This is a genomic window from Variovorax sp. MSC1_012 (assembly GCF_023667525.1).
GTDB classification, from domain to species: domain Bacteria; phylum Pseudomonadota; class Gammaproteobacteria; order Burkholderiales; family Burkholderiaceae_C; genus Variovorax; species Variovorax beijingensis_B.
On the sequence record NZ_JAMOZJ020000002.1, the window covers coordinates 1072565 to 1127768 of the forward strand.

Below are 55204 nucleotides of genomic sequence, written 5' to 3' on the forward strand. Positions count from 1 at the left end.
TGCGCAACGACATGGACATCGCGCGCGAGGAGATCTTCGGGCCGGTGCTCTCGATGATCGGCTATGGCGACGAGGACGAAGCCATCGACATCGCGAACGACTCGCCGTACGGCTTGCAGGCCTACGTCTTCTCGTCCGACGCACAGCGTGCCCTGCGCGTGGCCTCGCGGCTGCGGGCCGGCACCGTGCTGGTCAATCGCATCGTGCCCGAATTGGCCGCACCATTCGGCGGCGTCAAGCAGTCGGGCGTCGGCCGGGAGTTCGGCGTCTTCGGCATGGAGGCTTTCCTGGAGTCGAAGACCATCGCCGCTGCAGACGGCATTGCGTGAAAAAAGGAAAAACGATGAAAGCAGTGGTGATGAACCAGACCGGCAACGTCGACGTGCTGGCGCATGTGACACAGCCGGACCCCGTGCCCGGCCGAGGGATGGTGCTGGTGCAGGTTGCCGTCGCCGGCGTCAATTTCATGGACATCGGCGTGCGCCAGGGCATGGCGTGGAACGAGATGCCTAACCCCAAGATCCTGGGTGTCGAGGGCGCGGGCCGCGTGCTGGCTGTGGGTGAGGGAGTCGAGGGCTTCGCCATCGGGCAGCGCGTGGCGTGGGTCTATGCGCCCGGCAGCTATGCGCAGAAGGTCGCCATTGCGGCCACGTCGCTGGTGCCCATTCCCGATGGCATCGACGACAAGACCGCGGCAGCGGTGATGATGCAAGGCCTGACCGCCAGCCATTTCGCCACCGACTTCTATCCGGTGCAGCCTGGCGATATCGCCTTCGTCCACGCGGCAGCCGGCGGCCTCGGGCTGCTGCTGACGCAGATCATCAAGCTGCGCGGTGGGCGGGTGATTGGCCGCGTGTCGTCGACGGACAAGGTGGCGGTGGCCACGGCGGCCGGTGCGGACCACGTGATCGTCGATACCAGCGGCAAGTTTGCCGAGCAGGCGCGACAGCTTTCCGGCGGCGAGGGCGTGCACGTGGTGTTCGACGGCTCGGGCCCCACCACCTTCCAGGGGTCGCTGGACGTGCTGCGCCGCTCGGGGACCTTCTGCTGGTACGGCCCGGTACTGGGCGGGCCCGGTGCCATCGACATCATGAGCCTGCCCAGGAGCATCAAGCTGGGCTACGCGGTGTTCTCCGATCACATCCATACGCCGGAACTGCTGCGCGCGCACTCGGCGCGGCTGTTCGGCTGGATCGCCGAAAGCAAGCTCAAGGTCCATGTCGGCGGCGTGTATCCGCTGGCCGACGCCGCGCGGGCCCATACCGACATGGCCAGCCGCACGACCACGGGCAAGCTGCTGCTGGTGCCCTGAGGCCAAAGAAGTCAGGAGGCGCGCAGCGCCCGGGTTTCCGACGGCCGCTCGCCGAAGCGGGTGCGGTACTGCGCCGCAAAGTGGCCCATGTGAAGAAAACCGTACTTCGCCGCAACGTCGCGCACGCCGGCATGGCCCGGCACGCGCAATTCGGCGCGCACCTTGTCGAGGCGTTGCTCGCGCAGGAATTCCATCGGGCCCAGGCCCGCATGCTGGCGGAACGCGAGTTGCAGCGCACGCGCGCTGCAACCGACTTCGCGGCAAACGTCGGCCAGCGACAGGGGCTGGTCGGCGTGCGCCGCCATGTAGTCCTGCGCCCTGCGGACCACGCGCGGCAGCAGGCTGCGCCGGGCGTCGCCGGCCAGGGCGCGCGAATGGTTGTGCGCGGCGGACATCAGCAGGCTGGCCATCAGGTATTCCTCGGCATGCTCGGCCAGGCGGCCGCCGGCTTGCAGCGCGGTGCCGCTGTCGAGCGTGAGCCGCAGGTAGTCGATGAAGTGCACCACCGGTGCCAATGCCGGGTTGTCGAGCGGCACGCCGAGCTCGAACACCAGATGCTGCCTGACGGGCGCCTGGAGCAGGGACTCGAGCCGCGAGAGCAGCGCGGAGCGGGCCAGCCGCACGATCAGGTGCGGGCTGTCGTCGGCCCAGCGCATCGACAGCGGCTCGGTCGGCGAGGGCAGCGAGGCCAGGCGCGGATTCGCGTCCACGTGCTGCGCGCCGCAGCGGATCTCGGCGCCGCCGCGCAACGGAATCTGCAGCAGGAAGAAATCCTGCAGATGGCCCGGGTCGATCTGCACGCCCGGGCCGTACTGCACGTAGTTGAGGCTCACGTCCCGATGCAGCCGCGCGCTGTGGTGGCAGGCGTCGAGCTCGGTGCGGGGCCGCAGCATGACCAGGCCGTGCGGGCAGAACACGCGGGCCACGCTTTCGCGCGCCTCGTCCATGTCGTGGCTCTCGAAAAGCCGGTAGCGCTGCAGCGGCAGCGGTGGGGTCGTGGCGGTTTCCATGGGGCGAGGCCACCCTAGCAAAAACCATCCCCGGCCACAATTCGGACCAGCCCTCGCTAAAACCTGCGCGCCAGGGACAGGCCTTGCGTTTGAGGGACTCGCCGAAGGCCTGCTCCCTCGTAACGTTCGCTCCCACACAGGCCATCCCGGCCTGCCCGACCAACCGAGGAGAGCAAACGCCATGTTCAAGGGACTCGAGGGCAAGAGCGCCATCGTCACCGGTGGCTCCACACTGATAGGCGCCGGCGTGGTGCGCGCGTTGCACGCGGCGGGTGCGAAAGTCGTTGTCGCCGACATCGATGTCGCCAACGGCCAGGCGCTGGCGGATTCGCTCGGCGCCGGCGTGCGCTTCGTGCGCACCGACATCACCGACGATGCGCAGGTGCAGGCTTGCGTGGCCGAGGCTGCCGCGCGGCACGGCGGCGTGCACTTTCTCATCAACCTGGCGTGCTCCTACCTGGACGACGGCTTCAAGTCGCCGCGCGCCGACTGGCTTGCTTCGTTCAATGTGAACGTGGCCAGCGCGGTGGCGATGCTGCAGGCCGCGCATCCGCACATGGTCGCGGCCGGTGGCGGGGCGGTGGTCAATTTCACGAGCATCTCGTCGCGCGTGGCGCAGACGGGACGCTGGCTCTATCCGGTGGGCAAGGCCGCCATGGCGCAACTCACCCGCAACATGGCGATGGACCTGGCGCCGGACCGCATCCGCGTGAACAGCGTGTCGCCGGGCTGGACATGGTCGGCCGTGATGGACCGGCTCAGCGGCGGTGACCGCGCCAAGACCGACCGCGTGGCCGCGCCGTTCCATCTCCTCGGCCGTGTCGGCGATCCGGACGAAGTGGCGCAGGTGGTGCTGTTCCTGTGTTCGGACCATGCCAGTTTCGTGACCGGCGCCGACTACGCGGTGGACGGCGGCTATGCCGCCATGGGCCCCGAGCAGGCCGTGCCCGCCATTCCCAGGTTGATGGACTAGGCCCTATTCCCCACGGAGCATCAAGGAGCAGATGAAATGAAGCGAATCGCAATCGTCGGCGCGGGCCAGTCGGGCCTGCAATTGGGGCTCGGACTGCTCGCCGCAGGCTACGAGGTCACGATGTTCAGCAACCGCACGGGCGAGGACATCCGCCGCGGCAAGGTCATGTCGAGCCAGTGCATGTTCCACACTTCGCTGCAGATCGAGCGCGACCTGGGCCTGGACCTGTGGGGGCACGACTGCCCCACGGTGGACGGCATCGGGCTGGCCGTGCCGCATCCCGAGCAGAAGGGCGCCAAGGCCATCGACTGGGCCGCGCGGCTGAATTCGAGCGCGCAGTCGGTCGACCAGCGCGTGAAGATCCCGGCCTGGATGGATGCGTTCCAGAAGAAGGGCGGCGAACTCGTCTTCAAGGATGCGGGCATCGACGAACTCGAAGCCTGCACGCAAAGCCACGACCTCACGCTGGTGGCGAGCGGCAAGGGCGAGATTTCGAAGCTGTTCGAGCGCGATGCGCACAAGTCCACCTACGACAAGCCGCAGCGCGCACTGGCGCTGACCTATGTGAAGGGAATGGCGCCGCGCGAGCCTTTTTCAGCCGTGTGCTTCAACCTCATTCCCGGCGTCGGCGAATATTTCGTGTTCCCGGCGCTGACGACGACAGGGCCCTGCGAGATCATGGTGTTCGAGGGCGTGCCCGGCGGCCCGATGGATTGCTGGGCAGACGTGAAGACGCCGCAGGAGCACCTCGCGCGCAGCAAATGGATTCTCGACACCTTCACACCATGGGAGGCCGAGCGCTGCAGGAACATCGAACTGACCGACGACAACGGCATTCTCGCGGGTCGCTTCGCGCCGACGGTGCGCAAGCCCGTGGCCACCTTGCCTTCGGGCCGCAAGGTGCTGGGCCTGGCCGACGTGGTGGTGCTCAACGATCCGATCACGGGGCAGGGTTCCAACAACGCGGCCAAGTGCGCCGACACCTACCTGAAGAGCATCCTCGCACGCGGCGACGGCGCGGCCGATGCGGCGTGGATGCAGCAGACCTTCGACCGCTACTGGTTCGGCTATGCGCAATGGGTCACGCAGTGGACCAACATGCTGCTCGCGGCGCCGCCGCCCCATGTGCTCAAGCTGCTGGGCAGTGCCGGCGCCGTGCCGCCGCTGGCCAGCGCCTTTGCCAACGGCTTCGACGATCCGCGCACCTTCTTCCCCTGGTTTGCGGATCCCGCGGAAGCGGAGCGCTACATCGAAACCTGCGCGGCCGCCGCGTAGGCCGGAGCGAAGGCATGAAGCGACGCGTGGCCATCGTCGGCGCCGGCCAGTCCGGCATGCAGCTCGCGCTCGGCCTGCAGCGCGCGGGGCACGAGGTGACGGTTTTCTCGAACCGCACGGCACGGGAGATTCTCGAGGGGCCGGTGATGTCCAGCCAGTGCATGTTCGAGACCGCGCTGCAGACCGAGCGCGAGCTGGGTCTGGACTGGTGGGCGGGCGAATGCCCCGTCGTGGAGGGCATCGGCATGGCGGTGCGCAACCCCGAAGGCGGCAAGGCCATCGAATGGAGCGCTCGGCTCGACGGCCCCGCGCAGTCGGTCGACCAGCGGCTCAAGATACCTGCCTGGATGGCCGAGTTCGAGAAGCGCGGCGGCACGCTGATGCTGCAGGAGGTGGGGCTCGACGCGCTGGAAGCCTGCGCTGCAACGCACGATCTCGTGGTCGTCGCCAGCGGCAAGGGCGAGATCTCGCAGCTGTTCGAGCACGATGCAGAGCGCTCGCCCTTCGACCAGCCCCAGCGCGCACTGGCACTTACCTATGTGAAGGGAATGAAGCCTGCATTGCCGTATGCACGCGTGTGCTTCAACCTGATTCCCGGCGTCGGTGAATACTTCGTGTTCCCGGCGCTGACGACGACCGGACCCTGCGAGATCATGGTGTTCGAGGGCGTGCCCGGCGGGCCGATGGATTGCTGGGCAGACGTGAAGACACCGCAGGAGCACCTCGCGCGCAGCCAGTGGATCCTCGAGACCTTCCTGCCCTGGGAAGCCGAGCGCTGCGCCGACATCGAGCTGACCGATGACAACGGCATTCTCGCGGGCCGCTTCGCGCCGGCGGTGCGCAGGCCGGTGGCCACCTTGCCCTCCGGGCGCAACGTGCTGGGCTTGGCCGACGCAGTGGTGCTCAACGATCCGATCACCGGGCAGGGCGCGAACAACGCGGCCAAGTGCGCCGACATCTACCTGAAGCGGATCCTCGAGAACGGCGATGCACCGTTCGACGCCGCGTGGATGCAGCAGACCTTCGACCGCTACTGGGAAGGCTACGCCCGCTGGGCCACCGACTGGACCCACAGCCTGCTCGCTGCGCCGAAGCCGCACTTGCAGAAGCTGCTGCAGAGCGCGACCCACATGCCCGCCGTGGCGAGCACCATCGTCAACGGCTTCGACGACCCGCGTGCCTTCGCGCCCTGGTGGTTCGATGCCGTCGAGGCAGACCGCTTCCTGGAGACCCGGGCGCGCGAGGCCGCTGTCGACCGCTTCGACCGGCGCGACTTCCGCAAGGCCCTCGGGCAGTTCAGCACCGGCGTGACCGTCATCACCACCCGGGCAATCGACGGCCGCCGCGTAGGCATGACCGCCAATTCGTTCTCGTCGGTCTCGCTGGATCCACCGCTGGTGCTGTGGAGCCTGGCGCGGCAGGCGCCGAGCGTGGGCGACTTCACCGGCGCCAGCCACTTCGCGATCAACGTGCTGGCGGCCCACCAGCATCACCTGTCGCGCCAGTTCTCGACGCCGCAGGCGGACAAGTTCGGCGGGGTGGACTGCTGCGAGGGCACGGCCGGCGTACCGCTGCTCAATGGCGTCATCGCCCGCTTCGTCTGCCGCAACGTGAAGCAGTACGACGGCGGCGACCACCTGATCTTCATCGGCGAAGTCGAGCGCTACGACCGCTTCGACGGCGAGCCGCTGGTTTTTCATTCGGGCTACTACCAGGTGACGACGCGCCACCCGGAATGCGTGCAGTGAGCGCGCGGCCCGCAGCATCCAACCCTTGAACGGAGAAACTCGCATGCAGGAACAAGAACCCGGCGCCACGCACCGCATCCGCATCCAGGCCAGCGACGGCAGCGGCACCTTCCGCGGCTACCTCGCCTTGCCCGAGTCCGGCAGCGGCCCCGGGCTGGTGATTGCCCAGGAAATCTTCGGCGTCAACCGCACGATGCGCGAGGTGGCCGACTACTACGCCGAGGAGGGCTATGTGGCGCTCGTGCCCGACCTGTTCTGGCGCCAGCAGCCCGATGTGGAGCTCGGCTACAGCGAGGCCGACTGGCAGCGCGCCTTCGGTTTCTACCAGGGCTTCGACGAGGCCAAGGGCATGCAAGACATGCAAAGCGCCATCGATGCGCTGCGCGCCCTGCCCGAGGTGGGCGGCGCCAAGGTCGGCGTGCTCGGCTTCTGCCTGGGCGGCAAGCTGGCCTACCTGGCGGCCTGCCGCACCGATGCGGACGTGTCGGTGGGCTACTACGGCGTGGGCATCGAGGCCGCGCTGGACGAGGCCGACCAGATCAAGCGGCCGCTGACGCTGCACATCGCAGAGCGCGACAAGTTCTGCCCGCCCGAAGCGCGCGAGCGCATCGTGCAGGCGCTGCAGGGCCGCCCCGGCGTGGCGCTGCACGTCTACCCCGGGGTCGACCACGCCTTCGCCCGCGCCGGCGGCGAGCATTTCCACAAGCCCTCGGCGCTGATGGCGCACGAGCGCAGCATTGCCGCGCTCAAGGCCGCCATCGGCCCGCACTACGACCTCTCCGCGCTGTGGGACAAGCACTGCGAGTACGAGTTCGGCACCCGCAACGTCGACGACACCATGTCCACCATGGTGGCCGAACCGTATGTCAACCATATTCCCACCATGACCGGCGGCGTGGGCTACCAGGCGCTGCACAGCTTCTACAGCAAGCATTTCGTCAACAGCAATCCGCCTGACACCACGCTCATGTCGATCTCGCGCACGGTGGGCGCCACGCAGGTGGTGGACGAACTGCTCTTCAGCTTCACGCACACCACCGAGATCCCGTGGATGCTGCCGGGCGTGGCGCCCACCGGCAAGCGAGTCGAGGTGCCGCTGCTGGCTGTCATCAAGTTCCGCGGCAGCAAGCTCTACCACGAGCACATCTACTGGGACCAGGCCAGCGTACTGGTGCAGGTGGGCCTGCTCGACCCCGCGCTGCTGCCCGTGGCGGGCGTGGAGACGGCGCGCAAGCTGCTCGACGAAACCCTGCCTTCGAACACGCTGATGGATAAGTCGGGAACCTGAGGAAAACAAAATTTCCTAGGGACGTCCGTGTGCACCTCGTGTGCACTGGCTCTGGCAAGTTGGAAGCGTTTTCAGATGATTTAGGCCAGCGACTATCTGCCTGTTACGCCGGGCGCGCGGGTTCAAGTCCGTCCACTCCGCCAAACTCAGGCCCCTGTAGCAGCCCCTGCTACAGGGGCTTTTGGCTGCGTGCGGCTTGGTTTCCATGGCATGGGCGATTTGCGGCACGAAGGCCGGCGAACGGATGCCCTGGTCAGCTGGCAACACCACTACAACTGGCACCGTCCGCACAGCGCCATCGGCGGCTTCGCCCCGATGTCCAGACTCAACTCGTCAAAAAATAACCTCTTGACGCTTCGCACCTAGCTGTCCGTCGACTGGTGCAGATGCCTGCGCAACCGGCGCACGTTGAGCAGGACGAGCAGTGCGATCACCGGCACGGCCACCAGCGTCACCGTGGTTTCGTGCCAGCCCATGGCCTTGGCCAAGGGCTTGAGCAGGTAGTTGCTGAGACCGACGCCGTAGTAAGTCATGGCGATCACCGACAGGCCCTCGACGGTCTCCTTATATCTTTCGAATAGTTCAAACTTCATTGCTCGAGGTGCTGCAAAGCACGTCGATCAGTGAACGGGTTGACTCGCCACCGCGCAGCCTGGGTCTCCTGCGAGCCCGAGCTCGACCTACAGCACAGGGCGCGCGGTGGTGGTCTCTTTGTTCTGCTGCATCCCGAATGGTTGATCGAACACATTTCGTATTCATAAGGCTGGGAGCCGGAGAACTGTCATGAGTGAACCTGTCTACGTAGGCATCGACATCGCCAAGGTCAGCTTCGAGGTGGCCGCCAGTGGCGAGACACAGACCTTGAACCTGGGCAACGACGAGGCCGGTCATGCCGAGTTGTGTCAGGTGCTCGTGCCGCTGGCACCTCGCCTGATCCTGTTGGAGGCCACCGGTGGCCATGAGCAGGGTCTGGCGCTCGCGCTGGCAGCCGCTGGTCTGCGCGTGTCGGTCATTAACCCGCGACAGGCGCGCGACTTCGCGCGCTGTATGGGCAAGCTGGCCAAGACCGATCGAATCGACGCGCAGATGCTTCGCGGATTCGCCGAACTGCTGGACGCCCAGGGCCATGAGCCACGCGCGCTGGCCGACGAGCAGCAGCGTGAGCTCACCGCCATGGTGGCCCGCCGACGCCAGCTGGTGGCCATGCTCGTGGCCGAACGCCAACGCCTTGCACTGGCTCATCCGAAGGCCAAGGCCAGCATCCTGGCGATCATGGATGCCATTGCCGCCCAGCTTCACGACATGGACGGCGAGCTGCGCGAGCACGTGCACGCACATCACGCAGACCTGGCGCGTTTGCTGACCTCGGTCAAGGGGGTGGGGCCGACCACGGCCAGCACCCTGCTGGCGCAATTGCCCGAACTGGGCAAGCTCAACCGCAAGCAGATCACTTCCCTGGTGGGCCTGGCTCCAGTCAACCGCGACTCGGGCACCTTGCGCGGACAGCGTCACATCTTCGGTGGACGCGCGGACGTGCGCCGCGTGCTGTACGTCGCCGCTTTGGTAGGCACGCGATTCAATCCCGTGCTCAAGGCCTTCTATGCGGCCCTGCTGGCCGCAGGCAAGCCAAAGAAGGTCGCCTTGGTGGCATGCATGCACAAGCTGCTCATCATCCTCAACGCCATTGCCAGAACCAGGCAACCTTGGCGCGACGACTTTGCGGTGGCAGCTTGAGTTGGTCATACAAGATGGTTGCTGTTGGCGCAACTGCAGGCCCTGGCGCCGGTCGAGGGAGCTGAGCAGAGCCTGGTTCTGGCGTTCGCGTTCGACTTCGGAGCGCGTCTGCAGCAGCTGCGCGGCCCGGGCGATCCGCTCGGACAGCTGGGCCTGTCGCGCCGCCGTGGCTGCGCAGCTGTCCATCGCCGGACGAAATCGGCGCTCCAGGAATTCCGACAGCGGCTGCAGGCCCGGCACCAGAATCTCGCGCAGATCGAGCAGCCGCTGGGTCACAATGCCGCTGTAGGCGCGGGTGGCGGCAAAGCGCGCGCTGTTCTCGGCCATCGCATGCTCGACCTGGGCCGCGAGCGTGACGAGTTCGTGCAGCAGCACTTCGTCGCCGTCCGTCGCATCGTGGAAGCGGGCCATCAGCGACGCGAGCTGGGTTTCTTCCGCCGCGAGCTGGCCCATGCGGCGCGAGGCCAGCGGCAGGCTGAGCAGGGCCATCATCCGGTAGGTGTCGACTTCGATCAGGCGCTGGACAGTGCGGCCCGCGCGCCGCCGGTTCATGGCATGGTCGAACACCAGGAAGCGCGTCACGCCGGCCTTGGTCCGAAGGTCCGACACCACGGTGGCCGCGCCTTCGGCCACCCGGTTGCCCACCAGCAGATCGCTGCCGAAAAGCGGCGCCACCACGCGCGCATGGGGCGGATCGCCGGGGCAGGGGAGCACGGCCAATTGCGTTGCGGAAATCACGCGGCCAGGCAGCGAGGCCAGCCAATCGTGCGGCAGGGCGTCGAGCCAGCCGGTGTCGAAGGCGTGGTCCATGGCGAGTTCGGCAAGATCGGCGAACACGGTGAAGGTGTGGAATTCCGTGTGGCGCTCCCAGCGCACGCGCAACGCGCCGCAGCGCACCTGGCACTGCGTGGCGCCACCCGCTCCGGAGGCCTCGCCGCCCAGCCGCGCCAGATGCGCGATGCAAAGCGCGTCGTCGTCCGGTCCTTCGCGCAGCGTGGCAATGGCCAGCGCGGCACCCGGCGTAGAAAGCGGCTCGAAGGGGCGCGCGTGGATTTCGTCGGCCAACTGCTGGCGTCCTTCGACTTCTGTCGGCAGTTTCATTTCGGATTCCGGCAAGTGCATCGTTTGGGGGGACGCGTCCGAGGTCGAGCCCAGTTGCGCATGGATCGAGATTTGGCCACATGGAGCGGGAATGGCATGAAGGCGGCACTGCGCGCGGGGCTGCGAGCTCGGGAAATTGGTGCACTCGATCATGGATAAGACAAGACGGCCGAGCGGGAGAGATTGACGAACCCAGATGAAGAAATCTTCGTGCATTGCCATGGGCGCTCGACATTCCCATCGGCTACGTCGGAACCACGGGGAATGCGCCATCCGACGCACCGCACTTCGCCGTTTTCCTGCACGATGCGGACAAGCGCTGGTGGAAAAGCACCGCGATCAATCCTTACCCGGCGTTGCGTCAGGTGCCTTAGCCCGGATCCTTTTCACCCAAGCTCTTGAACCATCGGGCCGATGCATCGCCACTGAACCGGTCGGCGGTATGCAAGGGCTGCTTGCAGATAAAGTAGCTTTGGCAGCCACTGCCGAGCCCCTGTCGACCTCACACGCCGCTGATCACGGCGTCCAAGGCTGCGACGAGTTCACTTGCCTGCGACCGCAGGTTGCCTCGCGCGGTGCCGAGATCTTTGGCACGAAACGCCGCGGCCATATGCGGCATCGCGACCAAGGCGTGGCCTTCCCACTGCACTGGCGGACATAGCGCACGAGGCAAGGCGGCCGGCCTGTGCTTGCGGGACGCAAGCGGAACCATCAAGCGTGTGGGCAATGCCGAGAGAAGATCGCTTTGGATGTCGACCATCCAAGGAATGTCCGGACGTTGCAGCTTTGAGGGATTGGGGTAGACGTCGAATTGGGCCACTACCGAGCGCCGCTTTCACCAGAGCCTGAACTCTTCGCCAAAAACCCCGACCCGCTCGACCAGATCGTTTTGCTCGGCGATCCATTCTTTGTACGTCTCGTTGAACTCCCGCTTGCGCTGAGCCATCGATTTTTTCTGCTCCAGTGCTTCCAGTTCGGCAAAACGCGCTGCCGAGACGATCACGCCTGCCACGCGATCATTCTTCATGATGTGAACAGGCTCGCGTTCGGCTTGGCCGAGGTAGTAGCCGAATCGGTTCTTGGCTTCCGTGGCACTGATCTGCATGGGGAATTCTCAGAGAGTCCTCGATATGGTTAGCCATTTTAGCTATTTACCCCGTGTGTTTCAACCGTGGAAGGGCGTAGTTGCCCCGTGTGCAACGGTTGCGCAATGTTGCGCGGCATTCCGACGTTGCAGATTCGCTAGAAGCCGTCTGTACCGAGGTATGCGCACGTTCTCCTCCTTGATGCGGTTGGCTCCGTCCACGAAAACCAGTTTGGGCTTGTAGCCCGCACGTGGTCTTCGAGCACCAGGCCGAACGCCGCGATGGGTTGGCTGGCTCACGTTCCAGTGTGTATGAGTGATAGCGCTAAGTTGTTGAATTTAAAAAAGCAAAGCATCTCCGTCGCACCGATGATGGACCGGACATGACGCAAGCCCAGGGTGGGCGCCGCGGGCGTACCGCCAGGTCGAGAGGGCCGGCCCACCTGGGTAACCCACCAAATGGGACAATCGCGCGCGCCTGTCGTACGATCTTGGCCGCTGCGGCCTTGAAAGCATTCTCCAGGGCCCTCCGTCAGGCACGCAGCAGCCGATGAGACGCTACTGCCATCGTGACATGAGCCCGGTATTCCTGTTGCTTGTTCATGCGGATCCACAGCAGGCAAAGCGCTTGCTGCGGCGGCTGGTTTCGGTTGGCCGCTGCATTGTCCATGTCGATGCCAAGGCCGACTTTTCCGCGTTCCGGATCGACGATCCACGCGTAAGTTACGTGAAGGACCGTGTCGACGTGCGCTGGGGCGCCATCTCCCAGGTCGACGCCACCCTGAGGCTCATGCGCACCGCGCTCGCGGAATGCGAGCTGTCGCAGGTGAGCCATTTCATGCTGGTCTCGGGCAACTGCTATCCCTTGCGTCCGCTGGAAGAATTCCGCACCTTCTCGCAGCTGCATGCAGACACCAACTTCATCAAGATGATTCCTCTTGCAAGCACGCGCAAGCTGCATGAACGAGTTCACCACTTCTGGTTCTACGAGGACCTTCCGGTGGATGGAAGGAAATTCACCCTGGTACGGCTGTTGCGCGGCCTTCTGCAACTCCTCGGCAAGCTCGGGCGCCGTTCGTTCCCGCTCTTTGCCCAGTGGCACTTCGGTTCCCAATGGTGGGCGCTGACCCCTGAAGCGGTGAGCTACCTCGTGTCGTATCCGCATGAAACGTCCGTGAAGCGTTTTCTTCGGTTCTCCAAGGCGCCCGACGAAATCTACTTTCATACCCTGCTCGCGAATTCCCCGCTGCAGCACACCGTGGAGCCCGTCAGCGGCAGCGGCGTCTGGGACGCGGCGAACCTGCACCTGATCGATCCCTCGCTGTCGCGCTGGTTCCACACGTCGGACTACGAGGAAATCGTCGCGTCGGGCAAGTGGTTCGTGCGCAAGGTCGGCAGCGGCATCTCCGGCGATCTGTGCGACAGGCTGGACCGCAACGGCAATCACAACCTGGTCGCGCAAGCGGGCAAAGAGACCGCGTAGCCGTGGGCGCCGCTCCGGCCCGGGACCCTCATCAGGGCGAAGGGCAGAATGCGGGCAGGAGCCGTCGTCCAGGCAGAGGAGTTGCAGCGCATGAAAATCGAACCACAGTCCACGTTCGCCGGGAGAAGGGCCGATGCCTTCGAACTGAAGATCCGATTTGCATGCGGGGCGCTGCTGGGCCTTGTGGTCGGCCTGGGCATGTGCGTCAGGTTGTGGCCGCTGAGCACTTTCGGCGCGTGCGTGCTCGTGGTGCTGACCGTCGCCGTCTGCGGTTTCTGCGCCGCTCGGTTTGGTGACAGGTTCTGGGCCAATCTGCGGTGGCTGCAGTAGAGCACTTGCCATGAGATGGCTGAAACTGCTGCGCAGCGTTCTGCGCGTGTTGTGGTGGGCAGTGGCAGCGGCCATACCGGTTGTGCAATATCGTTTCCGCGAAAGCTACCGCCGCGCAATCGGGTGTCCCGCCTCACCGGATTGCTACGTGCCAGGCGCCGAGCTCCTGATCGACATGCTGCTTCTCGCCGCGGGTTCGGCGGTCGTGCTCTGGCCGCTCTGCGCGTGGTATGCCATCGTCAAGCCATGGCTGGCCCGCCGGGCATCGCTCAAACAATGACAGGGACTGCATCCGATGTTCTTCTCTCGCAAACCGAAGCCGCCTTCCTCGAGGCTCATGCAACTCCACGAGTACATCGACCTGCTCCACGGAGGCACCGAGGATCACGCCGGAAGCGATGCGGTCAAGCAAAGCGCCGTGGCGCTTGCGCACAGCCTTCGTGGGCCCCTGCAATTGAAAGCATGGACGGCCCCGGCGTTGGCGCAGGTCTTTGCCCGCCGCTCGCAGGCGCACGATGCACTGCTGGTCCATGTGCCCCTCGACATCCGCGATTGCTTCCTGATCGCCATATTCAGGAACGGCGAGTCCACCGCGCGGGAGCATCTTCTTTTCGACATCGGCGCGGAATACCAGGAGCCCGTGCTGGATTGCCCCGAGTTCGGCGTGGCGGAACCGGCGAACGAAGCCAACATCCGTCACTGGATTCCGTTGCTGCAGGGCGAGCCGACCGCGTTCGCGGTCATTGAACGGCGCGGCGGAACCTACATGCAGGTGTTCGCCGACGCCGAGGGCTTTCATCTGGAGCATCAGCTGGTTACCCCCGGGGCGCACTACCGCTCGGCCGAGCCGGTCAGCGCCGAGGAAGCCGTCGGCATCCTGGTGTCCTATGCATGCGAAAAATACGAGTGGGCCTACAAGCCCTGGGAGCGGCTCGAGCTGCAGGCTACGTGACCTGAGGGTTTGCCAAAATTTGCCAAACGAAATAGACTTCTCTCATGAGCACCATGAACGTATCCCTTCCGGAAGCCATGAAGTCGTTCGTGGATGAGCAAGTGGTCGAACGCGGCTACGGCACAAGCAGCGAGTATGTGCGCGAGCTCATCCGACGGGACCAGCAGCGGCTCCAGCTGCGCAGTCTGTTGCTCCAAGGAGGCCTCTCGGCGCCCGCTGCCGGGGCAGACGCAGCCTACTTTGATGGCTTGCGAGAGAAGGTGCGCAATGCGGGCAAAAAAGCAGCCAGGGTCGGCGGCAGGTGAATGCGAAGACAGTCATCCCGCGAAAACAGGCCAACCAGGACGTCGACGACGCGATCGCCTATTACCTGAGTGAAGGCGCGGGAAGTGCCGCACTCGATTTCATCGACGAACTCGAAGAGGCCTACAGCCACGTCAGCCGCCATCCCGGCACGGGTTCCATGAGCTATGCCCATGAACTCGATCTGCCGGGGCTTCGTTTCTGGCCATTGACTCGTTTCCCGTACCTGGTCTTCTATTTCGAACAGTTGGACTGCATTGATGTCTGGCGCGTCCTCCACGGCCGGCGCGACATACCCGCATGGATGCAGACGTCGGGAACTGATGCTTGACCAGCAGGCTGGCCAAGCGGACATGGACTGCTCTCGCATGGCCCCAGCCAATTCCGACGCGACTGCGTATTCCAATGACTCGCTTGCGGTTTCCGCATACGCCCGAGCTTTGCGAACCTTGCTCCCGCGCTACCGCTCCAGAAAGAGATCGGCAATGACCGACCTCAGCCACTTGTTGGAAGGGTCCTGCTGATACCGCTCGTGCCAATGCTGCTTGATGGCGAATCCCGGCAGCGTGAAGGGCGGCTTGAACACCTTCACGTCGGCGATTCGCAGCAAGGTCTCGGCCACGCGCTCAGGCACCGTGATCATCAGCTCCGTCTGTGCCACCAGTGCGCCGATGCCCAGGAAATCGGGAAGGTGCAGGCTGATGTTTCGCTGCACGCCAAGCCGGTCGAGCTCGCGCTCGACCAGCTCGTTGCCGGCTCCTGCGCCCGACACCAGCACGTGCTTTTCTCGCTTGAACATGCCTTGCGTCAGGCGGGAATGAATCCGGGGATGGTCCTTGCGTACGACGCAGACGAAGCGCTGATCGAACAATTTCTGCTGGTAGAAGCCCGCCTCCAGTTCCGGCATGAAGCCCACGGCCAGGTCCGCATCCCCGGATTCCAGCATCTTGGGCGTCCGGGCCGAGATGTGCGTGATCTCGACCCGGATCGACGGGGCGACCTCGCTCAGGCGGTTCATGAGCCGGGGCAGGAGCACGAGGTGGGTGATGCCGGTCATGCACACGCGAAAGGAGCGCTGCGCTTTCGCCGGATCGAAGATCGCCTGCTGCCGCGTCACGGCACGCAGCAACTCCAGCGCCTGCCGGACCGGCGCGACCAATGAAGTGGCGTGCGGCGTCGGCTGCATGCCCTCGGATGTGCGGACAAAGAGCGGATCGCCGAAGTGCCGCCGCAGCCGCGCCAATGCGATGCTGATGGAGGACTGCGGCATGCCGAGGTGATCGCCGGCCCGCGAGACGCTGCGCGTCTTGTAGACCTCGTCGAAGATGCTGAGCAGTTTGAGATCCATTATTCAGATTCCTGATTCAGCGTATTTAGCGTATGTCATGTTCTAAATACTGCCACAGACCTAGGATCGCCGGATGACACTGAAATCGCTGATCGTGGCGTGCGCCTTCCTTCCTCTTGCCACGCTCGCGGATGTTTCCTCGGCATCAAGGCAAGCCGATCCCCCGGCCGTGAGCGCCTTCTATCGCCATCCCGAGCACTGCGCCTATATGGCGGGACTTCCCGAGAACGACTCGCCCGAGTTCATCGAGCGCTTCGAGGTCGACGTCCAGGCGGCGGTGGAGGCCTTGCGGGTCCGGAATCCGTCGCTGCAACTGACGGATGCCCTGTTCCATCTCAAGGCTGGGTGCGACCGGACCTTGGCACGGATGAAATAGCGACAAAGCGCTTGACCCTCTCGTAGCGGCAGGGTCTAGGATGCCTTCGACTAAAGAGGGAAGGCATGTTCTTGAAGATCGGTGAACTTGCCCGGCGCGCCGGGCTGACAGTGCGCGCATTGCGCCACTATGACGACATCGCACTGCTGGTGCCATCCGAAAGATCGAGTGGCGGATATCGCCTGTACGGCCGGAAAGACGTGGCACGGCTTTATCGCATCCAGGCGCTGCGGCGGCTCGACTTGTCGCTCGCGGACATTCAAGGCCTGCTCGACAACGCGGCCGGCGGGCTTTCGGAAGTCGTGGCCGGGCAGGTGGCGCAACTCGACCGGGAAATCCTGCAGGCATCGGCACTGCGCGCCCATCTGCTTGCACTGCAGGACCAGCTGCGGGCCAGCAAGGAGCCCGGCATCGACGACTGGCTCCTGGCACTCGAGAGCATGGTCGCCGGTGCGAAGTACTTCAGCGACGACGAACAGCGCGTGCTCAACACGCAACGCAATGGCCTCGCCGATGCGGCGGCGCCCGAGCGTGCCGAACTGACGAACTGGCTGCACCGCCTGGTCGCAGCCGGCGCATCGCCCGAGAGCCCGCAGGCGCAGGCCCTGGCGCAGCGTTGGATCGCACTGCTGCTCGAAGAAGCCGGGGGCGACGAAGGACTGCTGATGAAAATCTACGCCATGCACTGGAACGAGCCGTCGCTCCGTGCGATGACGGGTGTTGACCGCGCCGGCATCCGGTACATCTCGCACGCGATGGCGTTCGCGCGCCTCGAGCTCTATGCGCCTTACTGCAGCGCGGACGAGCTGGCCACGCTGCGCCAGCACTACGTTGCGCAGACTGACGCGTGGCCGCCGCTCATCGCAGAGGTCCGGCAACAGATGTCGGCGGGTGCCCCTGCCGATGGTGCGGCCATGCGCGCGCTGGCGCTGCGTTGGCAGGCGCTGTCGCTGGCCAAGGCTGGCGGCAATGCGTCGCTGCACGCGAAGCTGCAGCGGGCGTTCCGCCACGACGCGGCCCTGCGGTCCGGCTCGGGCATCGATGAGACCCTGGCTGCCTACGTGGGACAAGCAATGACTTGCCTGGACGGCACACAGGTCTCCTGAACGAATCCAGAAAGGCACCACGTGAACGCACAAGTGCAGGCGAACCCTCATTTCTTTACCGGCAACTACGCACCGCTGACCGAGGAGCACGACGTCGCGGCGCTCGACATCGAAGGTACGCTGCCGCCCGGGCTGTCGGGCAGCCTGTACCGGGTCGGCCCCAGCCCGCAATACGCACCGCGCGACGACAGCTATCACTGGTTCTCCGGCGACGGCATGGTGCATGCCTTCCACATCGGCAAGGGCAAGGTGTCGTACCGCAACCGCTGGGCGCGCACGCCGAAGTGGCAGCTCGAACATGAAGCCGGACGTGCGCTCTTCGGCACCTTCGGCAATCCCGCCACCAGCGACCCGCTGGCGCAGGGCCGCAACGGCGGCACCGCCAACACCAGCATGCTGTGGCATGGCGGTCGCCTGTTCGCGCTCGAAGAGTCGCACCAGCCTTTCGAACTCGACGCCTTCACGCTGGCGTCCAAGGGGCACCAGAGCTTCGGCGACCGTGTGGCCTCGCGCTGCACCGCGCACCCGAAAGTCGATCCCGAGAGCGGCGAACTGCACTTCTTCGCGTACTCGCCCGACGGCCCCTGTTCGCCGACCATGCTCTACGGCGTGATGGACAGGCACTGCGAGGTCGCGCAACTCCAGTCGTTCACGGCGCCGTATGCCAGCATGGTGCACGACTTCATGGTGACGCGCGGACACGTGCTCTTTCCCGTGACGCCGCTGACGCTCAGCATCGAGCGCGCCATGCAGGGAAAGCCGCTGCTGGCATGGGATGCCGCCAGGCGCACCCATGTAGGCGTGATGCGCCGTGGCAGCGCAGTCGATACGCTGCGCTGGTTCGACACCGACGCCTGCCATGTGTTCCACGTGATGAATGCCTGGGACGACGGCGACACCATCGTGGCCTACGTGATGCAGTCGGACACCGCTCCCGGACTGCCCGACGCGGAAGGCCGCCCCGGCGACCCCGATGCCATGGCCGCGCGCCTGTGCCGATGGACCTTCGACATCGCCGGCAAGAGCCGCGGCTTCCAGCGTGAATACCTCGACGACCTGGTGGCGGAGTTTCCGCGCATCGACGAGCGCTACACGGGGCGGCGAAACCGCTGCGGTTTCTACACCTGCCATGCAACGCCGCGCGCGCGGGACGATTCGCAGAGCGTGCTCTACGACAGCCTGGCCCGATTCGACTTCGACACCGGCGAGCGCAGCATGTACACGCTACCGCCCGGCGACGTCGTGTCCGAACCGGTGTTCGTGCCACGCGATGAAGGCTCGGCGGAGGGCGACGGCTGGCTGCTCGCCGTGGTCTGGCGTGAGCAGGAAAGGCGTAGCGACTTGCTGGTGCTCGATGCCACGGACCTGCCTGCGGGACCTGTTGCGGTGGCCCGTTTGCCGCACCGCGTGCCGTTCGGCTTTCACGGGACCTGGCGACCTGGCTTGTAGCGTCTGGCCGGCAAGCGCTGGGAACTTCGTGGCCGCGATCGCTATATTCCTCCCTTCGGAGTTGTTCTGTACAACCCAAATCGAGAGGAGCTCGCGCCTTGAAGCCATCCCCCAAAAAGCAGGCCGGCCTGAACTTTCCCAGGCCGCTGGTTACCGTCGACGTGGTCATCTTCACCGTGCTGGAAGATGCACTGAAGGTCATGCTGGTACGCCGCCCGAACGATCCCGAGGATCCCTTTCCGGGACGCTGGGCGCTTCCCGGAGGGTTCATCGACGTCGACAAGGACGCCAGCCTGCTCGACTGCGCGCTGCGCAAGCTGCGCGAGAAGACCGGCGTTGCCGCACCCTATCTCGAGCAGCTGGGCAGCTGGGGCGGCGCGCACCGCGATCCGCGCGGCTGGTCGGCCACGCATGCCTTCTTCGCGCTGATGCCGGCCCGGGACCTGGTGCTCGAAAAAGGCGTGAACGCCGCCGAGGTCGAATGGATGGACGCCGCGGCCGCGGGCCGCAAGCGCCTGGCGTTCGACCATGCGGAGATCCTCGCCAGCGCCATCGCGCGGCTGCGCAGCAAGGTGGAATACACCTCGCTGCCGGCCTTTCTCCTGAGCGAGCCCTTCACGCTGCCGCAGCTGCAGCACACCTACGAGGTCGTGCTCGGCCGCGCCGTCGACAAGAGCGCCTTCCGCAAGCGGATGCTCGATGGCGGCTTCATGGAGGAGGCCGGCATGGTGGAGGGCGCCTCCGGCCGGCCGGCCATGGGCTACCGGCTGCGCGACCGGTCGCAGGCTGCCTTGTTTCCCCGAACCTTCAGCCCGCGGGATGCCGAGGCGCCGGACGCTTGACTTTTTCTTTCTTGGTTGTACAGTGCAACCAATAAGAGTTGTACAGTACAACTAACAAGAGGACGCCGCCATGAAGCAGAACATCCATCTCCTCGTGATCGATCCGCAGAACGACTTCTGCGACCTGCCGGCCGACTGGCTCGGCACGGACGCCGCCACGGGGGCGCCGCTGCAGCCGGCGTTGCCGGTCGCAGGTGCCCACGCCGACATGCTGAGACTGGCCGGCCTCATCCGCGAAGGGGCGGGCGGCATTGCCGGCATCACGGTCACGCTGGACTCGCACCACAGGTTCGACATCGCCCACCCCACGTTCTGGCAGGCGCGCGGCGGCGGTGCCGTGGCGCCCTTCACCCCGATCACGGCGGCGCAGGTTCGCGCCGGCGACTACCGGCCCCGCGACGCCGCGGCCCTGCCGCGCGCGCTGGCCTACCTTGACGAGCTCGAGCGCAGGGGCCGCTACACGCTGATGGTGTGGCCGGTGCACTGCGAGATCGGCAGCTGGGGCCACAACGTGCATGCCGCCGTCAAGGCCGCCTACAACGCCTGGGAAGACGCACAGGCCGGCCTGGTGGAAAAGGTCGCCAAGGGCAGCAATCCCTGGACCGAGCACTACAGCGCCATCCAGGCCGAGGTGCCGGATGCGGACGATCCCGGCACTGCGCTCAACATGCGGCTGGTCGAGTCGCTCGACCGCGCCGACCTGATCGTGATCGCCGGTGAAGCCAGCAGCCATTGCGTGAGGGCCACCACCGAGCACATCGCCGCCAACCTGCCGTCGGGCAGGCCCGCCAAGCTGGTGCTGGTCACCGACTGCATGAGCCCGGTGACCGGCTTCGAGGCCCAGCACCAGGCCTTCCTGAGCGACATGGCCGCGCGTGGCGTGCAGCTTCGCACCAGCGCCGAAGTGCGCGCACTGCTGGCGGCCAACGCCTGACGCCAACCCGCCAAAGGACCACACCATGCAACCCGTCATCCACAGTCTGCTGGACACCGACCTGTACAAGTTCACGATGTGGCAGGCCATGCTGCACAGCCATCCGCAGACCCAGGCCGAGTACAGCTTCGTGTGCCGCAACCAGCCGGCCTATCCGCTGGCCGAGCTGCTGGCGGACGTCAACGAGCAGCTCGACCATCTCTGCATGCTGCGCTTCGCGCCCGGCGAACTCGCCTACCTGCGCGGCCTGCGCTACATCAAGAGCGATTTCGTCGACTTCCTGCGCATCTTCAGCTTCCAGCGCGAATTCATCACCGCTCAGGCCGAGGGCGATGCGCTGCGCATCCGGGCGGTCGGCCCGCAGGTGCACACCATGGCGTTCGAGATCTTCGTGCTCGCGATCGTCAACGAGCTGTATTTCCGCCGCTTCGATGCGCAAGCCGCGTTGGCCGAAGGCCGCCGGCGTCTGCAGGCCAAGATCGAGCTGCTGCGCAACTTTGCAGAAGAGCCGGCCGCGCGGCATCCTTTCGAATTCTTCGACTTCGGCGTGCGCCGCCGCTTTTCGCGCGACTGGCAGCGCGAAATGGTCGGCACGCTCAAGCGCGAAGTGCCGATGTACTTCAAGGGCACTTCCAACGTGCTGCTGGCCAAGGAGCTGGAGCTGGTGCCCATCGGCACCATGGCGCACGAGTACCTGCAGACCTACCAGGCGCTCGGCGTGCGGCTGCGCGACTTCCAGAATGCCGCGCTGGAAGGCTGGGTGCAGGAATACCGCGGCGACCTGGGCGTGGCGCTGACCGACGTGGTCGGCATGGATGCCTTCCTGGCCGATTTCGACCTGTACTTCGCCAAGCTGTTCGACGGCCTTCGCCACGACTCGGGCGATCCGGTCGCCTGGGGCGAGAAGGCGCTGGCGCACTACGCCAGGCTGCGCATCGATGCGCACACCAAGCGGCTGGTGTTCTCCGACGGGCTCGACCTGCCAACGGCGATCCGGCTGTACCGGACCTTCGCCGACCGCACGCAGACCGGCTTCGGCATCGGCACCCACCTGAGCAACGACGTCGGCCTCACGCCGCTGAACATTGTGATGAAGCTCACGGGCTGCAACGGCCAGCCGGTGGCCAAGCTGTCGGACAGCCCGGGCAAGACGCTGTGCGAAGACCAGACCTTCCTGGCCTACCTGCGCCAGGTCTTCCAGATCGAGGGTTGAACGCCATGCTCCGCATCACCATCGCCCAGCTCAATCCCACCATCGGCGACCTGGCCGGCAACGCCGCGCGGATGATCGAGGCCGCGCGCCGGGCCTCGGCCGAGCAGGCCGACCTGGTGGTCTTCTCCGAGCTGTCGCTCACCGCCTACTACCCGGCCGACCTGCTGGAGGAAGAGGGCTTCATGGACCGCGTGGAGGATGCGTTCGGGCAGCTGCTCTCGGCCTCGCGCGAGATGCCGGCACTGCACTGGGCGGTCGGACTGCCGGTGCGCCGCGAGGGCGCGGGCAAGAAGCTTCGCAACGTTCTGCGCGTCATTTGCGCGGGCGAGGTGCGGCTCGAATATGCCAAGCAGCTGCTGCCGACCTACAACGTCTTCGACGAGCGCCGGCACTTCGAGCCGGGGCCCGACGTGGCGCGCGTGCTGCGCATCCGCGACACGCGCGTGGGGCTCTTGATCTGCGAGGACGGCTGGAACGACGAGGGCCAGGACTACCTCGTCAATCCTTTCGACCGCATGCGCGACGCAGCGCCCGACCTCGTGGTGTCGATCAACGCCAGTCCGTCGAACATCGGCAAGCGCGAGCAGCGGCACCGCATCTTCGGCGCGGCCAGCCGCCGCAACGGCCTGCCCATCTTGTACGTCAACCAGGTGGGCGGGCACGACCAGCTGGTGTATGACGGGGCCTCGTTCGCCGTCGAGCCGCAGGCCGGCGTGGTGTACGAGGCGCGCCGCTTCGCGGAGGACGTGGGCACCTTGCGCTTCGAGGCCGGCCGCTTCCTCACGCCGGCCGGCGGGGCGCCGCCGCGCGTGCCGCCGCAAGGCCTGGCCACGCTGGAGTTCTACCGCCAGCAGATCGTGCTGGGCCTGCGCGACTACGCGCGGCGCTGCGGCTTCCGGCAGGCGGTGGTCGGCTCGTCCGGCGGCATCGATTCGGCGCTGACGCTCGCGCTGGCGGTCGAGGCGCTGGGCGCGCAGAACGTCGTGGCCATCACGATGCCATCGCGCTTCTCCTCGGCGGGATCGGTGGGCGATTCCGAAAGCCTGTGCCGCAACCTCGGTGTGCCGCTCAAGGCGCATGCCATCGCGGGCATCGTCTCGCAGTTCGAGCAAGGCTTCGATACGGCATTCGGCCAAGGCCTCGAGGGCGTGGCACTCGAGAACCTGCAGGCGCGCGTGCGCGGCACGATCCTCATGGGCTACTCCAACAGCTTCGGCCACCTGCTGTTGACCACGGGCAACAAGTCCGAGATCTCGGTCGGCTACTGCACGCTGTATGGCGACACCAACGGCGGCCTGGGCCTGATCGGCGACCTCTACAAGACCGAGGTCTTCGCGTTGTCGCGGCACTTGAACGCACAGGCCGGACGCGAGCTCATCCCGCAGGCCATCCTCGACAAGGAACCCTCCGCCGAGCTGGCGCCGGGACAGAAGGATGCCGACAGCCTGCCGCCCTATGAAGTGCTCGACGAAGTCCTCAAGCTGCTGATCGAAGGCGAGCGGCTGGGGGCGGAGGAGTATGCGCAGGCGCGCAGCTTCGCCGACCGGCTGCGCGCGACGCCCGGGGGCGAGGCGCTGGTCGAGCGCATCCGCGGCATGGTCGCGCGCAACGAGTACAAGCGGCGCCAGTCGCCGCCCATCGTTCGGGTCAGGCCCCGGGCATTCGGCTTTGGCCGCCAGATGCCGATTGCTGCCCGCTGGAACTGAGGACAACGAGATGACAAGCACGAACAAGGCGCCCGATGTCGCCGTCTACATCGGGCGCTTCCAGATCTTCCACAATGCCCAGTTGGCGCTGCTGCGTCGCGCGCTGGCGGCCGCGCCGGAGTGCGTGGTGGTGCTCGGCTCGGCCTTCCAGGCGCGCACGCCGCGCAATCCCTTCACCTGGCAGGAGCGCGTCGAGATGATCCGCGTCGCGCTGCCGGAAGCGGACCGTCAGCGGCTGAAGTTCCTGCCCGTGCGCGACCACTACGACCCCGCGCGATGGGTCGCGGCGGTGAAGGAGGGCGTGGCCCGGCTGCATCCGGGCCAGCCTTCGGTGGTGCTGGTCGGGCACCTGAAGGACGCGACCAGCAGCTACCTGCGCGACTTTCCCGGCTGGGCGCTCGACGACGCCGGGCGCCGCGGCGACATCCATGCTAGCGCGCTGCGCGACGCGTATTTCGGGGCGGCCCGCGACGGCTCGCTGGAGCCGGCCCTGGCAGCCCTCGCCGGCCAGGCACCCGAGAGCACGCTGCAGTTCCTGCGCGCCTGGGCCAGCCTGCCGCCTTATGCGGTGCTGGCGCAGGAATGGGAGAGCCTGCGCCGCGAGAAGGCGCTGTGGTCCGGCTCGCCGTACCCGCCGGTCTTCGTCACGGTCGATGCGGTCGTCCAATGCGGGCGCCAGGTGCTGCTGATCCGGCGCGGCCGCTCGCCCGGCAAGGGCCTGTTCGCGGTGCCGGGCGGCTTCATCGAGCCGCGCGAGACCGTGTGGCAATCGGCTCTGCGCGAGCTGGAAGAGGAAACCGGCCTGCGCCTGCTGGACAGCGACATCGAAGCCGCGTTCAAGGCGGTGCAGGTGTTCGACCACCCCGACCGCAGCCAGCGCGGCCGGGTCATCACCCACGCGCACTGGTTCGACCTGGGCCCGCGCCGCCCGCCCGAGCTGACCGCCGGCGACGATGCCTCGGAAGCCCGGTGGGTGCCCATCGATCAGCTGGCCGGCATGGAGGACCAGTTCCATGACGACCACTTCCACATCCTCGATTTCTTCTTCGGGTTGAAGGTGGATGGTGCGCAAGGCGGCACCGGATGAACGACCGGGAGCGATACCGCGGCTGCCTCCTCGGGCTCGCCTGCGGCGATGCGGTGGGCACGGCCGTCGAGTTCATGCCGCGCGGAACCTTCGAGCCTGTCACGGGCATGGCTGGCGGCGGCCCGTTCAGGCTGCGGCCGGGCGAATGGACCGACGACACGTCGATGGCGCTGTGCCTGGCGACCAGCCTCGTCTGGCGGCGCGGCTTCGATGCCGTCGACCAGATGAACCGCTACTGCAACTGGCGCAGCGTCGGCTACCTGAGCAGCAACGGCGAGTGCTTCGACATCGGCATCACGGTCGCTACGGCGCTGGATCGCTACCTTCTGACGAGCGATCCGTTCGCCGGCGATCCCGATCCCAGGACGGCCGGCAACGGCGCGCTGATGCGGCTCGCACCGGTCCCGATGTACTTCCGCGCCAGCGCGGACCACACCTTCCGGTTTGGCGGTGAAAGCACTCGAACGACGCATGGCGCGCGCGAAGCCATCGATTGCTCGCGGCTTTTTGCGCTGCAGCTGCGGGCAGCGTTGATGGGCGCAAGCAAGGAGCGCATCCTTGCGACCACAGTCCCCGAACCCCTGTCCGGCAAGGTCGCAGCCATTGCGTCGGGCAGCTACGTCGGCAAGCCGCGCGAGGCCATCAAGGGATCGGGATACTGCGTCGATTCGCTCGAGGCGGCCCTTTGGTGCTTCTTCGGCACCGGGTCGTTCGAGGAAGCCGTGCTGGCAGCGGCCAACCTGGGAGACGATGCCGACACCACGGCCGCGATCTGCGGGCAACTGGCCGGTGCGCACTACGGCGCGTCTTCCATTCCGGCAGCCTGGCTCGAGCGGTTGGCCATGCGCGGCGACATCGAAAGCCTCGCCGATCAACTGCTGGAAGGTAGCCGCGCCTCCTGATCCTTGGGCGCTGCTGCGCCCTCGTCGTCTTCAACTTGCTGCTGCAAGAACGGCGGAGCCTCAGCCCTGCTTGCGCATCGAGAAGCAGGCCCCGGCCACCAGGATGAACGTCCCGATGATCACTTTCTGCCAGGTGCTCGGCACGCCGGCCAGGATCAGCACGTTGTTGATCAGCGTGACCAGCACCACGCCCAGCAGCGTGCCGCCCACGGTGCCGCTGCCGCCCGTGATGCGCGCGCCGCCGAGAATCACGGCGGCGATCACGTCCAGTTCGTTGCCCACCAGGTCGAAAGGGTTGGCCAGCCGCGTGCTAGACACGTGCACGATGCCCGCAAGGCCCGACAGGAAACCCGCATAGGCGAACACGAAGACGTGCACGGTGCGCAGGTTGTAGCCCAGCCGCTCCGCGATCGCCAGGCTGCCGCCGATGGCATACACCGCGCGGCCGATCAGCGTGCGGTTCAGCAGCCACCAGGTCAGCACCGCCGCACCGGCCAGCACCAGCACGGTGGCCGGCAGCACCGCGTGCAGGCCCTGCGGCGTGTCGAAGCGCCAGAGCGCGAGCTTGCCGAAGGCGTCCATTGGCAGCGGCACGTTCATGAAGAACACCGTACCGACGAAGGTCAGCAGGATGCCGCGGTACAGGTACTGCGTGCCGATGGTCACGATCAGCGAAGGCGCCTTGAGCCAATGCACCAGCAGGCCATTGAGCACACCCAGCACTGCGCCGCTCGCTGCACCCGCCACCAGCAAAAGCGCGATCGGCGCTTCCGGAAAGTAGTTCAGCACGAGCTTGGTGATGCTGTACATCGTGAGCGCGGCAATCGCCGCGAACGACACATCGATGCCGCCCGCGGCCAGCACGATCAGCACGCCGAGCGCGAACAGGCCCAGCACCGTGCAGGCGCGCACGATGTCGAACAGCACCGGCAGCTGGAAGAAGCTGGGGTTGATCGCGCCCACCACCAGGCTCACCAGAACGATCAACGCCAGCGTGAAGACCGAGGGGCGCTGCGCGAGCCAGTGGCGCCAGGACGTGCGGGGCCGGGGCTTGGAGGCCGTGGGCACAGCGGTGGTGTGCGCTTGCATGGTGGAAGCCGTCATGAGAATGCGGGAGAGGGTGTGTCGGAAACCAGGGCGCGGTACAGCTCGCTTTCGGCCAGCCCCTGCGCGTCGAAGTCGTGGGCAATGCGGCCCTTGCGCATCAGCAGGATGCGGTCGCAGTTCTGCAGCAGCTCCTGCAGGTCGTCGCTGACCAGGATCACGCCCAGTCCCTGCTCGGCCAGCCGTTGCACGATGCGGTAGATGGTGTCTTTCGAGCCGACGTCCACGCCCACGGTGGGGCCGTGCAATATCAACACCCGCGGATCGATGGCGAGCCACCGTCCGATCAAAACGCGCTGCTGGTTGCCGCCCGAGAGCGACTGCACCGGCCGGTCCACGTCGGGCGTGGCGATCTGCAGCTCGGTCACCGTGCGTTCGGCCAGCGCCTGGCACTGGCGCGCATCGAGCGCACCGAAACGACCGCGCAGGCGGCTGAGCACGGCCGTGACGATGTTGTCGCGGATCGGCTTGTCGAGGAAAAGGCCTTCGCTGAGGCGGTCTTCGGGCACATAGCCGATGCCCTGGCGGATGCCGTCGGCCGGTGTCTTCAGCGTGATTTCCTTCGCTGCCAGCGAGATGCGGCCGCGGTCCGCGCCCTGCACGCCCGCGAGTGCCATCGCCAGCTCGTTGCGCCCCGAATCGAGCAGTCCGGTGATCCCCAGGATCTCGCCCTTGTGCAGGGTGAAGCCCACGCCGCTGAACTGGGTGCCACGGCCCAGCGCCTCGACCTGCAGCAGCGTGTCGCCGTCGTGCGAGCGGTGGCGGTAGCGTGCACCGTCGAGTTGCTTGCCGGTCATCCAGTGCGAGAGCTCGGCCTTGGTGAAGCCCTTGATCGGACCTTGCGCGACCTTGGTGCCGTCGCGGAACACGATGGCCTGGCCGCCCATGGCCATGCACTCGTCGAGCTTGTGGCTCACGAACAGCACCGCCACGCCCTGCGCGCGCAGCGCCTCGACCACGTGCACGAGGTTGTCCACCTCCTTCTGCGTGAGCGAGGTGGTGGGCTCGTCCATGATGACCATGCGCGCGCGCGTGGCCACGGCCCGCGCAATGGCCACCAGCTGGCGCGTGGCAATCGGCAGTTCGTCGACGCGGCGCGCCAGGAAGGCGGCATCGGTCGGCAGCTTCACCGTTTCCAGTGCACGCACGGCCGTGGCCGCCACTGCCTTGCGGTCGAAGCGACGCGCCAGCTTGCCGCCGGTGCTCACCAGCTGCTCGCTGAGCGCGACGTTCTCGGCCACGTTCATGTTCGGCAACAGGGACAGGTCCTGGTAGACCGTCTCGATGCCGAGCGTGAGCGCCTGCAGCGGCGACAGCGCATCGTGCGGCGTGCCGTCGACCACGATGCGGCCCTGGCTCGGCGGCTGCGCGCCCGAGATGATCTTGATCAGCGTGCTCTTGCCGCAGCCGTTCTCGCCGAGCAGATGGTAGATCTCGCCGGCCTCGATGGTCAGGTCGATGCCGCGCAGCGCGTGCACGCCCGCGAAGCGCTTGTGCACGTCCTGTACCTCGAGAAAGACGCGGCGTCCCGCCGGCGCGGCCGGGTATTGCGGGGCGGGCGTGGAGTGCGCTGCAAGGGTCATGGTTCGCAGGCTCAGAAAGCGTATTTCTTGTAGTTCTGCTTGTCGACCTCGACCCAGGCCTGGCCGGTGACGATGATGCCGGTGCCCGGACCCTTCTTGACCGAGACCTTGTTGTAGCCCGGCACGCCCATGTCGGCGCCGTCGGTGATGGTCTTGCCGTCGATCAGCATCTTGGCCGCCTTGTTCATGACAAGGCCGGCGTCCTTCGGATCCCAGAAGGCGATGCCGCCGACCGCGCCCGACTCGAGGAACTTGGCTGCCTCGCTCGGCAGGCCCGTGCCGAACACACAGACCTTGCCCTGCAGGCCGGCTTCTTCCACGGCGCGGCCGATGCCCAGCACGTCGAGCGACGACGAGCCCTGGAAGCCCTTCAGGTCGGGGTGCTTGCGCAGCATTTCCTTGGCCTTGCCGTAGGCCTTCTCGGCGTCGTTGAGCGATTCGTTCTTGGCGTCGACCAGCGCCATCTTCGGATACTTCTTCGCGTTGGAGGCGCCGCCGTCGGCCCACTGCACCTGCGACTGGCTGCCGAGCGAGCCGACCAGCGAGGTCCACTTGCCCTGCTGGCCCATGCAGGCCGCGAGGCGCTCGTTGATGCGCGCGCCGTAGGCCGTGTTGTCGAAGGCCTCGATGTCGACCATGGTGTTCTTCTGGTTGTCCGCCTCGTGCGTCACGACCTTGATGCCGCGTTCCATCGCGCGCTTGAGCACCGGCTCCAGCGTGGGCGGGTCCATCGAGACCACGGCGATGGCGTCGACCTTCTTGGCCACCAGGTCTTCCACCAGGCGTTGCTGCTGCGCCGCGTCCGACTGGGCCGGGCCGATCTGGCGCGTGGTCACGCCCGGCGTGTTCGCGCCGAATTCCTTCACGCCCACTTCCATGCGGTTGAACCAGCTGATGCCCGTGATCTTGACCACGGTGACGATGTCTTGCGGCTTGCCTTGCGCATGCAGTGCCGAGGCGAAAGCCACGGTGGTGAGTGCGAGCACGGTGCAGGCGATCTTGGTTTTCTTCAGCATTTGTGTTGTCTCCTAGCCCTCGGGATTTCTTTGCGTCACGCCAGGAGGGAGCTGGTGCGGCGGTGCGCTGGAGCGCGTGGTGGAAAGAAAGACGCGCAAGTCCTGCAGGCCGAAGCGCCCGTACGCCAGGAAGAACAGCAGCAGCAGGCCCCAGGCGCAGTCGCGGAAGAAGTTGGAAATGCCCAGCAGGTTGAAGGTGCTCGACAGCAGCTGCAGCGCCACCGCCGAGAAGAACAGGCACACCATGCGTCCGTAGCCGCCCTGCGGCCGCACGCCTGCCATCACCGTGATGAGGATGGCGATCAGCAGGTAGGAGTTGCCGTAGTCCGACTTCACGCTCGCGGTGCGCGCGGCGATGATCACGCCGGCCACGGCAGCGAGGAATCCGCACAGCGCATAGGTCGCGATCAGCATGCGGGCCTGCGAGATGCCGGCGTAGCGCGCCGCCTTGGCGTTGGTGCCGAGCAGGAACAGGCGGATGCCGAACGGGCTCTGCCGCAGCAGCCAGCCGACGGCCAGCAGCATCGCGAGGAAGATCACGAACGGAATCGGCACGCCCAGCACCATCTCGTTGCCGATGGCGGAGAGCGCTTCGGCATCGCCCACGCGCAGGCTGGAGCCACCCGTGAGCACCACGGCCAGGCCGGTGTAGAGCAGTTGCGTGCCCAGCGTGCAGAGGATCGGCGTGAGGCCTGCCTTCGCGATGAGCACGCCGTTGAGCAGCCCGCCGGCCAGTCCCACCGCCAGCGCAATGGCGGCGAACCAGCCGGTGTAGAGCCAGGGCGACATGTCGGGCGCGGCCAGCTGCGGTGCGAGCGTGGCGGCCACCACGCCGGCCAGATTGGCCAGCGCCACGCCCGACAGGTCGATGCCGCCGTTGCCCGAGATCATCGACAGCGCCACGCCCATGGCCAGCAGGCCCAGTTCGGGCAACTGGCCGCCCATGGACTGGAAGTTGTAGACGTCGAGGAAGTCGCCCCTGGAGAGCACCGTCGCCACCACGAGGATGAGGACGTTGATGCCGACCAGGAAGTTGAGTTCGCGGTCCGAAAACGTGAGCTTCATCAAGAGAGTCCTGTCAGGCGGCGCGGGCCAGCAGTGCATCGACCTCGGCGCGCGTGGGCATCGAGGGCGCCGTGCCGGCACGCGTTACCGAGATGGCCGCGACCGCCGCGCCGAAGCGCGCCGCCTCGCGGGCGGTGGCACCTTCGGCCAGCGCGGCCGCAAAGCCGCCGTTGAAGGCGTCGCCCGCGCCGGCGGTTTCCTTCACCGCACCGGCGCGGAGCACCGGAATGTGCTCGGAGCCACCGGCGCTGTGCAGCAGGGCGCCCTTGTCGCCGAGCGTGATGAGCGCGCAGCCCACGCCCTTGGCAAGGAAGAAGTCGCCCGCGCGGCGCGCATCCTCGATGGTCTCGACGGGCATGCCGCTCAGGGCCGCGGCCTCGTGCTCGTTGGGCGTGATGTAGTCGCACAGCGCGTAGAGCGCATCGTCGAAGGGCAGGGCGGGCGCGGGGTTGAACACCGTGACCGTTCCGGCTTCGCGCGCGATCTCCAGCCCGCGCTGCGCGGCAGCGGCCGGCTGCTCGAGCTGGGTGACGAACACGCGCGCGCCACGGATCGCATCGGCGGCCGCATCCACGTCGGCCGCATCGATCAGCGTGGCCGCGCCCGGCACCACGATGATGGCGTTGTCGCCGGTGACCTCGTGCACGTAGATGAACGCCGCGCCGGTCGGCTGTGCCGCCACCTGCGGCGCGCGCGGCGTGATGCCTTCGCGCGACCACAGCGCGAGCGCGTCGTTGCCGAAGGCGTCCTGCCCCAGCTTGGAGATGAACGTCACCCCGGCACCCGCGCGCGCGGCCGCCACGGCCTGGTTCGATCCCTTGCCGCCCGGGCCCATCGCGAAGCCCGAGCCGGCGATGGTCTGGCCCACGCCCGGAAGGCCGGACGCGCGAAACGCAAGGTCGGCGACGAAGATGCCGAGCACGGCCACGCCGTGCTGCCTGGAAGTGACGACGGTCATGGGGTCAGTCCTGCGGCGCGAGCACGCCCTTTTTGAAGATGAAGCAGCCGTAGAAGCGGCGCTCGCCGGTGGCGATCACGCAGTAGGCGCGGCGCGCGGCTTCGTAGAAGGCGAAGCGTTCGATCGAGCCCAGCGGGCGCACGCGGCCCTCGGCGGCGTCGATCTCGCGCTGCATCTCCTGCTGCACCGGCGGAATCTCGTGCGGCTGGCCCATGATTTCCATCCGGCGCGCCGGATCGTCCACGGCGTTGTCGAGCGGCAGCACCGAAAGAATGGCGCGCGCCGCCTCGGTGGTGCCCACGCCATCGATGCGCAGCAGCCGCCCCAGCGTGGTCTGGCGCGCGACCGAATCGGCCGGGAAATTGGCATCGCACAGCACCAGCTCGTCGCCGTGGCCCATGGCGCGCAAGGCGTACAGCACGTCGGCATTGAGCAGCGGATGGATGGACTTCAGCATGCGTACTCCTGGGATGGGAACAGTTCGGTTGGCCGCGATCTTAGGGAAAGAAAACGTTTGCGCAAACGTTTGCTATTGGGGGGTTTCCCTTGGTTTGCGGGGTTTCGGCGGCATGGCCCGCGTTCATTCCCCATAGGGAATCCAGATGTTCTTGACCTGCGTGGCATGCCGCAGGAACAGCGGGCCTTCGGCGGCCGCGCCGTCGTGCCAGTCGGTGGCCAGGCCGTGATCGACCAGCGTGCGCTTGAGGTTGCCGATCGACAGCCTCTCGGCCATGCGCGACAGTTCCTTCGCGCCGAAGACCCACAGCGCATCGACGTCGTCGTGCTCGGCCAGCGTCTGCGCAAGGCCGGCGGCGGGGCCGGTCACGAGGTTGACCGCGCCGGCCGGCAGGTCGGAGGTTTCGAGCACCTGGTAAAAGTCGGTCGCGATCAGCGGATGCTTCTCGCTCGGCACGATCACCGTGCGGTTGCCCATCGCGAGCAGCGGCGCGAGCAGGCTCACGAAGGACAGCAGCGGCGCCTCGTCGGGGCACACCACACCGACCACGCCGATGGGCTCGACCGTGGCGAGCGCCACGCCGCGCAGCGGCGGCGCATGCACCGTGCCTTCGTACTTGTCGGCCCACGCACCGTAGGCGAAGAGGCGGCTCACGGCGGCGTCGACTTCGGCTTGCGCGGCGCGCGCGGCCACGCCGGTCAGGCTCGTGAGGCGCGCGGCGAATTCGCCGGCACGTGCCGAGAGGTTTTCGGCCAGGTAGTAGAGCGCCTGGGCGCGGCGGTGTGGCGTGGCGCTCGACCAGCCTGCGGCGGCGCGCGCGGCGGCCACAGCGTTGCGGATGTCCTTGCGGTTGCCGGTTCCCACCTCGCCGACCCGTTGGCCGGCGGCGGAGAACACCGGGTGCGACAGTTCGCCGTCAGCGCGCACCTGCTTGCCGCCGATGAACAGCTTGGCGGTGCGGTCGATGGCCGGAAGCCCCGCGGCGGCCGGCGCCTTGTCCGCTTCGTTCGCGGCCTGGGCAGCCGCCGTTGCCGAACGCGGCTTGCGCTCGGACCAGGCGCGCGGCTTCAGGTATTCGTAGCAGCCTTCGCGACCACCTTCGCGGCCGTAGCCCGATTCGCGGTAGCCGCCGAAGCCCACGCCCGCGTCGAACAGGTTGGTCGCGTTGACCCACACCACGCCGGCCTGCAGCTGCGGCGCGATGCCCAGCGCAAGGCCGATGGTCTCGCTCCACACGCTGGCCGCGAGCCCGTAGCGCGTGTTGTTGGCCAGCGCCACCGCCTCGTCGGGCGTGCGGAAGGTCATGGTCACCAGCACCGGGCCGAAGATTTCTTCGGTCGCGACAGTGGATGCCGGATGCACGCCCGTCAGCAGCGTGGGTGGAAAGAAGCTGCCGCCCGCCGGCAGCGCGCCCGGCGGCTGGTAGCAGGCCGCGCCTTCGCGCACGCCCGTGGCCACCAGCGAACGCACGCGCTCGAGCTGCGAGGGGTCGATCAGGCTGCCGATGTCGATTGCCTTGTCCAGCGGCAGGCCCACGCGCAGGCTCTGCATGCGGCGCTTGAGGCGTTCGATGAAGTCGGCCGCAATGCCTTCCTGCAGCAGCAGCCGCGAGCCGGCGCAGCACACCTGGCCCTGGTTGAACCAGATGGCGTCGACCACGCCTTCGACGGCGGCATCGATGTCGGCATCGTCGAACACGATGAAAGGCGACTTGCCGCCCAGCTCCAGCGTGAGCGACTTGCCCGAGCCCGCGGTGGCCTCGCGGATCAGGCGGCCCACGTCGGTCGAGCCCGTGAAGGCGATCTTGTCGACGCCTTCGTGCGCCACCAGCGCGGCGCCCGTGGCGCCGTCGCCGGTCACCACGTTCAGCACGCCGGCGGGCAGGCCGGCCTCTGCCGCCAGTTCGGCGAACAGCAGCGCGCTGAGCGGCGTGAACTCCGCGGGCTTGAGCACCACCGTGTTGCCCAGCGCCAGCGCGGGCGCGATCTTCCAGGCCAGCATCAGCAGCGGAAAGTTCCACGGGATGATCTGGCCGATCACGCCCAGCGGCATCTGGTCGGCGAACTCGCGCGCCTGCAGCTGGGCCCAGCCGGCGTGGTGATAGAAGTGGCGCACCACCAGCGGCACGTCGAGGTCGCGCGTCTCGCGGATCGGCTTGCCGTTGTCCAGCGCCTCGACCACCGCGAGCAGCCGCGCATGGCGCTGCACCATGCGCGCCAGGGCATACAGGTGCCGTGCACGGCCATGGCCGCCGAGCGCCAGCCAGCCCGCCTGCGCGGCGCGCGCGGCGGCAACGGCGGCGTCTACGTCCAGCGCCGATCCTTGTGCGATGCGGGCGAGCCGCTGGCCGCTGGCCGGCTCAGCGGTGTCGAAATGCGCGCCGGCCGAAGCGGCGGTGAAGCGGCCGCCGATGAAGTGGCCGAAGCCCTCGGCATGGCGCGAGAGCCATTGGCGGGCGTCGGTGTCGCTCTCTGGCGCGGGGCCGTAGTCCATGGTGTCGAAATAGCGTGCGACGCTGCTGTTGCTGCTGCTCATCGGGTCATCCGATCGGGTGGCGGTGGAAGGCCGAGTAGCGGCCCGTGACGTGGTGTTCCAGCTGGCGCTCGATGTCGGCCAGCAGGGTGGAGGCGCCGATGCGGAACAGCTCGGGCTCGAGCCAGGCGCGGCCCAGTTCTTCCTTCATGAGCACCTGGTAGTCGAGTGCGGTCTTGGCGGTGGAGACGCCGCCGGCCGGCTTGTAGCCCACGCGAAAACCCGTGCGCGCCTCGTACTGGCGGATCATGCGCAGCATCACCAGCGTGACCAGCGGCGTGGCGTTCACGCCCTCCTTGCCGGTGGAGGTCTTGATGAAATCGGCGCCGGACATCATGCAGACCATCGAGGCCTTGGCCACGTTGCGCAGCGTCTTGAGTTCGCCCGTGGCCAGGATGGCTTTCACGTGCGCATCGCCTGCGGCCAGGCGGAAGTCGCGCATCTCGTCGTAGAGCTTGCGCCACTGCCCGGCGAGCACGTGCTCGCGCGTGATGACGATGTCGATCTCCGAGGCGCCGTCGCGCACCGAGGCTTCGATTTCCTTGAGCTTCAGCTCGTGCGGAATCAGCCCGGCCGGAAAGCCCGTGGACACCGCCGCCACCGGGATGCCGCTGCCCGCGAGCGCCTCGACCGCCGTCGACACGAAGCGGTGGTACACGCACACCGCGCCGGTGTGCAAGCTGCGGTCGGCAAATCCCAATGCGGCCAGGAGATCGGCACGCACAGGCGTGACCGCCTTCGCGCAAAGCCTGCGCACGCGCTCGGCCGTGTCGTCGCCGTTGAGCGTCGTCAGGTCGATGCAGCTGATGGCCTTGAGCAGCCAGCCGGCCTGCGCGTCCTTCTTGACCGAGCGGCGCCCGGGCAGCGAGGCCACGCGGCGCTCGGCGGCCGAGAGGTTGATGCGGATGTTGTCGAACCAGCCGGTGTCGAAGGGCTGCGCGGTGTTTCGTGCCGCCGTGTGCGTCTGTGCCGGGGTGTCGGCCGGCGCGGATGCTGCCGGCGCCAGTGCCGCGAGCGCCGTGGCTGGCGGCGCCGGACGCAAGCGCACCGTGCCGCTGGCGCGAACGAGGGAGGTGGATGTCATGGGGTGGGGAGCGCAATGGCGCGCAGGGGCCGCGCAGGCGGCAGGAAGGCAAAGGACATGTCTGTTGTCTCCGGGGAGGCTGCGTCGCGCCGCGGCGCAGCCGGAATGTCGTTCGTTGTGCGTGCCGTCGTGCAGGGCCGACGGCGTGTTGGTGTTGATGTTACTGCAACAACATTTATCTAGACAAGATGTTTTGAGAATAACATTCAAAAACTTGCGATGACCGATACTCCGGGGCTTGGACCCAAGGAACCCGAACATGCGAAAAACCGCTGGAGCCGAGGCTCGGACCGTGCGCCTGGCGAAGATGCAGGAATTCGTCGAGGCCGGTGGGCCGTTGCCGATCAAGCAGGCGGCGCAACGGCTCGACGTGACCGAGATGACCATCCGCCGCGATCTGTCGTCGGCCGACTCACCGCTTTCTGTGCTCGGGGGATACGTGCTGGCGACCACGTTGCCGGGCGTCGATCGCTACTCGCTGGACGAGGCGAGCGACCAGCACGCGATCAACAAGCGCCTGGCTTGCGAGCGCGCGGCAAAGTGGGTGCAGCCGCACGACAGCCTGTTCATCGACTGTGGCACCACCATGGTCCATTTTGCGGAGGCGCTGCCGGCGGACATGCCGCTGAGCGTGGTGTGTTACTCCACGAACATTGCAGCGGTGCTGAGCCGGCGGCCGAATACGCAGCTGATGCTGATGGGCGGGCTGTATCACCCGTCATCGGCCACTTTCTTTTCCGACGAAGGGCTGCAGTACCTCAACAGATTGGGCGTGAACAAGGCGTTCATCTCGGCCGGCGGGCTGGACCTGGAACGCGGCGCGAGTTGTTCCAACTTTCATGAAGTGCCGGTGAAGCAGGCGGCCATACGCAGTGCGTCGGAGAGTTTTCTCATCGCCGATGAGAGCAAGCTGGGCAAGCTTCGGCCTGCGTTCTTCAGTCCGCTCCAGGCCTTCGCACGCATCGTGGTGGGCGGCGCGCCTGCCGCAGCCGTGAAGAAGCAGTTCAAGGAACTGCCGGTGGAGTTTGCACGGGCTGGAGCCGCAGCAGAGCACATGCACTGAAGTGCGCTCATCCGGGCGCCGTTCGGCGGTTCGGGCGCGGCCGGAATCCCCGCTTTTCACTTCGTGTGGTTTCCCCCAGCGTGGAAAACGCTTTGAAGATGCAGCATCGTGCAGCCCTGGCGCGACGGGGCTTGTGCGGACGAATCTTCATCTGCAGTTTATTTCCAGTCTGGAGACCACGATGGCCGTCAAAAGATCAGGCGCTTCAAGAGCCGCCGCTTGCTGTTGCATTGCAGCATTCGTCACTGCCTGCGGGGGCAGCGGCGGCACCCGCGGCTTTCCCATCGTGGGCATTCCGCCGGACGCGGGCGCACCGCCCGCGCAGAAGCTGGCCTGCGACGACAGCATGAAGACCCGCTTCGCGCCTGATGCGTCGACCACGGTCCTGATGGTCAAGGCCTTCAACAAGGGAGACGCGCTGCTGCTGACGGGCGCCGCGTCGCCGAGCACGCCGGTGGCGCAGAACGACCTGTGCTTCGTCAAGCTCAATGTCGGCCCGGGCAACCCGGGCGTGGCCGGCGCGCCCTCCACCTCGCCGGGCATCGGCATCGAGATCTGGCTGCCCACGGCGGCCAACTGGAACAAGCGCATCCATGTGAAGGGCGGCGGCGGCTGGGCCGGCGGCACCCACGGAACCCTCACCGGCATCACGCCGATTTCCGGCAGCGCGGGTTCGGCCAGCGAAACCGCAGGCGTGGAAGGTGCCGTTTCCGCCACCACCGACACCGGCCATGCCATCAGCAACGGCTCCTTCGCGATGAACCCCGACGGCACCGTCAACACGGTCCTGTGGAAGGACTTCTCGGAGCGCGGCATCCACGAAATGGCCGTCAAGACCAAGGCGCTGGCCAAAGCGTACTACGGCGAAGACGCGAAATACGCCTACTGGAACGGCTTCTCCACCGGAGGGCGGCAAGGCCTGAAGGAGGCCCAGGCCAATCCCGCAGACTTCGACGGCATCCTGGCCGGTGCGCCCGCCAACAACTGGAGCAGGTTCATCACGACCGAGCTCTATCCGCAGATCGTGGTCCAGCGCGACCTGGGCGGCGTGGCGATCACGGCGGCCCAGCACACGGCGGTCTCCAACGCCGCGATCAATGCCTGCGACGTGATCGGCGGCGTTCACCTGGGCTACGTGCCGGATCCCGCCGCCTGCCGCTACGACCCGACCACCGATGCGTCCGTGATCTGCACCGCCGATGGCGGCACCAATGCCACCGCGGGTTGCGTGACGCCGGCCCAGGCGCTCGCGTTCAACAAGTTCTGGTACGGCCAGACGGCCGACGGCTCGGTGCCGAACCCCGCGGCCGACAACGGCTTCGCGGCCGCCACCGCACCTGCGCAGAAGTGGTACGGATTGGCGCGCGGCGCCAGCCTCATGGGCCTGGCCGGCGTCGCGCCGTTCCCCATCTCCAGCGACATGGTGGCGCTCGAGTTGCAGGACCCGACCATCGCGACGCCCAGCTTCCTCAACGCCACGGGCAATGGCGCCGACGGCTGGAAATCGCTCACGTACGCGCAGCTCGCCAATGCATGGGACCGCGGCGTGGCGCTGCAAAGCGCATTCGCCAACATCAACACCGACAGCGCGGACCTGAGCGCCTTTCGTGACCGCAAGGGCAAGCTGATCTCCTACCACGGGCTCGCCGACACGTTGATCCCGCCGCAAGGCACGATCAACTACTACAGCCGCGTCGCCGCGCAGATGGGAGGCGTCGCGGCCACGCAGGGCTTCTACCGGCTCTACCTCGTTCCCGGCATGGGCCACGGCTTCAGCAACGGCACGTCGAATGCCAACGCGAATCCCCCGCTGCCGACCAACGCGCAGCTCTACGAACTGCTCACTGCCTGGGTCGAAAAAGGCATCGAGCCGCCGGTGCGCGTGGAAGTGGCGACGGTGGGCAGCGCCAGCTTTCCGGCGGTGAAGTCGCGGCCGCTGTGCCTCTATCCGCTGAAGGCGAACCACACCTCCGGCGACCCCAACCTGGCCGCGAGCTACAGCTGCTCCTGAGTTGGCGCCATCGGTCTTGCCCGGGCATTGCGGTTAGCATATTCGGCTGCATACGGCCGGGGTGAGAATCAATGCGGATACTGCTGGTAGAGGACGACAAGGTGCTGGCCGACGCGCTCTCGCGCGCACTGGTGCAATCCGCCCACGCGGTGGACATCGTCTCCACCGGCGAAGAGGCCGACCATGCGCTCGCGCTCGGCATCTACGACCTCGCGATCCTGGACATCGGCCTGCCCAAGCTCAGCGGGCTGGACGTGCTGCGGCGGCTGCGCGACCGCAAGTCCACCATGCCGGTGCTGATGCTGACCGCCTTCGATACCCTGCAGGACCGCGTGCGCGGACTCGACCTGGGCGCCGACGACTACCTGGCCAAGCCCTTCGACCTGCCCGAGCTGGAAGCGCGCGTGCGCGCGCTGCTGCGCCGCAGTACCAATTCCACGCCCTATCTCGAGCACGGCCTGCTGCGCTTCGACACCGTGGGCCGGCGCGTGTTCTACGACAAGAAGCCGCTGGACCTGTCGCCGCGCGAGCTCGCCGTGCTGGAACTGCTGATGATGCGCGAGGGCCGCGTGGTGGGCAAGGAGCAGATGGTCAACCATCTCTACGGATGGGGCGACGAGGTCGGCGACAACGCGATCGAGGTCAACGTCTACCGGCTGCGCAAGAAGCTCGAACCGCTCGGGTGCGAGATCCGCACCGTGCGCGGCATGGGCTACCTGATGGACAGCAGCGATGCGCAAACCTGAGCCCAGGCTGCAGCGCAAGCTGCTGGCCTGGCTGCTCGGTCCGCTTGCTGTGCTGCTGGTGCTGGACACCGGCGCCGCCTACTGGAACTCGCTGCGCTTTTCCAACCTCGCCTATGACCGCGCGCTGTACGAGATCGGGCGCGAGATCGTGCTGCACGTGAGGCTCGATGGCCTCCAGCCGCGGCTCGACCTGTCCGAGGCCGCTGGCAACATCCTGCTGCTCGACCAGGAAGACCTGCTCTTCTACCGCGTAACCAGCGAGGACGGCAAGGCGCTGGGCGGCGATGCGGAAATGCCTGCGCCGCCGCGCGCAGGCGACTCCGCCAAGCCGCGCTTCTACCGCGACACGGTGCGCGGCGAGCCGGTGCGGATGCTGGTGGCCTGGATGCCCATCGGCGGCAACCCCGGGGCGCCGATGGTGCAGGTGCAGGTCGCCGAAACCCTGCACAAGCGCACGCGCCTGGCCTGGGAGATGGTGGCCAACGTGGTGGTGCCGCAACTGCTGCTGATCGTGATGGCCACGGCGGTGGTCTGGTTCGGCGTCTCGCGCGGGCTCGAGCCGCTGCAGCGGCTGCGGCGCGCGGTGTCGGACCGCTCGCACCTGGACCTGAGCCCGATCGACACCCACGACGTGCCGGGCGAGGTGCGGCCGCTGGTGGACGAGGTCAACGAGCTGATGGCGCGGCTCGGGCGCACCTTCGATTTCCAGAACCGCTTCGTGGCCGACGCCGCGCACCAGTTGAAGACTCCCGTGAGCGGTCTGAAGGCGCAGATCGAACTGGCACTGCGGGAGAACGATGCCGAGCGCGTGCGCCATTCGCTCGCGCAGCTCTACATCAGCGCCGACCGGCTCTCGCGGCTGGTGCGCCAGCTGCTTTCGCTCGCCCGCAACGAACCCGGCGCGCTCGACGCCATGCAGCTGCAGCCGCTCGACCTGAATGCCTACGCGCTGGAGGTCAGCATGGACTGGGTGCCGCAGGCCCTCAAGCGCGACATCGACCTGGGCTTCGAGGGCGCCGAGCATCCGCTGGTGATCAACGCCGACCGCGACCGGCTGCGCGAGCTCATCAACAACCTGATCGACAACGCGGTGCGCTACAGCCAGCCGGGCGGCCGCGTGACAGTGCAGGTGGGCGGGAGCGACAGCGACCAGTGCCGCCTGGCCATCAGCGACGACGGCCCGAGCGTGCCGGTGGAGGAGCGCGCCCGCATCTTCGAGCGCTTCCACCGCCTGCTCGGCACCCAGGAGGACGGCAGCGGCCTGGGACTGGCGATCGTCAGCGAGATTGCCACGCTGCACGGCGCGCGCATCACGTTGGAGGAAGACATCGACGGCGTGGGCAACACCTTCAGCGTCTTCTTTCCGCTGCGCAAGGCCTGAGCAGCGCCGCTCGGGCCGCCTCTGTCAGCTGGCTGACAGCTGGCGGACATGTGGCTGACAGCCGGCCGGCAGAAAGGTGACAGCGCAGGTCCGTAGCCTCGAACACGCCGGAACCGCCGTGGTTCCGCGTCCACTCGAGGAGACAACCCCCATGTCGTTTTTGACCCATCCGGATTTCTGGATTGCCCTGTCGCAGATCATCCTGATCAACATCGTCCTGAGCGGCGACAACGCCGTCGTCATCGCGATGGCCTCGCGCTCGCTGCCGCCCGCGCAGCAGAAGAAGGCGATCCTGTTCGGCAGCATGGGTGCCATCGTGCTGCGCGTGGTGCTGACTTTCTTTGCGGTCTACCTGCTGACGCTGCCGTACCTCAAGCTGGTGGGTGCCGCGCTGCTGTTCTGGATCGGCGTCGGCCTGCTCAAGGGCGACGACGGCGAAGAGAACCTGGAAGGCCACTCGAGCCTGGCCGCGGCCATCAAGACCATCGTGGTCGCCGACCTGGTCATGAGCCTGGACAACGTCGTCGGCGTCGCCGCCGCGGCCAAGGGCAATGTTCCGCTGCTGGTGTTCGGCCTCGTGATCAGCATTCCGCTGATCATCTTCGGCAGCACGCTGATTCTCAAGCTGATGGACCGCTTCCCGATCATCATCACGCTCGGCGCCGGCCTGCTCGGCTGGGTGGCCGGCGAAATGGCGATGTCGGATCCGTCCATTGCCGGATGGGCCGGCAGCCATCACGCCTGGCACAACGTGGTCCCCGCGGTCGGTGCCATCTCCGTCGTGTTGATCGGCAAGTGGCTGACCAGCCGCCAACAACAGCCGGAACCCGCCAACCAGTCGGCCTGAAGGTGTCGGCGTGAGGCGGCGCATTCTGGTCCCCATCGACCCGACCGAGCCGGCCCGCACGCGCTCGGCCATCGAGCAGGTCGTGCGCATTTGCCGGCAGGAGCCGGCGGCCGTGCGGCTCTTGCGGGTGCAACCCGTGGTTTCCGGCCACGTCGCGATGTTCTTCGACGCGCACGAGCTGCGCGAACTCCAGCACAGCGCGGGCGCCGAGGAGTTGCAGCCTGCGCGCAACCTGCTCGCGCTGGCCGGGGTGTCCTGCACCAGCACCGTGGTGATCGGGCGCAGTGCCGAGAGCATCGTCTCGGCAGCGCGCGACTTCGGCTGCGACCGCATCGTCTTCGGCCGGGACGAGCCCAGCCTCGCGGGACGGATCTTCGGTTCGCTCGCGCAGCAGGTGCGCCAGCTGCTCGGCACGAACGGCGACCTGCAGGTCATCGGCTCCTGACGCGGGGACGGGGCCCGGCTTCGGGGCGGACCTCGGCGTCCGCCGAAACTCCGCACCCATGATTGCGTGGCCCGACTTCAAGCATTGCCTTCCATCTGAGCGGCTTCTTGAGCTGTGACTTCGTGGCCGCGCCGCGCGCGTTCATTGCGCATCCTGTCGAGCGCCGCATGGCTCCTCTTGGCCGCCGCCTCGCACTTCTCGTGCAGCTCGGCCAGTTCCTTGTCGGTGAGCTTTTCGATGCCGATGAATTCGTCGCCGGCGTTCGACGAGCGAATCAGCTCGTCGAGCTTGGTCTGAAGCGCCGCTCCATCACGGTTTTGCGTGTTCTGGATCAGGAACACCATCAGGAAGGTGACGATCGTGGTGCCGGTGTTGATGGTCAGCTGCCAGTTCTCCGAGAAATGGAAGAAGGGGCCCGACACCGCCCAGGCAACGACCAGTGCAACGCACAACAGGAAGGCGAGTGGACTTCCGGCAGCGCGCGCCGTGGCATTGGCGAAGGATGCGAAGAACTTGTCCATGCTGCGCAGCGTGCTGCGTCGGGAATTGCAGAGCGTCATCCATCGCCGATAGAAGGGGTTTGAATTTTTCCTTTGTGCTTGTGAGACGGCAGCCGAGGGTAGGAAAGTACCGACCTGCACTGTCGACGGTTGCTTGCGCCGGCGCGGCCGCAGTTGCCGCTCAGTGGGCATCTCGCTCAGGCAATGGAGGGGACCCCATGCACGCAAGTGTTCGTTTTCTCGGCCACCCGGTGCACCAGATGCTGGTGGTGTTTCCGCTCGGGCTGCTTGCCACGGCGGTGGTGTTCGACATCATCTACCTGGTGGGCGGCAACCCGGTCATGGCCGCTGTGTCGTACTGGCTGATCGCGGCCGGCCTGGTGGGCGGGGTGCTTGCTGCGCCTTTCGGGACCGCGGATTGGCTGAGCATTCCGGCAGGGACGCGGGCCAAGCGCATCGGTGCCATGCACGGGGCCGGCAACGTGCTCGTCCTGCTCCTGTTCGTCTCGAGCTTTCTGCTGCGCGACCGCGACTATGCGCCGCAGATCGGGCAGATGGCCTGGTCCTTTGCAGGCGCGGCCCTCGCGATGGTCACGGCCTGGCTCGGCGGGGAGCTGGTGGACCGGCTGGGCATCGGTGTCGACGAGGACGCCGGCATGAACGCTTCGAGTTCGCTGCACAAGCGGCACGCGGCCGTCGGCAAGTAGGGGAGGCGCGCAGGCGCCGGCCGGGTCTCAGAAGTCGATGCTGGCCGAGAGGCTCAGCGTGCGCGGCGAGCCGACGAACAGGTAGCCCGCGGTCGACGTGCCCCAGTAGTCCTTGTCGAACAGGTTCTCCACGTTCATGCGGAAGGTCACGGGCTTGCCGCCGAGCCGCGTCGCATAGCGCGCGCCGGCATCGAAGCGATTCCAGCCCGGGATGTGCAGGGTGTTGGCAGGATCGACGGCGGTCTTGCCGGTGTGGATCATGCGGCCCGTGAGCGTCAGTCCCGGAAGGAACGGCATGTCCCATTCCGCACCCAGGTTCAGCTGCCAGTCCGGCACGCCGATCGCCTTCTTGCCTTCCAAGGCGCTCGTGGCCGCCTTGGTGATGACGCCGTCCATGTAGGTGACGCCGCCCAGCACGCGCACGCCGCGCGCCAGCTCGCCGGCCAGGGTGGCTTCGACGCCCCGGTTGCGCTGTTCGCCGAAGACGCCGAAGGCCGAACCCGAGATGCCGGCGCTGGGCTTGGTCAGCTCGAACAGGCTGACGGCCGCCACCATGCCGCCGTCGAGGTCGAACTTGACGCCGATCTCCTTCTGCTTGGACTTGTACGGCGGCATGACTGCGCCCGGATTGCTGATCGCTGCGCTGATCGGCGCGACCTCCCCGCGCGACAGGCCCTCGATATAGCTCGCATAGAGCGAGATGTTCGGCTGGAGCTTGTAGACCACGCCGGCCACCGGCGTGGTGGCACTCTCGTCGTAATACGCGCCGCTCGCCTGGCCGGTGGAAAAGTCGTAGTCCTGCCCGGCCACCTGCTGCCGGCGCAGGCCCAGGGTCACGCGCAGCCGGTCGTCCATGAAGGACAGCGTGTCCGCCAGCGCCAGGCTGGTCAGCTTGGTGTCGAGGTACGGACGCAGCGGGTTGCTGATGCCGGCCGTGGACGGCGTAGGGAACAGCAATCCGGCATACAGGTTGGAGCTGCCGCCCGGGTAGCCGGTGTAGAAGCCCAGCGTCTGTTCCTGTTCGAGGCGCGAGAAGCTCAACGCCACCTCATGCCTCACCGGGCCGGTCGAGAACCTGCCGCGCAGGCCCGCGTCGAGCGACTTGCTCTCGACGGACATGCGTTGCCAGCCGCCGAAGAACGAGTAGCTGCCGGCGGTGTCCATGATGACCGGATTGGATGCGACCGCGCCCCAGTTCAGCTTGCGCTGGCCGTAGCTGGCGTAGGCCGTGAGATTGTCGCTCAGGTCGTATTCGGCCTTGAGCACCGCCGAGCCGTTGCGCCCATCGGACCAGCCCAGGCCCGGATAGGGATAGGTGTTGTCTGGCGCGCGCGGCACCGCGGTGAGCGTCGGACCCGCCTGGAATTGGCGCACGACGTTGTCGATGCGCTCTTTCTGCGCCAGCAGGTCCAGCGAAGCGCGCAGTGCGCGGCCCCGGTAGTCCAGCGCAACGGCGCCCAGGCTCTCGCGCGTGGACTGTCCCTTGATGGCCGTGTCGCCTTCGCGCTGCATCGCGTTGATGCGCACGCCGAACGCGCCGTCCGGCCCGAAGCGCCGGCCGATATCGACATGGCCGCCGAACACCGAGTCGGACGAAGCGCTGCCGGTGAAGCGCGTGATCGGCTCGCTTTCCGCGCGCTTGGGTACGAGGTTGACGACGCCGCCCACGCTGCCGCCGGGCGTCATGCCGAACAGGGACGCGGACGGGCCCTTGATGATCTCGACCCGTTCCACGGCCTCCAGCGGCGCGCGCCAGTACGGCGTCACGCCGAACACGCCGTTCAGCGCAAAGTCGCTGCTGGGCACACTGAACCCGCGGATCGTGATGTCCTCGTTGAGGTTGGATCGCGCGCTGCCCATGCGCACGGACGGGTCCGCCGACAGGACGTCGGCCACCGAGCGCGCCTGGTCGTTCTCGATCGTCTGGGCGGTATAGCTGGTCACGCTGAAGGGCGTTTCCATGACGGAGGCGTTGCCGAGGATGCCCATGCGCGCGCCGCGGCCCACCTGCCCTCCGCGGATCGCAGGTGGCGGCGCATCGATCGAATCGCTCTGCTCGGTGGCCGTGACCAGCGGCAGCGTCGCTGTTGCGGCCGGAGCAGCTTCGTTCGCCGGCCTTGCCTCCGCCGTCTGCGCCAGCGCGGCGCCTGCGTACCACGCCGCACTGGCCGCGAACGCCATTTGCACGGCGACTGCCAACTTCGATTTCACGCCGCGCTGGCGCCCGTACAAATGATCGGCCATAAGCATTTTTTCCATTAACAATAATGAGAAGTATTTACATTCGTATCATCAAAGTCAAGATGCTTCCCTGGCGATCGAGGGGGAAGGGCGGCGAATGCCTGCAGTTAGGATATGCAGCGCACCACACCAACCATGAGCAAAGCCATTCTTCCGCCCGGCAAGGCAAGGGCCGCCGGCCCGCTCGGCGGCTACGCCGATTTCCGGGGCGGCATCGTCGAGCTGCTCGATGCCGCGCGGCGCGCCGCCGCGCGCAGCGTCAATGCATGGATGACGGCGAGCTACTGGGAGATCGGCCGGCGGATTGTCGAGGCCGAGCAGAAGGGCCGGCGGCGCGCGGGCTACGGCGAGCAGCTGATCGAGCGCCTCTCGCTCGACTTGACGAGCCAGTTCGGCCGAGGGTTCAGCCGCCAGAACCTGCAGCAGATGCGCTCGTTCTTCCTGACCTGGCCGATTCGCCAGACAGTGTCTGGCGAATCTCCTGCACTGCCGGCGCCCGGTGAGCCATTGCTCGCCGGCGTCGATCCTGCCGGCGCTCCTGGATCATGGCCGTTGGAAGACCTCGCGCGGATGTTCACGCTGCCCTGGTCGGCCTATGTTCGGCTGCTGTCGGTCAAGGACGGCAACGCGCGCCGGTTCTATGAAGCCGAGGCGCTGCGCGGCGGATGGAGCGTGCGCCAGCTTGACCGCCAGATCGGCAGCCAGTTCTACGAGCGCACCGCGCTCTCCAGGAACAAGGCCGCGATGCTCGCGAGGGGCGCAGTCCCGAAGCCGGAGGATGCGGTGACGCCCGACGACGCGATCAAGGACCCCTACGTGCTGGAGTTCCTCGATCTCAGGGACGAGTATTCCGAATCCGACCTGGAGGCGGCCCTGATCCATCGGCTGGAAGACTTCCTGCTCGAACTCGGCGGCGATTTCAGCTTCGTCGGGCGGCAGCGAAGGCTGCGCATCGACCAGACCTGGTACCGCGTGGACCTGCTGTTCTTTCACCGGCGGCTGCGCTGCCTCGTCATCATCGACCTGAAGCTTGGCGGACTGACGCATGCGGACGTGGGGCAGATGCACATGTACTGCAACTACGCCAGGGAACACTGGACCCTGCCCGACGAGAACCCGCCGGTCGGCCTGATCCTTTGCGCCGACAAGGGCCAGGCGCTGGCGCGCTATGCGCTCGAGGGGCTGCCCAGCAAGATCATGGCCGCGAACTACCGCACCGTGCTGCCGGACGCCGAGCTGCTGCAGAGCGAGCTGGACAAGACGCGGCGCATGCTGGAGACGCGCGGCGCCTTCCGCGGCAAGGACCAGGCGGAGGGCACGGCAGGACCATAGAAAAAGTCCTGCGGAATTCTTTTCGGCGCCGAATCCTTTTGGCCCTGAAGTGGCCTCCATGCAAGGGTCAACATTCAACGGAGCCCGCACCATGTTTCATCTCAAGCGCAACGTCCCTTCCTGGGAGCGCGCAGTTCGGCTGTGCCTCGGCGTCTTCGCCGCCCTTGGCGCGTTCTACTTCTTGCCCGCCGGGACGCTTCGCATGCTGGGGTTCGGCGCAGCGGGCATGCTCGCGGCCACGGCCATCGTCGGGTTCTGTCCCGCCTGCGCAATGCTCGGCCGGAAGGCCGCGGGCCCGGCCCGATGATCGGCGCGTCCGCCGCGCTGATCGAAGCCGCCTGCGCCGGGGACGAGCGGGCGCTGTCGCAATTGCTGCGCGCCTGCCAGCCGGACCTCAGGCGCTTCGCGCGCCGCACCTGTTCGAACAGCGAGGACGCCGAGGATGCGGTGCAGGTGGCGCTGTGGCAGCTGCACCGCAAGATCGGCACGCTCGGCACCGTGGCGGCCTTTGCCACCTGGCTGTTCCGCATCGTCGAGCGCGAGTGCTACAGGATCTTCAAGCGCAGTGCCGCCAAGGCGCCCCTTTCAGCGCCATGGGCAGAGGAGCTGGCAGCGCCGCAGATTCCCACGGACCTGCGCCTCGACCTCGCGCGGGCGATTGCCGCGCTGCCGCAGGCCTATCGCGTCGCGCTGATCCTGCGCGATGTGGAGGAACTGACCGCCCCCGAAGTCGCGGCAAGCCTGGGCCTGAGCGTGCAGGCTGTGAAGAGCCGGCTGCATCGCGCCCGCGCAATGGTCCGCGAGAGCCTGATGAACGGCGGCTACTGGGATCGGGATGGCGAATCCGGATCGGCTCCGCGGGCGCAGGGGACCATCGGGTAGGCCTCTTCTTCACTCGTCCAGAGCGGCATCTCTGCGCGTGCGCATCAGCAGGCTGCGCACCGAGAACTCGAGCTCGCGCAACTGGAGCGCAATGTCGTGCAGCTGCTCGGCCAGGGAGGTGAATCCGGCCGGGTCCTCCGTCCTGGCGGCAGCCGGGTGTGCCGGCCTGTGCGAAGCCTCCGGGCTCGCGGCATGCATCAACGCGGCGACACTGGCGGCGGCGCTGCCGGCCGCACGGCGAAGCGAGTCGACGGCTTGATCGACCTGCACGTCGCGCCTTGCCATGGCATCCGCCACGGTGCCGCGCCAATCTTCCAGCGCGCGAGGCTCCTTGCCGAACAGGTTGTCGATCTCCTTCATACCCCCGATTTTGTCGGAGAACGGGGTTCACATCACGCATGGCCGCCGCGGCTCTCGGACAGGCCTTGGCTTAGGATGCGCTGATGCCTCTCTCGCAACTTCCGGCGGATCGCCCCGAAGGGCGCCTTTCTTCATGAGGCCCGCCGGCCCCGTCGCGAGACTGCTCTGGCGCGCGCTGGCGTTGGTGTTCGTCGTCCTCGGCCTGATCGGCGCCTTTCTTCCCGTTCTGCCGACGGTTCCGTTCCTGCTCGCGGCCGCCTGGGCTGCCGGACGCGGCTGGCCCGCGCTCGAACACTGGCTGCTCGAGCATCCCCGCTATGGCGAATACATCCGCCAGTGGCGCCAACGCGGAGCGGTGCCCCGCCGCGCGAAATGGACCGCGACGGCCATGATGGCGCTGAGCTCGGCCGTGCTGCTGGTCACCGCCGCACCCGTCGCCGTGAAGATCGGCGCGCCGGTGCTCATGGCGGCGGTCGCGATCTGGCTGTGGAGCCGGCCCGAAAACTGATCTTCAGACGACCTCGGCTGGGCCGGTGAGCACGCGCTGGTACTTGCCCATCGCCTCGGGCTCCACGCCGAGCCAGCGCGCCACCTGATCGAGCGTGGCGCCCCTGCGCAACTGGCGCAGCGCAAAGGTGTGGCGCAGCAGGAAGGAGCCGCCGCCGGCAGCCTCGATGCCCGCATCCTGGAGCACCTGCTTGGCTGCAACGTACTGCGCCTCCTTGCTCCACGGCTTGCCGGTGCGCGTGGCCGGGAACAGGAACTCGCCCGCGATCCGCGTCTCGGCGCGTACCTTGAGCCAGTGCTGCAGCAGCTCGCCGGCCCAGGGAGCGACCGGCGCCTCGCGCGCCGGCGAATTACCGTTGCCTGGCACGGCGACTTTCCAGGGCCGGTCGCGCCGGCCGGCCATCTGCGATGTCGGCGCATCGAGCCGCAGCAGGCGGACGTCGCCTGGCGTGAGCCCTGCGCCCAGCTGCAGGGCAACGGCCGTCCGGTTGCGCAGCGCCTGCCAGCTCAGCGCGGCCTGGGCATGCCGGTCGCCCGCCGCACCGGGGCGTGGCCGGGCGCTCGAGAGAAAGACGATGAGGTGCCGCGCTTCGGAGACCGAGAGGAATTCAGGCAGCGGATCGGCCCGCGCCGAATCCGCGTAGCGAATCTCCGGCTGGGTCGCGATCCAGTCCGCGGCGGCGGTGTTGACCGGGGTGCCGTGGGTCTTTGCGTGGTGGCGCAGCACCCGGTCGATCAGCCGAAGCAGGCGCAGCGCATAGCGCGGCGAAAGCGACAGGTCGTCGCTTTTCATGCCGAAGCGCGCCTGCTGGAACGCCGACAGGTCGCCCTTGTCCAGCGACGCCAGCGTCACCCCGGGAGACTGGCCCAGGCACCAGGCTGTGAAGCTGCCCCACATGTCCCGGTAGACCGCGATGGAAGAGGGCTGCCGCAAGGCACCGTTTTCCTGCTGCGCGGCCAGCCAGCTGGCAAACGCCGCCTGATGCGATTCGCCGGAAGGTTCGGGGAAGAGGGAAAGGGACGGCATAAAAATACGCTAACGGCAAGCAATTAGGTTGTTGAGCAGAAGCAGAGGGGACAGCCAACGGGATTGGGTATCTCGAATCGATTGCCGTTAGTGTATTTGCTTGTCGGTCTCCTCGTCATCCCTTCGCCGGCGCAGCAAGTACCACGCAGCTGGAACGACCAGCATGCTCAAAAGCGGCGCGGTAACCATGCCGCCCACCATGGGCGCGGCAATGCGCGTCATCACCTCCGAGCCGGTGCCGCTGCCAAAGAGGATGGGCAGCAGGCCCGCCATCACGACGGCCACCGTCATGGCCTTGGGCCGCACGCGCAGCACGGCGCCTTCGCGGATCGCGGCACGCAGGGTCTGGTCATTCATCGGCTCTCCGGCGGCCAGGCGCCGCGCCAGTGCGTTCTTCAGGTAGACCAGCATCACCACGCCAAACTCGGCCGCCACGCCAGCCAGCGCGATGAAGCCCACGGCCGTGGCCACGGAGACCGAGTGGCCCATCGCCCAGACGAGCCAGAAGCCGCCGACCAGCGAGAACGGCACGGCCGCCATCACCAGCGCCGCGTCGCCGAACGACCTGAACAGCAGGTAGAGCAGCACGAAGATGACCGCCAGCGTCGCCGGGATGACCAGCTTCAGCCGCTCGGTCGCCCGTTCCAAGTATTCGAACTGGCCAGACCACGACACCGCGTAGCCGGCCGGCATCTTGACGGCGCGGCCGACGGCCGCCTGCATGTCGGTGACGGCCGAGCGCAGGTCGCGGCCGCGCACGTCCACATACACCCAGCCCGACAGCCGCGCGTTCTCGCTGCGCAGCATTGGCGGGCCGTCTTCGATGCGGATCCTTGCGACGTCGCCCAGCAGCAGTTGCGCGCCCTTGGCCGTGACGAAAGGCAGCTGCCGCAGGCGCTCGAGCGAGTCGCGGATCTCGCGCGGATAGCGCACGTTGATCGGATAGCGCTCGCGCCCCTGGACGACCTCGCCCACGTTGTCGCCGCCGATGGCCGTGGACACCACGGCCTGCACGTCCGCCACCGAGAGCCCATGGCGTGCCGCCGCGAGCCGATCGACGTCGACATCGATGTAGCGCCCGCCGGTCAGCCGCTCGGCCAGTGCCGAAGACACGCCGGGAACGCCCTTGACCGCCGCCTCGATCTGCGAACTCAGCGCGTCGATGGCGGCCAGGTCCGCGCCCGCCACCTTGATGCCGACGGGGCTCTTGATGCCCGTGGCCAGCATGTCGATGCGGTTGCGGATCGGCGGCACCCAGACGTTGGTGAGGCCCGGCACCTTGACGGCGCGGTCCAGTTCCTCGACGAGCCTGTCGGCCGTCATGCCCGCGCGCCATTGCGCCCGGGGCTTGAACTGGATGGTGGTCTCGAACATCTCGAGCGGCGCTGGATCGGTGGCCGTGTCCGCGCGGCCCGCCTTGCCGAACACGCGCTCGACCTCGGGCACGGTCTTGATCAGCCGGTCGGTCTGCTGCAGCAGCTGGGACGCCTTCGACACCGAAAGTCCGGGCAGCGCCGACGGCATGTAGAGCAGATCGCCCTCGTCCAGCGGCGGCATGAACTCGCCGCCGAGCCGCATCATCGGCACCGCGGTGAGGGTCAGCAGCGCGGCGGCCATGGCCAGCGTTCCCCTGGGAGAGCGCAGCACCAGCGCCAGCGCGGGCCGGTACGCCGCCATGAGAAAGCGGTTCACCGGATTGGAAGCTTCATGCGGAATGCGCCCGCGGATCAGGTAGCCCATGAGCACCGGAATCAGCGTCACCGACAGGCCCGCCGCGGCCGCCATGGCGTAGGTCTTGGTGAAGGCCAGCGGCGAGAACAGCCGTCCCTCCTGCGCCTCGAGCGAGAACACCGGCACGAAGGACAGCGTGATCACCAGCAGCGAGAAGAACAGTGCCGGCCCCACCTCCACGGACGCATCGGCCACCAGCCGCCATCGCTCGGCCACCGCGGGCGGCCGTCCGTGCACGGCCTCGAAGGCCTCGATGTGCTTGTGCACGTTCTCCACCATGACGATTGCGCCGTCCACCATCGCGCCGATCGCAATCGCAATGCCGCCCAGCGACATGATGTTGGCGTTGACCCCTTGCCAGTGCATGACGATGAACGCGGCCAGCACGCCGATGGGCAGCCCCACCACTGCGACCAGCGCCGAGCGCAGATGGAACAGGAACACCGCGCAGACCAGCGCCACCACGATGAACTCCTCGATGAGCTTGGAGCGCAGGTTCTCCACCGCGCGGTCGATCAGCAGCGACCGGTCGTAGGTGGGCACGATCTCCACGCCCGGCGGCAGGCCCGGCTTGAGCGCCTCGAGCTTCGCCTTGACGGCCTCGATGGTCGAACGGGCGTTCTTGCCCGAGCGCATGACGACCACGCTACCGGCCACTTCGCCTTCGCCGTCGAGCTCCGCGATGCCGCGGCGCATTTCGGGCCCAATCTGCACGGTGGCCACGTCGCGCAGCAGTACCGGCGTAGCGCCCGTCACCGCAAGCGGGATGGTCCGGAAATCATCGAGCGAGCGCAGGTAGCCGCGCGAGCGCACCATGTACTCCGCCTCGGCAAATTCCACCACCGAGCCGCCGGAGGCCTGGTTGGACTTCTGCAGGGCCTCCACCACCGCCGGCTGCGTGATGCCGAGCGCGCGCATGCGGTCGGGGTCGAGCACCACCTGGTACTGCCGCACCATGCCGCCGATGCTGGCCACCTCGGCCACGTCGGGCACGGTCTTCAGCTCGAACTTGAGGAACCAGTCGTTGAGCGCGCGCAGCTGCCCGAGGTCGCGCGTGCCCGTGCGGTCGACCAACGCGTACTCGTAGACCCAGCCCACACCCGTCGCATCGGGGCCGAGCGAGGCGCTCGCGCCCGCGGGCAACCTGGCCTGCACCTGGTTGAGGTACTCCACCACGCGCGAGCGCGCCCAGTACGGATCGGTCTTGTCGTCGAACAGCACATAGACGAACGAGTCGCCGAAGAACGAATAGCCGCGCACGGTCCTGGCGCCGGGCACGCTGAGCATGGTGGTGGTCAGCGGGTAGGTGACCAGGTCCTCGACCACCTGGGGCGCCTTTCCGGGGTAGGGCGTGCGGATGATGACCTGCGTGTCCGAGAGATCGGGCAGGGCGTCGAGCGGCATGTGCGCCACCGACCACCCTCCCGCGGCCACCAGGAACAGGGTCGCGATCAGCACCAGGAAGCGGTTGCCGATCGACCATCGAATCAGGGCGGCGATCATTTCCTGGCGCCCGGTTGCAGCCGTTGGATGGAGACCAGTTCGTAGCCCATCGGGCCGCCTTCCCTGAACTCGAAGCGCACCGGGTCGCCCGGCTTGATCTCGGGGAATGCACTGGGCGAGGCCTTGGCAAAGCCCATCGTCATGGCGGGCCACTGGAGCGTCGCCACCGGCCCGTGCGAAATGGTGATGCCGTCGGGCGCCACGCGCTCGACCTTGCCTTCGGCCTGGTGAGTCACCACGGCCGTGGCCGAAGCGCTTGCGGCCGGTGTGGCCGCAGGTGCCGCCATGTTGCCGAGCACCGAGCGCAGCCGCGCTTCCGAGTCGATCAGGAACTGGCCGCTCGCCACCACCTGCTCGCCCTCGGCCAGGCCCGAGATGACCTCGGTGTCGTTGCCCAGGTCCGCGCCCGGCGAGACGTCGCGCGGCTCGAAGGCGCCGTCGGCCTTGCGCACGATGACGACGGCACGCCGGCCGGTGCGGATCACGGCCTCCGAAGGCACGACCAGCCGGCTGCTCGCGGGCCCCGCCACCTGCAGCCGCAGCAGCATGCCGGGCGTGAGCTTTCCGCTCCTGTTGTCGACCTCGAAGCGGGCCTTCAAGGTGCGGGTGGCGGTGTTGATCTCGGGCAGGATCTCGTCGAGCGCACCGTCGAACGACTGCGATGCGTCGGCCTGCAGAATGGCCTTGGCCTTCTGCCCGCGCGCGAGGCCAAGCGCCTGCGCTTCCGGGATCTCGGCCACCACCCAGACCTTCTGCAGGCCCGCGATGCGGAACAGCGTCATGCCGGGCGTGACCGCGACCCCTTCGCGCACGCCCAGCTCGGCCACCACGCCATCGACCGGCGCGGTGAGCACGTAGCGCGCCTGCGCCGTGCCGGTTTCCTCGCTGCGCCGGATGAGTTCGGCGGGAATCGACAGGGCCCGCATGCGGTCGCGGGCCGCCGCAACGAGATCGGGCGAAACGCCCGAGCGCCTGAGCGCAAGCCACTCGTTTTGCGGCCCGAGCCAGTCGGGCGCAAAGATGGTGGCCAGGGCCTGGCCCTTGCGCACGCGCTCCATCGGCGCGCGAACCGACAGACGCTCGACGTAACCGGCCACGCGGGTTTGCACCGCGGCGTTGAGCCGTTCGTCGAACTGCACGGAACCGAGGGCTTCGAACGAGGACGATGCTTCGGTGCGGCGCACGCTCGCATGCCGGATGCCGAGGTTCTGCTGCACGGCGGGGCTGATCTTCACGTCCGCATCGCCGGCAGTGCCGGTGTCGGCGTACACGGGCACCAGTTGCATGTCCATGAACGGCGACTTGCCAGGCTTGTCGAAGCGCGGGCCAGGCACCATCGGGTCATGCCAGTAGAGAACCTTGCGGCCATCGGGCGTGGTGGTCGCGGCCATCGATGCATCCTCGGCCTGACCCGTCTTGCGACCCAGGTAGAAGGTGCCGGCGGCCAGCAGCAGGGCGGCCAGCAGCGATACGCCCACGGTGAGTTTTCGGTTCATGGCGCCACCTCGGCAGTGAGCGGCCGGAAGGCCAGTTGGATTCGGGCTCGTGCGAGATCGCGCTGCAGCGCCAGCAGCTTGCGCCGCGTGTCGAGCTCGGCGTGCCGCGCCTCGAACAGGGAGGCGAGGCTCGCCTGGTTGGAGCGGTAGGCCGCTGTCGCCGCGGCCGTCCTCTGGCCGGCAGGAACAACGACGCCGGCGCGATAGCGTTCGATGCGCTGCTGCAGCCGCTCGGCATCGCTGGCGAGTGCGCGGTATTCGGCGCCGGCCGCGCGGGTGGCCTCGGCCAGATCGGCTTCGGCCTTTTCGACCAGCGCCAGTTTTGCGGCGGTGTCGCGGTCCTGTCGTTCGCCAGGCGCCACGGGCAGCGGAATGCTCACGCCCATCGACACCATGTCGGCATAGCCGCTGCGCTGGCCGTAGGCGAGCTCCCAGGTCCAGTTGGGCTTGCGGTTGGAGGCGGTAACCGCCGCCGCCTGCCGGGCCATGTCGACGTCGCGCTGCAGCGCGGCCACCGTGGCGTGCCCAGCCACATAGGCTTCCTCCGCGGGCACGGGAAGCTCGCCGATGGGCATCAGCTCTTCAGGTTGCACGCCCACCCAGCGTTCGAGCGCCACGCGCGCGGCATTCTGCTGCTGCCGGATGTCCGCCGTATCGTCCTGCGCGACGCCTCTTGCACCCGCCATCGCCAACACTTCCTGGCTGCTGCCGGCAGCCGACGACAGGCGTGCGCGCGAGGCTTCCAGCTCTTCGCGCGCGTGGTGTTCCGCGAGTGCGGCAAGCTTCAGGGTTTCGCCGGCGTAGAAGGCGTCCAGGTACGCGAGCGCGGTCTGCAGGCGGACCTGGGCCGCGGCCACGTGCGCCTGCACCCTTTCACGCCCGACCGCCGCATCGGCAGCGGCCTGGCGTACCGCACGCTTGTCGGCGGACAGCCATTCCTGGCTGATGCCGATGCGCTTCATCGTCATCGATTCGCGCGCGGTATGGAAGCGGTCCGACCCCGTCGCGGGCAGGTTGTCGATGCCGACGCGCAGCACGGGATCGGGAAGCTGGGCCGAGGCCTGCGCCGC

General features: G+C 67.3%; 53 protein-coding genes and 2 pseudogenes (2 of these 55 cut by a window edge). 34 read left to right on the plus strand and 21 right to left on the minus strand.

Going from position 1 to position 55204, the window contains the following annotated elements; translation table 11 throughout:
* Positions 1 to 329, plus strand: the 3' end of a protein-coding gene (locus L1081_RS30490; protein WP_489417218.1) for an aldehyde dehydrogenase family protein. 1102 nt of this gene lie to the left of the window's left edge; the window shows 329 of its 1431 coding nt (coding positions 1103–1431); the start codon falls outside the window, past its left edge; its stop codon occupies positions 327 to 329.
* Between the two features lie 14 nt (positions 330 to 343).
* Complete coding sequence (locus L1081_RS30495) at positions 344 to 1312, plus strand: zinc-binding dehydrogenase (protein ID WP_489417219.1); 969 nt, start codon at positions 344 to 346, stop codon at positions 1310 to 1312.
* An 11-nt stretch (positions 1313 to 1323) separates the two neighbouring features.
* Here L1081_RS30495 and L1081_RS30500 read toward each other — a convergent pair whose 3' ends face one another.
* Complete coding sequence (locus L1081_RS30500; RefSeq protein ID WP_489417220.1) at positions 1324 to 2322, minus strand: AraC-like ligand-binding domain-containing protein; 999 nt, start codon at positions 2320 to 2322, stop codon at positions 1324 to 1326.
* Positions 2323 to 2503: 181 nt separating this feature from the next.
* Here L1081_RS30500 and L1081_RS30505 point away from each other — a divergent pair, with 181 nt between their 5' ends.
* The 5 genes and pseudogenes from L1081_RS30505 to L1081_RS30525 form a co-directional block, all read left to right on the plus strand.
* The gene (locus L1081_RS30505; RefSeq protein WP_489417221.1) at positions 2504 to 3295 is read left to right on the plus strand and encodes an SDR family oxidoreductase; all 792 of its coding nucleotides are present in this window, start codon (positions 2504 to 2506) and stop codon (positions 3293 to 3295) included.
* Between the two features lie 36 nt (positions 3296 to 3331).
* Positions 3332 to 4570, plus strand: coding sequence for a styrene monooxygenase/indole monooxygenase family protein (locus tag L1081_RS30510; RefSeq protein ID WP_489417222.1), 1239 nt, complete (start codon positions 3332 to 3334; stop codon positions 4568 to 4570).
* A 14-nt stretch (positions 4571 to 4584) separates the two neighbouring features.
* Complete coding sequence (locus L1081_RS30515; protein ID WP_489417223.1) at positions 4585 to 6318, plus strand: styrene monooxygenase/indole monooxygenase family protein; 1734 nt, start codon at positions 4585 to 4587, stop codon at positions 6316 to 6318.
* A 43-nt stretch (positions 6319 to 6361) separates the two neighbouring features.
* A complete protein-coding gene (locus L1081_RS30520; protein WP_489417224.1) occupies positions 6362 to 7606 on the plus strand; it encodes a dienelactone hydrolase family protein in 1245 nt (414 codons plus the stop codon).
* Positions 7607 to 7843: 237 nt separating this feature from the next.
* Positions 7844 to 7972, plus strand: a pseudogene (locus tag L1081_RS30525) (integrase core domain-containing protein); the annotation flags it as partial.
* Here the strand turns inward: L1081_RS30525 and L1081_RS30530 are convergent.
* On the minus strand, positions 7969 to 8199 hold the full coding sequence (locus tag L1081_RS30530; RefSeq protein ID WP_489417225.1) for a DUF3422 family protein: 231 nt from the start codon (positions 8197 to 8199) through the stop codon (positions 7969 to 7971). The pseudogene L1081_RS30525 and the gene L1081_RS30530 sit on opposite strands and share 4 nt — an antisense overlap.
* A gap of 190 nt (positions 8200 to 8389) precedes the next feature.
* Between L1081_RS30530 and L1081_RS30535 the strand changes: the two genes are divergently transcribed.
* Positions 8390 to 9340: an IS110 family transposase gene (locus L1081_RS30535; protein ID WP_489417226.1), complete on the plus strand. Its 951-nt coding sequence runs from the start codon at positions 8390 to 8392 to the stop codon at positions 9338 to 9340.
* A 78-nt stretch (positions 9341 to 9418) separates the two neighbouring features.
* Here the strand turns inward: L1081_RS30535 and L1081_RS30540 are convergent.
* The 3 genes and pseudogenes from L1081_RS30540 to L1081_RS30550 form a co-directional block, all read right to left on the minus strand.
* Positions 9419 to 10714: pseudogene (locus L1081_RS30540) on the minus strand (DUF3422 family protein); the annotation flags it as partial.
* 229 nt (positions 10715 to 10943) lie between these two features.
* Complete coding sequence (locus tag L1081_RS30545) at positions 10944 to 11261, minus strand: CcdB family protein (RefSeq protein ID WP_489417227.1); 318 nt, start codon at positions 11259 to 11261, stop codon at positions 10944 to 10946.
* Between the two features lie 15 nt (positions 11262 to 11276).
* A complete protein-coding gene (locus tag L1081_RS30550; protein WP_489417228.1) occupies positions 11277 to 11546 on the minus strand; it encodes a type II toxin-antitoxin system prevent-host-death family antitoxin in 270 nt (89 codons plus the stop codon).
* 553 nt (positions 11547 to 12099) lie between these two features.
* Here L1081_RS30550 and L1081_RS30555 point away from each other — a divergent pair.
* From L1081_RS30555 to L1081_RS30580, 6 genes are all read left to right on the plus strand, one after another.
* Positions 12100 to 13008, plus strand: a complete 909-nt coding sequence (locus tag L1081_RS30555) for a beta-1,6-N-acetylglucosaminyltransferase (RefSeq protein WP_489417229.1) — start codon at positions 12100 to 12102, stop codon at positions 13006 to 13008.
* A gap of 90 nt (positions 13009 to 13098) precedes the next feature.
* Positions 13099 to 13338, plus strand: coding sequence for a hypothetical protein (locus L1081_RS30560; protein ID WP_489417230.1), 240 nt, complete (start codon positions 13099 to 13101; stop codon positions 13336 to 13338).
* A 10-nt stretch (positions 13339 to 13348) separates the two neighbouring features.
* Positions 13349 to 13618, plus strand: coding sequence for a hypothetical protein (locus L1081_RS30565; RefSeq protein WP_489417231.1), 270 nt, complete (start codon positions 13349 to 13351; stop codon positions 13616 to 13618).
* A gap of 138 nt (positions 13619 to 13756) precedes the next feature.
* A complete protein-coding gene (locus tag L1081_RS30570) occupies positions 13757 to 14290 on the plus strand; it encodes a hypothetical protein (RefSeq protein ID WP_489417232.1) in 534 nt (177 codons plus the stop codon).
* A gap of 44 nt (positions 14291 to 14334) precedes the next feature.
* Positions 14335 to 14595, plus strand: a complete 261-nt coding sequence (locus tag L1081_RS30575) for a ribbon-helix-helix domain-containing protein (protein ID WP_489417233.1) — start codon at positions 14335 to 14337, stop codon at positions 14593 to 14595.
* Positions 14592 to 14924, plus strand: a complete 333-nt coding sequence (locus L1081_RS30580) for a type II toxin-antitoxin system RelE/ParE family toxin (RefSeq protein ID WP_489417234.1) — start codon at positions 14592 to 14594, stop codon at positions 14922 to 14924. Before L1081_RS30575 ends, L1081_RS30580 begins: the two co-directional genes overlap by 4 nt.
* Before the next feature lie 129 nt (positions 14925 to 15053).
* Here L1081_RS30580 and L1081_RS30585 read toward each other — a convergent pair whose 3' ends face one another.
* Positions 15054 to 15941, minus strand: a complete 888-nt coding sequence (locus L1081_RS30585) for a LysR substrate-binding domain-containing protein (RefSeq protein ID WP_489417235.1) — start codon at positions 15939 to 15941, stop codon at positions 15054 to 15056.
* A 73-nt stretch (positions 15942 to 16014) separates the two neighbouring features.
* Between L1081_RS30585 and L1081_RS30590 the strand changes: the two genes are divergently transcribed.
* The 9 genes from L1081_RS30590 (at position 16015) to L1081_RS30630 (ending at position 25556) form a co-directional block, all read left to right on the plus strand.
* The gene (locus L1081_RS30590) at positions 16015 to 16317 is read left to right on the plus strand and encodes a hypothetical protein (protein WP_489417236.1); all 303 of its coding nucleotides are present in this window, start codon (positions 16015 to 16017) and stop codon (positions 16315 to 16317) included.
* Between the two features lie 65 nt (positions 16318 to 16382).
* Positions 16383 to 17423, plus strand: coding sequence for a MerR family transcriptional regulator (locus tag L1081_RS30595; protein WP_489417237.1), 1041 nt, complete (start codon positions 16383 to 16385; stop codon positions 17421 to 17423).
* A gap of 21 nt (positions 17424 to 17444) precedes the next feature.
* On the plus strand, positions 17445 to 18872 hold the full coding sequence (locus L1081_RS30600) for a carotenoid oxygenase family protein (protein WP_489417238.1): 1428 nt from the start codon (positions 17445 to 17447) through the stop codon (positions 18870 to 18872).
* A gap of 98 nt (positions 18873 to 18970) precedes the next feature.
* The gene (locus L1081_RS30605; protein WP_489417239.1) at positions 18971 to 19714 is read left to right on the plus strand and encodes an NrtR DNA-binding winged helix domain-containing protein; all 744 of its coding nucleotides are present in this window, start codon (positions 18971 to 18973) and stop codon (positions 19712 to 19714) included.
* A 70-nt stretch (positions 19715 to 19784) separates the two neighbouring features.
* Positions 19785 to 20648, plus strand: coding sequence for a cysteine hydrolase family protein (locus L1081_RS30610; RefSeq protein ID WP_489417240.1), 864 nt, complete (start codon positions 19785 to 19787; stop codon positions 20646 to 20648).
* 25 nt (positions 20649 to 20673) lie between these two features.
* On the plus strand, positions 20674 to 21861 hold the full coding sequence (gene pncB, locus L1081_RS30615; protein WP_489417241.1) for a nicotinate phosphoribosyltransferase: 1188 nt from the start codon (positions 20674 to 20676) through the stop codon (positions 21859 to 21861).
* A 5-nt stretch (positions 21862 to 21866) separates the two neighbouring features.
* Positions 21867 to 23567 (plus strand): NAD+ synthase, encoded by a 1701-nt coding sequence (locus L1081_RS30620; protein ID WP_489417242.1) that lies wholly within the window; start codon positions 21867 to 21869, stop codon positions 23565 to 23567.
* A 10-nt stretch (positions 23568 to 23577) separates the two neighbouring features.
* On the plus strand, positions 23578 to 24654 hold the full coding sequence (locus L1081_RS30625) for an NUDIX domain-containing protein (protein WP_489417243.1): 1077 nt from the start codon (positions 23578 to 23580) through the stop codon (positions 24652 to 24654).
* Positions 24651 to 25556: an ADP-ribosylglycohydrolase family protein gene (locus L1081_RS30630; RefSeq protein WP_489417244.1), complete on the plus strand. Its 906-nt coding sequence runs from the start codon at positions 24651 to 24653 to the stop codon at positions 25554 to 25556. The genes L1081_RS30625 and L1081_RS30630 overlap by 4 nt, the downstream gene beginning before the upstream one ends.
* Before the next feature lie 60 nt (positions 25557 to 25616).
* Here L1081_RS30630 and L1081_RS30635 read toward each other — a convergent pair whose 3' ends face one another.
* From L1081_RS30635 to deoC, 8 genes are all read right to left on the minus strand, one after another.
* Positions 25617 to 26660, minus strand: coding sequence for an ABC transporter permease subunit (locus L1081_RS30635; RefSeq protein WP_489417245.1), 1044 nt, complete (start codon positions 26658 to 26660; stop codon positions 25617 to 25619).
* Complete coding sequence (locus L1081_RS30640; protein WP_489417246.1) at positions 26657 to 28243, minus strand: ATP-binding cassette domain-containing protein; 1587 nt, start codon at positions 28241 to 28243, stop codon at positions 26657 to 26659. Before L1081_RS30640 ends, L1081_RS30635 begins: the two co-directional genes overlap by 4 nt.
* Positions 28244 to 28254: 11 nt before the next feature.
* Complete coding sequence (locus L1081_RS30645) at positions 28255 to 29259, minus strand: substrate-binding domain-containing protein (RefSeq protein ID WP_489417247.1); 1005 nt, start codon at positions 29257 to 29259, stop codon at positions 28255 to 28257.
* A 12-nt stretch (positions 29260 to 29271) separates the two neighbouring features.
* On the minus strand, positions 29272 to 30324 hold the full coding sequence (locus L1081_RS30650) for an ABC transporter permease subunit (protein ID WP_489417248.1): 1053 nt from the start codon (positions 30322 to 30324) through the stop codon (positions 29272 to 29274).
* A gap of 13 nt (positions 30325 to 30337) precedes the next feature.
* Positions 30338 to 31282: a PfkB family carbohydrate kinase gene (locus L1081_RS30655; RefSeq protein WP_489417249.1), complete on the minus strand. Its 945-nt coding sequence runs from the start codon at positions 31280 to 31282 to the stop codon at positions 30338 to 30340.
* A 4-nt stretch (positions 31283 to 31286) separates the two neighbouring features.
* A complete protein-coding gene (locus L1081_RS30660) occupies positions 31287 to 31739 on the minus strand; it encodes an RbsD/FucU family protein (protein WP_124961026.1) in 453 nt (150 codons plus the stop codon).
* 123 nt (positions 31740 to 31862) lie between these two features.
* A complete protein-coding gene (locus L1081_RS30665) occupies positions 31863 to 34274 on the minus strand; it encodes an aldehyde dehydrogenase family protein (RefSeq protein ID WP_489417250.1) in 2412 nt (803 codons plus the stop codon).
* 4 nt (positions 34275 to 34278) lie between these two features.
* A complete protein-coding gene (gene deoC, locus L1081_RS30670; protein ID WP_489417251.1) occupies positions 34279 to 35355 on the minus strand; it encodes a deoxyribose-phosphate aldolase in 1077 nt (358 codons plus the stop codon).
* A gap of 259 nt (positions 35356 to 35614) precedes the next feature.
* On the opposite strand from deoC, the gene L1081_RS30675 reads away from it, so the two are divergent.
* From L1081_RS30675 to L1081_RS30700, 6 genes are all read left to right on the plus strand, one after another.
* Entirely contained in the window at positions 35615 to 36418 is an 804-nt protein-coding gene (locus L1081_RS30675; RefSeq protein WP_489418012.1) for a DeoR family transcriptional regulator, read from the plus strand.
* A 181-nt stretch (positions 36419 to 36599) separates the two neighbouring features.
* Entirely contained in the window at positions 36600 to 38429 is a 1830-nt protein-coding gene (locus L1081_RS30680; protein ID WP_489417252.1) for a tannase/feruloyl esterase family alpha/beta hydrolase, read from the plus strand.
* Between the two features lie 71 nt (positions 38430 to 38500).
* Positions 38501 to 39175 (plus strand): response regulator, encoded by a 675-nt coding sequence (locus L1081_RS30685; protein WP_489417253.1) that lies wholly within the window; start codon positions 38501 to 38503, stop codon positions 39173 to 39175.
* Complete coding sequence (locus L1081_RS30690; protein WP_489417254.1) at positions 39162 to 40556, plus strand: sensor histidine kinase N-terminal domain-containing protein; 1395 nt, start codon at positions 39162 to 39164, stop codon at positions 40554 to 40556. The genes L1081_RS30685 and L1081_RS30690 overlap by 14 nt, the downstream gene beginning before the upstream one ends.
* Before the next feature lie 151 nt (positions 40557 to 40707).
* Positions 40708 to 41403: a YjbE family putative metal transport protein gene (locus tag L1081_RS30695; RefSeq protein WP_489417255.1), complete on the plus strand. Its 696-nt coding sequence runs from the start codon at positions 40708 to 40710 to the stop codon at positions 41401 to 41403.
* 10 nt (positions 41404 to 41413) lie between these two features.
* Positions 41414 to 41848 carry a universal stress protein gene (locus L1081_RS30700; RefSeq protein WP_489417256.1) on the plus strand — a complete coding sequence of 145 codons (435 nt, stop codon included), beginning with the start codon at positions 41414 to 41416 and terminating at the stop codon, positions 41846 to 41848.
* Between the two features lie 77 nt (positions 41849 to 41925).
* On the opposite strand, the gene L1081_RS30705 is transcribed toward L1081_RS30700, so the two are convergent.
* Entirely contained in the window at positions 41926 to 42369 is a 444-nt protein-coding gene (locus L1081_RS30705; protein ID WP_489418013.1) for a low affinity iron permease family protein, read from the minus strand.
* Between the two features lie 197 nt (positions 42370 to 42566).
* On the opposite strand from L1081_RS30705, the gene L1081_RS30710 reads away from it, so the two are divergent.
* The gene (locus tag L1081_RS30710; RefSeq protein ID WP_489417257.1) at positions 42567 to 43055 is read left to right on the plus strand and encodes a DUF2231 domain-containing protein; all 489 of its coding nucleotides are present in this window, start codon (positions 42567 to 42569) and stop codon (positions 43053 to 43055) included.
* 27 nt (positions 43056 to 43082) lie between these two features.
* Here the strand turns inward: L1081_RS30710 and L1081_RS30715 are convergent, their stop codons facing one another.
* Positions 43083 to 45299 carry a TonB-dependent siderophore receptor gene (locus L1081_RS30715; protein ID WP_489417258.1) on the minus strand — a complete coding sequence of 739 codons (2217 nt, stop codon included), beginning with the start codon at positions 45297 to 45299 and terminating at the stop codon, positions 43083 to 43085.
* Between the two features lie 132 nt (positions 45300 to 45431).
* Between L1081_RS30715 and L1081_RS30720 the strand changes: the two genes are divergently transcribed.
* The 3 genes from L1081_RS30720 (at position 45432) to L1081_RS30730 (ending at position 47510) form a co-directional block, all read left to right on the plus strand.
* Positions 45432 to 46628 (plus strand): PDDEXK nuclease domain-containing protein, encoded by a 1197-nt coding sequence (locus tag L1081_RS30720; RefSeq protein WP_489417259.1) that lies wholly within the window; start codon positions 45432 to 45434, stop codon positions 46626 to 46628.
* Between the two features lie 91 nt (positions 46629 to 46719).
* Positions 46720 to 46935 (plus strand): YgaP-like transmembrane domain, encoded by a 216-nt coding sequence (locus L1081_RS30725; RefSeq protein ID WP_489417260.1) that lies wholly within the window; start codon positions 46720 to 46722, stop codon positions 46933 to 46935.
* Positions 46932 to 47510: a sigma-70 family RNA polymerase sigma factor gene (locus L1081_RS30730; protein WP_489417261.1), complete on the plus strand. Its 579-nt coding sequence runs from the start codon at positions 46932 to 46934 to the stop codon at positions 47508 to 47510. The genes L1081_RS30725 and L1081_RS30730 overlap by 4 nt, the downstream gene beginning before the upstream one ends.
* Positions 47511 to 47519: 9 nt before the next feature.
* Here L1081_RS30730 and L1081_RS30735 read toward each other — a convergent pair whose 3' ends face one another.
* A complete protein-coding gene (locus tag L1081_RS30735) occupies positions 47520 to 47870 on the minus strand; it encodes a hypothetical protein (RefSeq protein WP_489417262.1) in 351 nt (116 codons plus the stop codon).
* Positions 47871 to 48003: 133 nt separating this feature from the next.
* Between L1081_RS30735 and L1081_RS30740 the strand changes: the two genes are divergently transcribed.
* Positions 48004 to 48378 (plus strand): DUF454 family protein, encoded by a 375-nt coding sequence (locus tag L1081_RS30740; protein WP_489417263.1) that lies wholly within the window; start codon positions 48004 to 48006, stop codon positions 48376 to 48378.
* A 3-nt stretch (positions 48379 to 48381) separates the two neighbouring features.
* Here L1081_RS30740 and L1081_RS30745 read toward each other — a convergent pair whose 3' ends face one another.
* The 4 genes from L1081_RS30745 to L1081_RS30760 all read right to left on the minus strand — a co-directional run.
* Positions 48382 to 49404 carry a tyrosine-type recombinase/integrase gene (locus tag L1081_RS30745; RefSeq protein WP_489417264.1) on the minus strand — a complete coding sequence of 341 codons (1023 nt, stop codon included), beginning with the start codon at positions 49402 to 49404 and terminating at the stop codon, positions 48382 to 48384.
* Positions 49405 to 49491: 87 nt separating this feature from the next.
* On the minus strand, positions 49492 to 52638 hold the full coding sequence (locus tag L1081_RS30750) for a CusA/CzcA family heavy metal efflux RND transporter (protein ID WP_489417265.1): 3147 nt from the start codon (positions 52636 to 52638) through the stop codon (positions 49492 to 49494).
* Positions 52635 to 54134 carry an efflux RND transporter periplasmic adaptor subunit gene (locus tag L1081_RS30755; protein ID WP_489417266.1) on the minus strand — a complete coding sequence of 500 codons (1500 nt, stop codon included), beginning with the start codon at positions 54132 to 54134 and terminating at the stop codon, positions 52635 to 52637. The genes L1081_RS30750 and L1081_RS30755 overlap by 4 nt, the downstream gene beginning before the upstream one ends.
* Positions 54131 to 55204, minus strand: the 3' portion of a protein-coding gene (locus L1081_RS30760) for a TolC family protein (RefSeq protein WP_489417267.1). Its footprint extends 129 nt past the window's final position; only the last 1074 of its 1203 coding nucleotides appear in the window; the start codon falls outside the window, past its right edge; it ends in the stop codon at positions 54131 to 54133. Before L1081_RS30760 ends, L1081_RS30755 begins: the two co-directional genes overlap by 4 nt.

Excerpts from the sequence above, each read along its gene's own strand:
- L1081_RS30495 (WP_489417219.1), top strand. The coding sequence starts at position 344 with ATGAAAGCAGTGGTGATGAACCAGACCGGCAACGTCGACGTGCTGGCG.
- L1081_RS30500 (WP_489417220.1), bottom strand. The coding sequence starts at position 2,322 with ATGGAAACCGCCACGACCCCACCGCTGCCGCTGCAGCGCTACCGGCTT.
- L1081_RS30505 (WP_489417221.1), top strand. The coding sequence starts at position 2,504 with ATGTTCAAGGGACTCGAGGGCAAGAGCGCCATCGTCACCGGTGGCTCC.
- L1081_RS30510 (WP_489417222.1), top strand. The coding sequence starts at position 3,332 with ATGAAGCGAATCGCAATCGTCGGCGCGGGCCAGTCGGGCCTGCAATTG.
- L1081_RS30515 (WP_489417223.1), top strand. The coding sequence starts at position 4,585 with ATGAAGCGACGCGTGGCCATCGTCGGCGCCGGCCAGTCCGGCATGCAG.
- L1081_RS30520 (WP_489417224.1), top strand. The coding sequence starts at position 6,362 with ATGCAGGAACAAGAACCCGGCGCCACGCACCGCATCCGCATCCAGGCC.
- L1081_RS30530 (WP_489417225.1), bottom strand. The coding sequence starts at position 8,199 with ATGAAGTTTGAACTATTCGAAAGATATAAGGAGACCGTCGAGGGCCTG.
- L1081_RS30535 (WP_489417226.1), top strand. The coding sequence starts at position 8,390 with ATGAGTGAACCTGTCTACGTAGGCATCGACATCGCCAAGGTCAGCTTC.
- L1081_RS30550 (WP_489417228.1), bottom strand. The coding sequence starts at position 11,546 with ATGCAGATCAGTGCCACGGAAGCCAAGAACCGATTCGGCTACTACCTC.
- L1081_RS30555 (WP_489417229.1), top strand. The coding sequence starts at position 12,100 with ATGAGCCCGGTATTCCTGTTGCTTGTTCATGCGGATCCACAGCAGGCA.
- L1081_RS30560 (WP_489417230.1), top strand. The coding sequence starts at position 13,099 with ATGAAAATCGAACCACAGTCCACGTTCGCCGGGAGAAGGGCCGATGCC.
- L1081_RS30565 (WP_489417231.1), top strand. The coding sequence starts at position 13,349 with ATGAGATGGCTGAAACTGCTGCGCAGCGTTCTGCGCGTGTTGTGGTGG.
- L1081_RS30575 (WP_489417233.1), top strand. The coding sequence starts at position 14,335 with ATGAGCACCATGAACGTATCCCTTCCGGAAGCCATGAAGTCGTTCGTG.
- L1081_RS30585 (WP_489417235.1), bottom strand. The coding sequence starts at position 15,941 with ATGGATCTCAAACTGCTCAGCATCTTCGACGAGGTCTACAAGACGCGC.
- L1081_RS30590 (WP_489417236.1), top strand. The coding sequence starts at position 16,015 with ATGACACTGAAATCGCTGATCGTGGCGTGCGCCTTCCTTCCTCTTGCC.
- L1081_RS30595 (WP_489417237.1), top strand. The coding sequence starts at position 16,383 with ATGTTCTTGAAGATCGGTGAACTTGCCCGGCGCGCCGGGCTGACAGTG.
- L1081_RS30610 (WP_489417240.1), top strand. The coding sequence starts at position 19,785 with ATGAAGCAGAACATCCATCTCCTCGTGATCGATCCGCAGAACGACTTC.
- pncB (WP_489417241.1), top strand. The coding sequence starts at position 20,674 with ATGCAACCCGTCATCCACAGTCTGCTGGACACCGACCTGTACAAGTTC.
- L1081_RS30620 (WP_489417242.1), top strand. The coding sequence starts at position 21,867 with ATGCTCCGCATCACCATCGCCCAGCTCAATCCCACCATCGGCGACCTG.
- L1081_RS30625 (WP_489417243.1), top strand. The coding sequence starts at position 23,578 with ATGACAAGCACGAACAAGGCGCCCGATGTCGCCGTCTACATCGGGCGC.
- L1081_RS30630 (WP_489417244.1), top strand. The coding sequence starts at position 24,651 with ATGAACGACCGGGAGCGATACCGCGGCTGCCTCCTCGGGCTCGCCTGC.
- L1081_RS30635 (WP_489417245.1), bottom strand. The coding sequence starts at position 26,660 with ATGACGGCTTCCACCATGCAAGCGCACACCACCGCTGTGCCCACGGCC.
- L1081_RS30640 (WP_489417246.1), bottom strand. The coding sequence starts at position 28,243 with ATGACCCTTGCAGCGCACTCCACGCCCGCCCCGCAATACCCGGCCGCG.
- L1081_RS30645 (WP_489417247.1), bottom strand. The coding sequence starts at position 29,259 with ATGCTGAAGAAAACCAAGATCGCCTGCACCGTGCTCGCACTCACCACC.
- L1081_RS30650 (WP_489417248.1), bottom strand. The coding sequence starts at position 30,324 with ATGAAGCTCACGTTTTCGGACCGCGAACTCAACTTCCTGGTCGGCATC.
- L1081_RS30655 (WP_489417249.1), bottom strand. The coding sequence starts at position 31,282 with ATGACCGTCGTCACTTCCAGGCAGCACGGCGTGGCCGTGCTCGGCATC.
- L1081_RS30660 (WP_124961026.1), bottom strand. The coding sequence starts at position 31,739 with ATGCTGAAGTCCATCCATCCGCTGCTCAATGCCGACGTGCTGTACGCC.
- L1081_RS30665 (WP_489417250.1), bottom strand. The coding sequence starts at position 34,274 with ATGAGCAGCAGCAACAGCAGCGTCGCACGCTATTTCGACACCATGGAC.
- deoC (WP_489417251.1), bottom strand. The coding sequence starts at position 35,355 with ATGACATCCACCTCCCTCGTTCGCGCCAGCGGCACGGTGCGCTTGCGT.
- L1081_RS30675 (WP_489418012.1), top strand. The coding sequence starts at position 35,615 with ATGCGAAAAACCGCTGGAGCCGAGGCTCGGACCGTGCGCCTGGCGAAG.
- L1081_RS30680 (WP_489417252.1), top strand. The coding sequence starts at position 36,600 with ATGGCCGTCAAAAGATCAGGCGCTTCAAGAGCCGCCGCTTGCTGTTGC.
- L1081_RS30685 (WP_489417253.1), top strand. The coding sequence starts at position 38,501 with ATGCGGATACTGCTGGTAGAGGACGACAAGGTGCTGGCCGACGCGCTC.
- L1081_RS30690 (WP_489417254.1), top strand. The coding sequence starts at position 39,162 with ATGCGCAAACCTGAGCCCAGGCTGCAGCGCAAGCTGCTGGCCTGGCTG.
- L1081_RS30695 (WP_489417255.1), top strand. The coding sequence starts at position 40,708 with ATGTCGTTTTTGACCCATCCGGATTTCTGGATTGCCCTGTCGCAGATC.
- L1081_RS30705 (WP_489418013.1), bottom strand. The coding sequence starts at position 42,369 with ATGGACAAGTTCTTCGCATCCTTCGCCAATGCCACGGCGCGCGCTGCC.
- L1081_RS30710 (WP_489417257.1), top strand. The coding sequence starts at position 42,567 with ATGCACGCAAGTGTTCGTTTTCTCGGCCACCCGGTGCACCAGATGCTG.
- L1081_RS30715 (WP_489417258.1), bottom strand. The coding sequence starts at position 45,299 with ATGGCCGATCATTTGTACGGGCGCCAGCGCGGCGTGAAATCGAAGTTG.
- L1081_RS30720 (WP_489417259.1), top strand. The coding sequence starts at position 45,432 with ATGAGCAAAGCCATTCTTCCGCCCGGCAAGGCAAGGGCCGCCGGCCCG.
- L1081_RS30725 (WP_489417260.1), top strand. The coding sequence starts at position 46,720 with ATGTTTCATCTCAAGCGCAACGTCCCTTCCTGGGAGCGCGCAGTTCGG.
- L1081_RS30730 (WP_489417261.1), top strand. The coding sequence starts at position 46,932 with ATGATCGGCGCGTCCGCCGCGCTGATCGAAGCCGCCTGCGCCGGGGAC.
- L1081_RS30735 (WP_489417262.1), bottom strand. The coding sequence starts at position 47,870 with ATGAAGGAGATCGACAACCTGTTCGGCAAGGAGCCTCGCGCGCTGGAA.
- L1081_RS30740 (WP_489417263.1), top strand. The coding sequence starts at position 48,004 with ATGAGGCCCGCCGGCCCCGTCGCGAGACTGCTCTGGCGCGCGCTGGCG.
- L1081_RS30745 (WP_489417264.1), bottom strand. The coding sequence starts at position 49,404 with ATGCCGTCCCTTTCCCTCTTCCCCGAACCTTCCGGCGAATCGCATCAG.
- L1081_RS30750 (WP_489417265.1), bottom strand. The coding sequence starts at position 52,638 with ATGATCGCCGCCCTGATTCGATGGTCGATCGGCAACCGCTTCCTGGTG.
- L1081_RS30755 (WP_489417266.1), bottom strand. The coding sequence starts at position 54,134 with ATGAACCGAAAACTCACCGTGGGCGTATCGCTGCTGGCCGCCCTGCTG.